Source organism: Microcoleus sp. CAWBG27 (assembly GCF_020883145.1).
Taxonomy (GTDB): domain Bacteria; phylum Cyanobacteriota; class Cyanobacteriia; order Cyanobacteriales; family Microcoleaceae; genus Microcoleus.
The window spans coordinates 1-57,671 of record NZ_JAHREU010000021.1; the positions used below are offsets into that span (position 1 = coordinate 1).

Annotated in this window: 53 protein-coding genes (1 of these 53 running past the window's edge); 24 read left to right on the forward strand and 29 right to left on the reverse strand. The window is 45.9% G+C overall.

Annotation, left to right across the window (positions count from 1 at the left end; translation table 11 throughout):
- Positions 1-99 precede the first annotated feature (99 nt).
- From QZ938_RS14115 to petB, 3 genes are all read right to left on the reverse strand, one after another.
- Positions 100-795: a hypothetical protein gene (locus tag QZ938_RS14115; RefSeq protein WP_293352178.1), complete on the reverse strand. Its 696-nt coding sequence runs from the start codon at positions 793-795 to the stop codon at positions 100-102.
- Positions 796-1,187: 392 nt separating this feature from the next.
- The gene (petD, locus tag QZ938_RS14120; RefSeq protein ID WP_293352176.1) at positions 1,188-1,670 is read right to left on the reverse strand and encodes a cytochrome b6-f complex subunit IV; all 483 of its coding nucleotides are present in this window, start codon (positions 1,668-1,670) and stop codon (positions 1,188-1,190) included.
- A 183-nt stretch (positions 1,671-1,853) separates the two neighbouring features.
- Entirely contained in the window at positions 1,854-2,522 is a 669-nt protein-coding gene (petB, locus tag QZ938_RS14125) for a cytochrome b6 (RefSeq protein ID WP_293142998.1), read from the reverse strand.
- 589 nt (positions 2,523-3,111) lie between these two features.
- On the opposite strand from petB, the gene ctpA reads away from it, so the two are divergent.
- A complete protein-coding gene (gene ctpA / locus QZ938_RS14130; RefSeq protein ID WP_293352174.1) occupies positions 3,112-4,401 on the forward strand; it encodes a carboxyl-terminal processing protease CtpA in 1,290 nt (429 codons plus the stop codon).
- A gap of 637 nt (positions 4,402-5,038) precedes the next feature.
- Here ctpA and QZ938_RS14135 read toward each other — a convergent pair.
- Positions 5,039-5,452, reverse strand: a complete 414-nt coding sequence (locus QZ938_RS14135; RefSeq protein WP_293342759.1) for a hypothetical protein — start codon at positions 5,450-5,452, stop codon at positions 5,039-5,041.
- A 280-nt stretch (positions 5,453-5,732) separates the two neighbouring features.
- Complete coding sequence (psaM, locus tag QZ938_RS14140; protein WP_015174804.1) at positions 5,733-5,828, reverse strand: photosystem I reaction center subunit XII; 96 nt, start codon at positions 5,826-5,828, stop codon at positions 5,733-5,735.
- 374 nt (positions 5,829-6,202) lie between these two features.
- Here psaM and QZ938_RS14145 point away from each other — a divergent pair, with 374 nt between their 5' ends.
- Positions 6,203-6,973, forward strand: a complete 771-nt coding sequence (locus QZ938_RS14145) for a TerC family protein (protein ID WP_293352172.1) — start codon at positions 6,203-6,205, stop codon at positions 6,971-6,973.
- A gap of 136 nt (positions 6,974-7,109) precedes the next feature.
- Here the strand turns inward: QZ938_RS14145 and QZ938_RS14150 are convergent, their stop codons facing one another.
- The 11 genes from QZ938_RS14150 to QZ938_RS14200 form a co-directional block, all read right to left on the reverse strand.
- Positions 7,110-9,008 carry a M48 family metallopeptidase gene (locus QZ938_RS14150; RefSeq protein ID WP_293352170.1) on the reverse strand — a complete coding sequence of 633 codons (1,899 nt, stop codon included), beginning with the start codon at positions 9,006-9,008 and terminating at the stop codon, positions 7,110-7,112.
- A gap of 124 nt (positions 9,009-9,132) precedes the next feature.
- Positions 9,133-9,336 carry a hypothetical protein gene (locus QZ938_RS14155; protein WP_293352168.1) on the reverse strand — a complete coding sequence of 68 codons (204 nt, stop codon included), beginning with the start codon at positions 9,334-9,336 and terminating at the stop codon, positions 9,133-9,135.
- Positions 9,337-9,520: 184 nt separating this feature from the next.
- Positions 9,521-9,649: a hypothetical protein gene (locus QZ938_RS14160; RefSeq protein WP_293352166.1), complete on the reverse strand. Its 129-nt coding sequence runs from the start codon at positions 9,647-9,649 to the stop codon at positions 9,521-9,523.
- Positions 9,650-9,986: 337 nt separating this feature from the next.
- On the reverse strand, positions 9,987-10,649 hold the full coding sequence (locus QZ938_RS14165) for a Na(+)/H(+) antiporter subunit B (protein ID WP_293143039.1): 663 nt from the start codon (positions 10,647-10,649) through the stop codon (positions 9,987-9,989).
- Positions 10,646-11,248, reverse strand: coding sequence for a DUF4040 domain-containing protein (locus tag QZ938_RS14170; RefSeq protein ID WP_293352164.1), 603 nt, complete (start codon positions 11,246-11,248; stop codon positions 10,646-10,648). The genes QZ938_RS14165 and QZ938_RS14170 overlap by 4 nt, the downstream gene beginning before the upstream one ends.
- The gene (locus QZ938_RS14175) at positions 11,245-11,547 is read right to left on the reverse strand and encodes a monovalent cation/H(+) antiporter subunit G (protein ID WP_293352162.1); all 303 of its coding nucleotides are present in this window, start codon (positions 11,545-11,547) and stop codon (positions 11,245-11,247) included. The genes QZ938_RS14170 and QZ938_RS14175 overlap by 4 nt, the downstream gene beginning before the upstream one ends.
- Positions 11,544-11,795: a hypothetical protein gene (locus QZ938_RS14180; RefSeq protein WP_293143050.1), complete on the reverse strand. Its 252-nt coding sequence runs from the start codon at positions 11,793-11,795 to the stop codon at positions 11,544-11,546. Before QZ938_RS14180 ends, QZ938_RS14175 begins: the two co-directional genes overlap by 4 nt.
- Positions 11,792-12,175 carry a Na+/H+ antiporter subunit E gene (locus QZ938_RS14185; protein WP_293186457.1) on the reverse strand — a complete coding sequence of 128 codons (384 nt, stop codon included), beginning with the start codon at positions 12,173-12,175 and terminating at the stop codon, positions 11,792-11,794. Before QZ938_RS14185 ends, QZ938_RS14180 begins: the two co-directional genes overlap by 4 nt.
- A 431-nt stretch (positions 12,176-12,606) precedes the next feature.
- Positions 12,607-14,049 (reverse strand): cation:proton antiporter, encoded by a 1,443-nt coding sequence (locus QZ938_RS14190; RefSeq protein ID WP_293352160.1) that lies wholly within the window; start codon positions 14,047-14,049, stop codon positions 12,607-12,609.
- A gap of 8 nt (positions 14,050-14,057) precedes the next feature.
- Positions 14,058-14,393 carry an NADH-quinone oxidoreductase subunit K gene (locus tag QZ938_RS14195; protein ID WP_293143060.1) on the reverse strand — a complete coding sequence of 112 codons (336 nt, stop codon included), beginning with the start codon at positions 14,391-14,393 and terminating at the stop codon, positions 14,058-14,060.
- A 53-nt stretch (positions 14,394-14,446) separates the two neighbouring features.
- Positions 14,447-14,665: a hypothetical protein gene (locus QZ938_RS14200; RefSeq protein WP_293352158.1), complete on the reverse strand. Its 219-nt coding sequence runs from the start codon at positions 14,663-14,665 to the stop codon at positions 14,447-14,449.
- Positions 14,666-14,981: 316 nt separating this feature from the next.
- On the opposite strand from QZ938_RS14200, the gene mnmG reads away from it, so the two are divergent.
- Positions 14,982-16,898 carry a tRNA uridine-5-carboxymethylaminomethyl(34) synthesis enzyme MnmG gene (mnmG, locus tag QZ938_RS14205; protein WP_293352156.1) on the forward strand — a complete coding sequence of 639 codons (1,917 nt, stop codon included), beginning with the start codon at positions 14,982-14,984 and terminating at the stop codon, positions 16,896-16,898.
- A gap of 930 nt (positions 16,899-17,828) precedes the next feature.
- Here the strand turns inward: mnmG and QZ938_RS14210 are convergent.
- Complete coding sequence (locus QZ938_RS14210) at positions 17,829-17,957, reverse strand: hypothetical protein (RefSeq protein WP_293143069.1); 129 nt, start codon at positions 17,955-17,957, stop codon at positions 17,829-17,831.
- Positions 17,958-18,058: 101 nt separating this feature from the next.
- On the opposite strand from QZ938_RS14210, the gene QZ938_RS14215 reads away from it, so the two are divergent.
- The gene (locus QZ938_RS14215) at positions 18,059-18,388 is read left to right on the forward strand and encodes a UPF0175 family protein (protein WP_293352154.1); all 330 of its coding nucleotides are present in this window, start codon (positions 18,059-18,061) and stop codon (positions 18,386-18,388) included.
- A complete protein-coding gene (locus QZ938_RS14220; RefSeq protein WP_293143075.1) occupies positions 18,381-18,740 on the forward strand; it encodes a type II toxin-antitoxin system RelE/ParE family toxin in 360 nt (119 codons plus the stop codon). Before QZ938_RS14215 ends, QZ938_RS14220 begins: the two co-directional genes overlap by 8 nt.
- A 102-nt stretch (positions 18,741-18,842) precedes the next feature.
- On the opposite strand, the gene guaA is transcribed toward QZ938_RS14220, so the two are convergent.
- Together guaA and cbiD are read right to left on the reverse strand one after the other, a co-directional pair.
- Positions 18,843-20,456: a glutamine-hydrolyzing GMP synthase gene (gene guaA / locus QZ938_RS14225; RefSeq protein WP_363318843.1), complete on the reverse strand. Its 1,614-nt coding sequence runs from the start codon at positions 20,454-20,456 to the stop codon at positions 18,843-18,845.
- Positions 20,457-20,621: 165 nt separating this feature from the next.
- Positions 20,622-21,761: a cobalt-precorrin-5B (C(1))-methyltransferase CbiD gene (gene cbiD, locus QZ938_RS14230; RefSeq protein ID WP_293352152.1), complete on the reverse strand. Its 1,140-nt coding sequence runs from the start codon at positions 21,759-21,761 to the stop codon at positions 20,622-20,624.
- 263 nt (positions 21,762-22,024) lie between these two features.
- Here cbiD and QZ938_RS14235 point away from each other — a divergent pair, with 263 nt between their 5' ends.
- Entirely contained in the window at positions 22,025-22,345 is a 321-nt protein-coding gene (locus QZ938_RS14235) for a hypothetical protein (RefSeq protein ID WP_293352150.1), read from the forward strand.
- An 891-nt stretch (positions 22,346-23,236) separates the two neighbouring features.
- The gene (locus tag QZ938_RS14240; protein ID WP_293352148.1) at positions 23,237-24,667 is read left to right on the forward strand and encodes an MFS transporter; all 1,431 of its coding nucleotides are present in this window, start codon (positions 23,237-23,239) and stop codon (positions 24,665-24,667) included.
- A 337-nt stretch (positions 24,668-25,004) separates the two neighbouring features.
- On the opposite strand, the gene rpsD is transcribed toward QZ938_RS14240, so the two are convergent.
- On the reverse strand, positions 25,005-25,613 hold the full coding sequence (gene rpsD, locus QZ938_RS14245; RefSeq protein ID WP_293143096.1) for a 30S ribosomal protein S4: 609 nt from the start codon (positions 25,611-25,613) through the stop codon (positions 25,005-25,007).
- A 31-nt stretch (positions 25,614-25,644) separates the two neighbouring features.
- The gene (locus QZ938_RS14250; protein WP_293143099.1) at positions 25,645-25,812 is read right to left on the reverse strand and encodes a hypothetical protein; all 168 of its coding nucleotides are present in this window, start codon (positions 25,810-25,812) and stop codon (positions 25,645-25,647) included.
- Here QZ938_RS14250 and QZ938_RS14255 point away from each other — a divergent pair.
- Together QZ938_RS14255 and QZ938_RS14260 are read left to right on the forward strand one after the other, a co-directional pair.
- Positions 25,811-26,419, forward strand: a complete 609-nt coding sequence (locus QZ938_RS14255; RefSeq protein WP_293352147.1) for a hypothetical protein — start codon at positions 25,811-25,813, stop codon at positions 26,417-26,419. The two genes, QZ938_RS14250 and QZ938_RS14255, sit on opposite strands and share 2 nt — an antisense overlap.
- A gap of 317 nt (positions 26,420-26,736) precedes the next feature.
- Positions 26,737-27,084 (forward strand): rhodanese-like domain-containing protein, encoded by a 348-nt coding sequence (locus tag QZ938_RS14260; RefSeq protein ID WP_293143105.1) that lies wholly within the window; start codon positions 26,737-26,739, stop codon positions 27,082-27,084.
- A 226-nt stretch (positions 27,085-27,310) separates the two neighbouring features.
- Here QZ938_RS14260 and QZ938_RS14265 read toward each other — a convergent pair whose 3' ends face one another.
- Positions 27,311-29,035, reverse strand: coding sequence for an AAA-like domain-containing protein (locus tag QZ938_RS14265; protein ID WP_293352145.1), 1,725 nt, complete (start codon positions 29,033-29,035; stop codon positions 27,311-27,313).
- A gap of 298 nt (positions 29,036-29,333) precedes the next feature.
- Between QZ938_RS14265 and metK the strand changes: the two genes are divergently transcribed.
- The 8 genes from metK (at position 29,334) to QZ938_RS14305 (ending at position 44,448) form a co-directional block, all read left to right on the forward strand.
- The gene (metK, locus tag QZ938_RS14270) at positions 29,334-30,596 is read left to right on the forward strand and encodes a methionine adenosyltransferase (RefSeq protein ID WP_293143111.1); all 1,263 of its coding nucleotides are present in this window, start codon (positions 29,334-29,336) and stop codon (positions 30,594-30,596) included.
- 253 nt (positions 30,597-30,849) lie between these two features.
- Entirely contained in the window at positions 30,850-33,456 is a 2,607-nt protein-coding gene (locus QZ938_RS14275; RefSeq protein ID WP_293363237.1) for an ATP-binding protein, read from the forward strand.
- A 6-nt stretch (positions 33,457-33,462) separates the two neighbouring features.
- On the forward strand, positions 33,463-34,608 hold the full coding sequence (locus QZ938_RS14280; protein WP_293352142.1) for a hypothetical protein: 1,146 nt from the start codon (positions 33,463-33,465) through the stop codon (positions 34,606-34,608).
- Between the two features lie 12 nt (positions 34,609-34,620).
- The gene (locus QZ938_RS14285) at positions 34,621-36,681 is read left to right on the forward strand and encodes a trypsin-like peptidase domain-containing protein (protein ID WP_293352141.1); all 2,061 of its coding nucleotides are present in this window, start codon (positions 34,621-34,623) and stop codon (positions 36,679-36,681) included.
- A 314-nt stretch (positions 36,682-36,995) separates the two neighbouring features.
- The gene (locus QZ938_RS14290; protein ID WP_293352140.1) at positions 36,996-38,087 is read left to right on the forward strand and encodes a hypothetical protein; all 1,092 of its coding nucleotides are present in this window, start codon (positions 36,996-36,998) and stop codon (positions 38,085-38,087) included.
- A gap of 140 nt (positions 38,088-38,227) precedes the next feature.
- Positions 38,228-39,391 carry a family 10 glycosylhydrolase gene (locus QZ938_RS14295; protein WP_293352139.1) on the forward strand — a complete coding sequence of 388 codons (1,164 nt, stop codon included), beginning with the start codon at positions 38,228-38,230 and terminating at the stop codon, positions 39,389-39,391.
- A 495-nt stretch (positions 39,392-39,886) separates the two neighbouring features.
- Positions 39,887-41,761: a HEAT repeat domain-containing protein gene (locus tag QZ938_RS14300; protein WP_293352138.1), complete on the forward strand. Its 1,875-nt coding sequence runs from the start codon at positions 39,887-39,889 to the stop codon at positions 41,759-41,761.
- Positions 41,762-42,480: 719 nt separating this feature from the next.
- Positions 42,481-44,448: a HAMP domain-containing sensor histidine kinase gene (locus tag QZ938_RS14305; RefSeq protein ID WP_293352137.1), complete on the forward strand. Its 1,968-nt coding sequence runs from the start codon at positions 42,481-42,483 to the stop codon at positions 44,446-44,448.
- 638 nt (positions 44,449-45,086) lie between these two features.
- Here QZ938_RS14305 and QZ938_RS14310 read toward each other — a convergent pair.
- Positions 45,087-45,941: a hypothetical protein gene (locus QZ938_RS14310; RefSeq protein WP_293143135.1), complete on the reverse strand. Its 855-nt coding sequence runs from the start codon at positions 45,939-45,941 to the stop codon at positions 45,087-45,089.
- 818 nt (positions 45,942-46,759) lie between these two features.
- Between QZ938_RS14310 and QZ938_RS14315 the strand changes: the two genes are divergently transcribed.
- From QZ938_RS14315 to QZ938_RS14330, 5 genes are all read left to right on the forward strand, one after another.
- Positions 46,760-46,894: a hypothetical protein gene (locus QZ938_RS14315; protein ID WP_293143138.1), complete on the forward strand. Its 135-nt coding sequence runs from the start codon at positions 46,760-46,762 to the stop codon at positions 46,892-46,894.
- A gap of 120 nt (positions 46,895-47,014) precedes the next feature.
- Positions 47,015-47,173 carry a MerR family DNA-binding transcriptional regulator gene (locus QZ938_RS33040; RefSeq protein WP_363318844.1) on the forward strand — a complete coding sequence of 53 codons (159 nt, stop codon included), beginning with the start codon at positions 47,015-47,017 and terminating at the stop codon, positions 47,171-47,173.
- Between the two features lie 83 nt (positions 47,174-47,256).
- The gene (locus tag QZ938_RS14320) at positions 47,257-47,706 is read left to right on the forward strand and encodes a helix-turn-helix domain-containing protein (protein WP_293143141.1); all 450 of its coding nucleotides are present in this window, start codon (positions 47,257-47,259) and stop codon (positions 47,704-47,706) included.
- On the forward strand, positions 47,693-48,292 hold the full coding sequence (locus QZ938_RS14325) for an RNA-guided endonuclease TnpB family protein (protein ID WP_293143144.1): 600 nt from the start codon (positions 47,693-47,695) through the stop codon (positions 48,290-48,292). The genes QZ938_RS14320 and QZ938_RS14325 overlap by 14 nt, the downstream gene beginning before the upstream one ends.
- A gap of 50 nt (positions 48,293-48,342) precedes the next feature.
- The gene (locus QZ938_RS14330; RefSeq protein WP_293143147.1) at positions 48,343-48,483 is read left to right on the forward strand and encodes a hypothetical protein; all 141 of its coding nucleotides are present in this window, start codon (positions 48,343-48,345) and stop codon (positions 48,481-48,483) included.
- A 227-nt stretch (positions 48,484-48,710) separates the two neighbouring features.
- Here QZ938_RS14330 and QZ938_RS14335 read toward each other — a convergent pair whose 3' ends face one another.
- The gene (locus QZ938_RS14335; RefSeq protein WP_293143150.1) at positions 48,711-49,655 is read right to left on the reverse strand and encodes a cation diffusion facilitator family transporter; all 945 of its coding nucleotides are present in this window, start codon (positions 49,653-49,655) and stop codon (positions 48,711-48,713) included.
- Between the two features lie 241 nt (positions 49,656-49,896).
- Between QZ938_RS14335 and QZ938_RS14340 the strand changes: the two genes are divergently transcribed.
- Entirely contained in the window at positions 49,897-50,244 is a 348-nt protein-coding gene (locus QZ938_RS14340) for a hypothetical protein (protein ID WP_293143153.1), read from the forward strand.
- A 383-nt stretch (positions 50,245-50,627) separates the two neighbouring features.
- Here QZ938_RS14340 and QZ938_RS14345 read toward each other — a convergent pair whose 3' ends face one another.
- The 5 genes from QZ938_RS14345 to QZ938_RS14365 all read right to left on the reverse strand — a co-directional run bounded on the left by QZ938_RS14345 (position 50,628) and on the right by QZ938_RS14365 (position 55,644).
- Entirely contained in the window at positions 50,628-51,461 is an 834-nt protein-coding gene (locus QZ938_RS14345) for a sulfurtransferase (protein WP_293352136.1), read from the reverse strand.
- 14 nt (positions 51,462-51,475) lie between these two features.
- Entirely contained in the window at positions 51,476-51,940 is a 465-nt protein-coding gene (locus tag QZ938_RS14350) for a type IV pilin-like G/H family protein (RefSeq protein WP_293352135.1), read from the reverse strand.
- 281 nt (positions 51,941-52,221) lie between these two features.
- Complete coding sequence (gene mtnA, locus QZ938_RS14355) at positions 52,222-53,283, reverse strand: S-methyl-5-thioribose-1-phosphate isomerase (protein ID WP_293143162.1); 1,062 nt, start codon at positions 53,281-53,283, stop codon at positions 52,222-52,224.
- 293 nt (positions 53,284-53,576) lie between these two features.
- A complete protein-coding gene (locus tag QZ938_RS14360; protein ID WP_293352134.1) occupies positions 53,577-54,161 on the reverse strand; it encodes a TIGR04376 family protein in 585 nt (194 codons plus the stop codon).
- A gap of 241 nt (positions 54,162-54,402) precedes the next feature.
- Positions 54,403-55,644: a hypothetical protein gene (locus QZ938_RS14365; protein WP_293143168.1), complete on the reverse strand. Its 1,242-nt coding sequence runs from the start codon at positions 55,642-55,644 to the stop codon at positions 54,403-54,405.
- Positions 55,645-56,356: 712 nt separating this feature from the next.
- On the opposite strand from QZ938_RS14365, the gene QZ938_RS14370 reads away from it, so the two are divergent.
- Positions 56,357-57,671 carry the 5' portion of a family 10 glycosylhydrolase gene (locus tag QZ938_RS14370; protein WP_293352133.1) on the forward strand. The gene runs 20 nt beyond the window's last position, so only the first 1,315 of its 1,335 coding nucleotides appear in the window; it begins with the start codon at positions 56,357-56,359; its stop codon lies off the right edge, out of view.

Consider the following 57,671-nt stretch of genomic DNA (forward strand, 5'->3'; position numbering starts at 1 on the left):
CAGTAGTATATTGTAGGATGATTTGTCTTGTGAAATAGTCTTTGGCGTCATGTATCCTATTTTATAACACTTTTTTTACTCTGCTTACTTTTTTCTCTCCTACCCCGAATTATTGAGCGGATACCTAAGTTGCACTAATTTAGCCAGATCAGACAAGTATAATTCTCTGTTTATGCAGTCATTAATGTAGTCAATAACTATCTGCATTTTGCTGGCGTCTGAACTACCTTCAAAATCTAGCAAATTAGGTTTTTGCGAATAACGGCACAATATGTGGATTGAAAGCGCATTTTTGAGCGCATCGACATAAAGAGTACCGTTTAATCCACCTGATTCTAATTCCGTTTTGAGGGTCAAAGCAATTCCATGAATCAACGGATCGCGGATTTGCCATTGCGGTATAATTTCAATGGGATTTGAATTTGTTGATTCACAAACTGTATTGTCGAAGTCGGTAGGGTTGAGAGCGAGCGCAATAAATTCATGCTCTTCGATCGTATGTAGACGGTAATTATTACCAGCAGCACCGATGAACATATCTCCATTGTACCAGCGTTCGCTATTGTGGTGTTTCCCGTTCTCTATTCCTTTTATTATTGCTGAATTGAGCATCAAGCCAATTGCGTGCTGTTGGTAATATTGTTCGGGATATTCGGTTGGTGGCTGACAGTGATATTCGACATGAATTCCTTCCCATTTTGCGCCATGACTCGACAGGATTGCGGGACGCGGGAAAATCAATTTCATCTCGTCTGTCTGGGCAAAATCGAGAATTAACGGTTTGTCTGAGGACATAGCTTACACCTGCGGTAGTGGCTATTATTCTATATGTCTGAAGTTCCCCCAGTTATACGAAAGATACCCAGGGCTTACGCCACATATTCTCGGTCTGTTTGTCCAGCCTTCGCAATCTAAATTAATGGAATTTGACATGAGGGGCCGGGCGGTTTTATTCTCACGATAGAATATATAAAACTACCAAAAGTATCGCTCAAAGGTCGGCTCGCGATCGGGCCAAGGTACGTAGTTGCGCTTAAGCGCTCTTAGCTTATATTATCAAAGAGCGCTGAAGCGCAATTACGTACCTAAACGGCTCTCAAATAAAATGACGCCCGCTAAAGTTTCCTAACAGTACAGCAGCACTTTACAGGAAACCCGCGGGCGTCAAAATTAGACAAACTTAAATCTTAGAACAGACCGAGCGTGAAAGATTTGTCGATCGGGAAAACAGCACCAATACCCAACCACAGAGTTACCGCAGTTCCCAAAAGGAAGACTGTAGTAGCCACAGGGCGGCGGAACGGATTTTGGAACTTGTTGACATTCTCGATGAACGGAATCAAAATCAAGCCAACTGGAACACCAGCCATGCAAGCAATTCCCAACAGTTTGTTAGGCAAAACGCGCAGGAGTTGGAACACAGGCCACAAATACCATTCCGGCAGAATTTCTAGCGGAGTAGCAAAGGGATTAGCAGGTTCGCCAACTAAAGCTGGGTCAAGTACAGCCAAACCGACGCACAGAGAAATTGTTCCCATGATCACAATGGGGAAAACGTACAGCAAGTCATTGGGCCAAGCTGGTTCGCCGTAATAGTTGTGACCCATGCCCTTAGCGAGCTTAGCGCGTAGCTCTGGATCGCTCAAATCTGGTTTTTTGATAATAGACATAGTGAGAGTGTTCTCCTTTTAGTTTTACCCGGGCTTGGCATTCCGCTGTACTCGTTAGTCCGAATCAGCGGCGCGATCGCAGGAAGTATTGACCCTAATAAATATCATGAGAGATGAATTCTGAATTTTCAACCCAAAATTCCGCAGGGGGGCAAAAAAAATACCGCCCCCACAACTCAAAATTTACAACGGGCCAGAAATGCCTTGCTTGCGAATCATCAAGAAGTGAGCCAGCATGAAGACGATAATCAGCCAAGGCAACACAAAAGTGTGCAAGCTGTAGTAACGGGTCAAAGTGCCTTGACCTACGCTGACACCGCCGCGCAGCAGTTCCACCAGCAAAGAACCGACAAACGGGATAGCTTCGGGTACGCCGGAAACGATTTTAACGGCCCAGTAACCGACTTGATCCCAAGGTAGCGAGTAGCCTGTCACACCGAAGGAAACAGTGATGACTGCCAAGATGACTCCAGTCACCCAGGTTAATTCGCGGGGCTTTTTGAAGCCGCCGGTCAAGTAAACCCGGAAAATGTGCAGAATCATCATCAGTACCATCATGCTGGCAGACCAGCGGTGGATGGAGCGGATCAGCCAGCCGAAGTTGACTTCATTCATCAGATATTGCACTGAAGAAAAAGCTTCTGCTACCGTGGGACGGTAATAGAAAGTCATGGCGAAGCCGGTGGCAAACTGGATTAGAAAACAAACTAGAGTAATTCCGCCCAAGCAATAGAAGATGTTGACGTGGGGAGGTACATACTTTGTAGTGATGTCGTCTGCGAGCGCCTGAATTTCCAGGCGTTCATCAAACCACTGGTAGGTTTTTGATTCGGTGATTTGTTTAGAAAACATGGAGCCAGAATTCCTAAAAGAATATTGCTGTGGTTGAGGTTCAGGGCAGCAGCCACAAGGTTTTTTTGTCGCCCCGCGCCGAGCAGTTGGCTTTTACTAGCAAATGCCTGAGGCTATTTTTAAATTTGGAGCTCACGAAAGGAAATCTATTGTGCGATCGCCCGCGAGCACTGGGAAACTAAACTAGAGCTGATCCCTACTCGCTGGCGTTGCGCGATCGAATTCCAGAGTGTGATAAAAAATGTAACATAATTGCTGTACAAATTTCACGGAGCGATGCTTTTGTCTTCGTCTGAAATAGCATTTTTTGCCAGCTCAACATTCGCCCCAAGCTGGCATACAGCCAAGAGCCGAGCCCAGGAGCAAAGTCCGAGCCGGCCGAGGCTGGCCCAGCCGTAAAATTTAATATTCATGATAAAACTTCACTAAATTTGCAATTTAATGTTACAATGAGCTAATTTTTTGTTCGCGGCTGGGCAATGATGAATCCTGAATGTCTCCGGGACAGTTGACTGCACAAAAGCTTAAAAGCTTACAAACTTAAAATACAGGAAATGCCATACTTGCCTATCTTTGACACAAAAAAATCATGCAGAGACGAGTTTTCCAGACAGCAATTATCTTCTTTCTCCAAGTCGTCCTGGTTCTAGGCGCATGGGCTCTTCCGGCGGCGGCGCTAACTCCAGAACAGCAGTTGTTGAGCGAAGCTTGGCGAATTGTCAACCGCTCTTATGTGGACGACAGCTTCAACTCGAAAAACTGGTGGTCGATTCGCGAAAAAGCCGTCAAGGAACCGCTCAACGACAGACAGCAGACTTACGCGGCGATTCAAGGGATGCTGGCAAATCTTGACGACCCTTTCACTCGACTGCTCAAACCAGAACAGTACCGCAGTTTGCAGGTCAACACTTCGGGAGAATTGACGGGAGTTGGGCTGCAAATTGCGATCGACCCCGAGACAAATACCCTAACAGTAGTGGCTCCTTTGGCGGGCTCGCCGGCGGATAAAGCCGGCATTCAACCGCTCGATCGCATTTTGAAAATTGACGGCACTCCTACCTCAGAATTGAGCCTGGACGAAGCTGCAACTCGAATGCGCGGCCGCATCGGCACTGCTGTTACCTTGACCTTGGGACGCGAAGGAAGGGAGGTTCCTGAAGACGTTGAGCTGGTGCGCGATCGCATTGCTTTGAATCCGGTTTACGCCGAATTGCAGTCGGGGCCGGACAAGTTACCGCTGGGCTACATTCGCCTGAGTCAGTTCAGCGCTAACGCCACTGAGGAAGTCGCCCACGCGATCGATCGTTTGGAAAAACAAGGCGCCGCCGCTTACATTCTCGATTTGCGGAACAACCCAGGCGGGCTGTTGCAAGCTGGGATTGAAATTGCGCGCCTGTGGATCGATTCCGGGACGATCGTCTACACGGTCAACAGACAAGGCATTCTCGGCAGTTTTGAGGCTTCTGGACAAGCCTTGACTGGCGATCCGCTGATTGTTTTGGTGAACAAGGGAACGGCCAGTGCTAGCGAAATTTTGGCGGGTGCGCTGCAAGATAACGGCAGAGCTCAACTGGTGGGCGAAAAGACTTTCGGCAAAGGACTGATTCAGTCGCTGTTTGATTTGTCCGACGGTTCCGGGTTGGCTGTAACTGTTGCTAAATACGAGACACCAAACCACACGGATATTAACAAATTGGGGATTTCGCCCGATCGCGCAGTGCCGCTAGAACCGATTGCGCGCGATCGAATTGGCACTGAAGAAGACTTACAATATCAAGCTGCATTGCAACTGCTAAAAGAAAAAACTGTGATGGCAAAGACGGCGGTTGAAACCGCGCCCAGACAAACAATGTCCGCCTCTGCCGACAGAAGACAATAAAGTAATTTCAACCACCGTTTCTTCAACCCGCACGCCTGCGGGTTTTGTTTGGGGGCCAATTCCATTCGCCCGCTCTTGTGCGTGCGCGGTGCAGATCCTACAACAATCTTCAGAGTGAAGTACCCGACTCTGATGCTACGCATACAGAGCGGGCTTCCAGTTTCATCGGTCAATGCCACGTTAGGGAATCTCTCACGAGAGTTCGTACCGAGTACGATGATGGTCTTACTTGTCCTCCGGAGGTTTGGTACACTTGTGGCGACCCTGACTCCCTTCTTCAGATTGCTCTACTACCCTGGCAGCAACCCTGCTTCCCAAGGTTGTGGATTTTAATAAGGGCAAACGCATGGAGGATTTACGGAAATATCCGACCAGCAGAACTTGTTTCTTTCCCGTTGCTCATGCTCGTTCCAGGGCGTAAAGCTTTTTGTTTTCAGCCATGCGGGTGGGTCAACGACCATCTGTACTATACCAAGTTTTCTCGCTGCGTTTCTAAGAGATTGGCATTTCTTCATCGATGCCAATTCCTGATGAAGCGTTGCGCCCTGTCGTCGGTCAAGGCATCAATTCTGAAATGCCCTGGCTTTCATCCCGACCCTGAATCCAAGATTACAGCGCGGGACTTCCCGCCGAATCGTTAAGGTTGCGGGGTAGATTCCTCAGAATCGGGTGCTTCGGGTTCCTGCAAAATCACCGGGCGTTGCTGGGGATCGGCTCGATTGCTTTGCTCTTGCATCACAGTTTTAGCGAGACTGGGGTCAAAATAGCGGTTAAAGTCCGATCGCGACTTATCGACTCGCGCTTGAGTAAGATTCACTTCAGCTTGGATTTCGTGCAACTTTTCTTGGACTCCCCGGTAGTGGGGCCAAAGCTGAATCAAAGCAGAAGTCGCACACACTGACAGAACTACATTAACTGCTAACTTGACTCCTGTTTCGGCGGCGAGCGTTTGATGAGGGTAGGAACGCTGGCTGCTGCTGCGACGAGGAGTAACCCGAGGGGGAGTTTTTACAGGACGTAGTGGGGTAACGGTAGGTTGAATCGCTTGCATAATTTTTTTTTCAAATACCTGAGACTGACTTTTTAGAGCTGACCACAGAAAATTCTGAGTTTAACGCACACCCGCCCCTGTTTGTCAGGGTGCTCGCAGCCCAAATTTTTGAGACTGGGTGACGGCTGAGGACGGAATTTCCCAATAAAAATGCCTGCCCTTGCAGTCTCGTCTTCGTGACCACAAACAATCTACTGCACGATGACAGCAATTGTCTGTAATTTCGAGATTTAACTAAGGAGGACAGGCGACGGTGCGGTTCGCTACTGGTGTCTCGAAACTACTTGTACAGTTCTGTTGACAGCCGGAAAGCCAAGATTCCCGGAATCAAAGCAATTACGAGCGCTACGTAGACTTGGGTATCTGTTAAAGACATATGAGGAAAACTCCATTTTACGGGCACGAGCTTTCATCAATTTGAGACAAATTGGCGCTTTTGGGAATCTTTTGTTACAAATCGACAAGTAATTCGGCGCCGTTGGGGAGGAGTGGGAGAGGGGATCGCGGGAGATGGGGAAAATCTTGATGGTTGACTTCTGGTTCTCGGAGCGAGATCGATCGCTTAAATCCGCTACATCCGTTAAAATCCCGTAGATTGCTTGTTGCCGAACTGCCATAGCGATCGCGATCGCCCGCGACAAAGTTACCGCACTAGGTTACGATAAGTGAAGGTGACACTCATTTATAAACAGAGCCGGTGATTTGCGCTGAGCTCGACCCTTGCAAATCGTTAGGTGCACAAAATAATTAATGCTAGATCAATTTCTCGAGGCTTCACCCAATTTGGGAGTTGACACCTTTTTTTTATTGTTGGTTTTGGTAGCTTTGGAGGCGGTGCTTTCGGCTGACAACGCGATCGCCCTGGCATCTATTTCCAAAGGTTTAGAAGAACCCAAGCTACAGCAACAAGCTCTCAACATCGGTTTGATAATTGCTTTTGTACTGCGAATAGCACTAATTTTAACGGCGACTTGGGTGATCCAGTTCTGGCAGTTTGAACTGCTGGGAGCCCTGTATCTGCTGTGGCTAGTTTTCCAGCACTTTGCCTCAGAGGCTGACTCTGATGGAGAACATCACGGCCCCAGATTTGCGTCTCTGTGGAAAGCAATTCCAGTAATTGCTCTGACGGATTTAGCTTTTTCTTTGGATAGCGTTACAACTGCGATCGCGATTTCTGACCAAACTTGGCTGGTGTTGACGGGCGCGACAATTGGCATCATTACCCTGCGATTTATGGCAGGCTTGTTCATCCGCTGGCTCGATGAGTTCGTACACCTTGAAGATGCTGGCTACATTACAGTCGGTTTCGTGGGAATGCGATTGCTGGTGAAAGTAATTAATGAGAGTTTAGTACCTCCCCAGTGGCTGGTAGTTTCTTCTATCGCCTTAATGTTTGTCTGGGGATTTTCTAAGCGCACTCCCGATCCGTTAGAGATTGCAGAATCTGCGGAAGTTGCTGTCAATCTGCCGGATGCAGAAGTTAAAGTCCCGGAAGCGCAAGCACAGAATTCCGAAATTTAAGGAACGAAAATGGCGTTGCTGATTTACGGTATGAAAGGCTAAATAGGTCTGTCATAGAAACCAGTATCCACAAAGGTTTTGGATTTTAAACTTATTTTTTTCATACCATGATTAAGCAACGCCAAAACTGATAGCACTAACGTTTCAGGATTAAAGACCCTTCCACTAGGGACATCTTTTTTTGCAAATTGCCGGAACTACTGTGATTCAAAATGATGACATAAGCTTGAATAGGAAACTGCAAACTTTTCGCCAGCAGGTCGGCCACATTTTGAGCCGCATTCTCATTTTCTATCAAACCTCGTTTGCGAACGATTCCTAGGATACATAATTTTTTTTCGGGAAAGTAGGTGATAACTTTCTCTACCAAATAAGCTTCTTCAACCTGTGAATAGGGAGCCAACTGTTGTTTTAGTTCATCTACTTCTGATGGTTCTAGAGTATGAGGTTTGAGTTGGTCGCGATCGCTCGCGCTAGCTCTTTCCTGTTGAGCTTTGAGCAGCAACTGAGAATGCTTCTCGGCTCGATCGCGATATTTGTCTGCTTTGTCAGTTTGACCTCGTTGCCAGAAAAAACAGTAAATTAGCTCGCAGCCGTCTATTACCCAATCGATCCTTTGTGTCATAGCCTTTTCCAGGCAAGCAATACCTACTGGATCGTCCTTTTGTAGTAAGATCTGCCCGAGGCTATAGTTGGCTTCTGCACAATCGGGGTGAGTTTTTAAGACATCTTGCAACAAGGGAATTGCTGCTTCACCACCTCGCACTTCTAATGTGTAATGGGCTCGTTCCCATGCTTCTCGTTCATCCAGTGCTTGCACTTGTGCTTTTTGCTCTAAAGCTTGCAGTTTACTTTGGATTTCTTGGAGGTAAGCATACTGCTGCCGCCAAGGTGTCGATGCTGCTTCTTTCCAATCGCGATCGAACTGGGTAGCAAACTGTTGTAAGCTGTTTCCGAGAAGATGTTCTGCTGCACTTGTTTGTATGGTTACTGACTGAAGCAATTTTGGCGATCGAGTCCTCAGATAACCTAGGGATTTGAGTCGATCGCTCAGACAGGGATGGGTGTCTGCATTATCGGTCTTTTCTGCCAGAGCCTGCTCTAACCATAGATTGGTCTGTGCTTCTGCGATCGCACCGTGCAGGAAAGTCAACATAGAAGAATAAGCATTGTCCGGCGGATCGACCCGATCTGCAACCTGCTTCTGGATATCTGACCAAAAGGAACTTTCTAGAAAACGGGCTTTGATTTTTATATTAATTAGCGCCTCAGCCGCATGGCGTACTCCAGCGAGTTGGGCTGCACAGCGATCGGCTTCGTACTCATCCATCCGTGCTAGGGTAAAAGAGTAGGCATTAAAGGAAGGCCAATACCATTCTAGGAAGCTATTAAACAACTTTGATGCCCCATGTTGCTCGGTCTGGTATAACCGTTCGTAAATCTGCAACCAGGTTTTGCGAATTCGATAAATCCATGCCGCGAAGCGAGAATGATTGCCCGAGAGATGTCCTAATTCGTGTGCTAGAACTGCTTTAAATTGTTCCAAAGACAAGGACTGCATCAGGGGAAGTCCCAGAAGCAAGTAGTTTTTTTGCCAGCCAAAGATACCCAGCCGCGGAACTTGAACGACTGCTGCATTGAATTCTCGATTCAACAAGATGTTGTGGAATCGGGGAGCCTCAAGTTTAGCGGTCAATTCGTCTACCATGCCGAATAAGTGAGGAACTCGATCGCGACTGAGTTTCAATCCTTGAGGATGGGGGAAAGTTACCCAGAGCGATCGCACAATTGCCCATGCCGGAATCAGTAACAAAATGCCAAACTTAATGATGTAACCATTGATGTGATGGCTAAATATCATCACAAAGACTAACAGCCCGATCAGTGCGAATAATCCAGCAAGTATTAAAAAGATGTAGGCATAACCTAATACGGCAAACAGGGCTACTCGCAAGCGGTAACTTCCCGGATGACGCTGCGAGAATTCTTCCAAATTTTTGACTAATTTATCAAACTCTTTCTGATTGATTGCCATAGGAAACAGTTGTTTTATATGTGCTGATGGCCAATTGCATTAATTGCACAAAAGTATGATGGGCTCGAGGTTTCTGGTTTTGTATAACCAGCGCTAATAACTCGTCGATGCCAACCAATAACCTTTATAGGTTAAACTCAATGCTGTAAATGCTGTTTAAGTCAAGATTAATTATTATTCCCACCCATCCTAATTCAAATTTTTGGGATGGTCGGGCGGTGTTTACAAAAATTGATGGGAGTTGTCGGCGAGATGAATTGGGAAGTTGCGATCGCTCTTTGTATATAGTGCGTTCGTCCTGGTTGCTCTCGTGAGCGATCGCAGACATTACTCGATCGACCTAATGGAAGTAGAATTAGCCCTATAGGAAGGTAGCTATCTGCGATCGGACGTGGCGATGCTTAGGTTGGGGAGATAGCGACGGGTAGAGGAAGTGGTTCAGGTGCTGTCTGGGGAGGTGGCGGATGTGAAGAGATTTGTTGGGTAAAGTGCGATCGCGCCAAAGCTACTGTCTAAATGTCGATCGCCACTATTTTACCGCGATCGCCTGTATCGACTTGAGGCAGGACTTGAGATTGATAAATCCGATCGCCCGCTACAGCAAATTCTTGTTTGCTGTAGCGGGGTTGTCGGGCTATCATCGTTTTACCTGGTTTCAACGTTTGCTGTTAATTAAATGGAGTGACGGGTGCAGACAACAGTAGCTGAGTCTTTTCAACAATTGTTACGCGGGAATTTGTAGCGACTTATAGAATGCATTTGACATCTTTGAGTTTTTGGGTTGGGTGACGAGAAATATAGAGAGAAACCAGTTTCTGATATTTACGCAAGGGGCGAGAAACCGGGTTTCTACGAGTTTTTGGGTTGGGTGACGAGAAATATAGAGAGAAACCCGGTTTCTGATATTTACGCAAAATAGATCTGAAATGGGTTCTATATGGATGAATGAGAATCCGATCGACATCCCCTAAAAATCCATCACAACAAACCGCGATAGCGAATAAAAATCAACACCACCGCCCACGAGCCCAAAGCAACCTTTACAGCCACCAAAATATTCAGCAAAGGCACTACACCACCACTCACCAAAGCGCCAAACTGTCCGTGCGGCAACTCGTACCCACACAAAGTTATCGCAGACAACACCACAAAAACCAATACCGAAATCTTCTCCCAAGTCGCCGCGTGCGATCGATCGTAAATCCGCTGCATCCACTCCGATGACGAAGTAATCGCCACCAAACCGATCGCAGTTCCCCCCGCGACACCCGCTGCAAAACCGCCTCCCGGAGTCAAATGTCCCCGCAGTGACAATTCAATACTCACCAAAGCCGCAATAGTCGCTCCCAAACGGGCTAAGACAATTGAAGGTTGATCGGTAAACTGATAAATTGTGCAGGATGGTCTTTCCGTGGCTAACAGAAAATTAGCGCCCATAATGGCGATCGTAAATACCACCACTTCAAAAATCGTGTCATAAAGGCGATTGCGGAAAATAATCGCCGATACTGCATTCGGAATTCCGCTATCTTTGACAATCAATTCTACGATCGCCAAACCTGATAAACCTGACGCTGGATTGGCGAAAAATAGCATTTTAATGTAAAGCACTATTCCCGCCGCAATGTAAACCCATTTCATTGAAAATCCTCCGCTAAATCTGTAGCATTTTTGTAAGCCAGACTGGTATTTACTGATGAAATTTCGGCTTGCATGATGTCATATAGCCGTTGGATTCTAGTCACAGTTTGATAATGTTTGGTTTCTGGATCGCTATCTAACACAGGCACACAAGTTGCATGAATTTCTTTTTCCATCAGGGCGCGATGTAAACCCTCCACACTTGTGAAAGGTACTACCTCAATCCGGAGATAATACTTGCTAAAAATCCGGCGAAAATCCTTCATCAATGAGTTAAAATCGCGGGGACTCTCTACCGTCAACTCTACCTTCAAAACATCACCATCCGACTCGACTTTCTCTTCTTCCAACACGCCCAAACGCATCACCAAGGACGATCGCACTGCCACCGCATACAGGGTTATTGCCAACATGGTACCCATCAAGGCTTCCGTCAAAGCCACATCCGCCGCCCCAAACACTGAATATACCAATGCTGCGATCGCACCTAATATGCCGCGAATGACTAGGGCATGGTAGGGATTAGCCTGAACTACTACCATACAAGCAGCCAAGGGCAACAGCGCAGTTAAGATATAGATATAGCTATCATCATTCATAATGTCTCTGTGGGAAACTCCGTCTGATTTTCTTGCTCTTCACTCGAACAATGCGCCAACACATATCCCAGCATTGTATTCCAAATTGCTAAGGAAAGAATTGCCAAAGTTAGCAGCGGCCATCTACTAGGTATTTTGATCAGCAGCCCGAGCACGATTAGGATCGAACCCAAGGTATCGGCAACCGAAAGACTGTGTAACTTAAATAATACCGATCGCTTGCCGACTAGGTGAGAAGTTCCCCAAAACCAGAAGAATATTCCTACACCAAAAAATATATAACTCACCACATCAATCATAAATCATCCATTCGTTTTATTATGTGTGCTAACAGCATTAATCCCGCATTTCCCACAGTCAGGATAATCGCCCCTACAGCGCCAATCATCCAATCGTCACGCAAGACAGAGATGAACAAAGTCATAATTCCTGCCTTGGTGGAAATACTGCCCAAGGCTAACATTTTCTGCCAAATATCATCATCCGTCAATGCCTCGTACATGGGGATGAGCATGGCTGCAATCATCGCAATTAAGAGCAAATTCATGGTTTTTTAATCGGGAAAACCCGGTGAACTTCGTAGCAGCCTTCTTGGTTGTGTCTCACCACAATTGTTTTGGGCGTAAACGTAATTAGGAATACATCCAAAAATATCATGATTGGCGATCTTTTCATTTTTGCCCGTTCCAAAATCATGTCTTCTCCGTTATGGGGACGAATGATAATTTCAAAAGCCTCAATGTATGCTACCGGAATCGCAATCAGGATTTTTTTGAGCATACTTAGCCATTCCTTGATCCTTTCCGGGGATGTATTGCCGCGGGGTAGGAGAAATGCGATCGCTATACCAATGATGATATTTGGCACCGTGAAATCGGCGGTAAGCAAAAACCAAATTGTCAATCGTAATATCAAACTTCCAATCATCTTTTTTCCTTGTTAGATTTCTCGCACAACTCTGGGATTGGTACAAAAACCGCAGATATCAGGCAGATAAACAGACAGCCACACAGATAATTACAAGATTCTTTCTACTTTTACTAGAAAGAATTGGTTTAAAGCCTCTCCCTTGTAATCGATAAATTAAGATCAGACTGTTGATTTTTCCAATCCTTTTCCTTCCAGGTAGGGGTGGCTATCAACTGTCAACTGTCAACTGTCCCAGATCAACTGAATGAACGGAGGTTTCTTGGATACCCTTACTGTTAGCGATCGCAAGGCTGCGTCTCACTTTTGAAGAGGGCGAAGCATGACCGCATATAAGCTATTACTGATAATCTCATATTTACTGCGGTCATTCTTCGCCCCTACACACATATTTACCAAACTGAGGTGCATCCGATCGCAATTTCGATTGTTTAAGTGTGGGTTCCTGTCGCTAATGCCATCCAAAACAGTACGATCAAGGTTAGAGTCATCACACCTACTAGATGATCGAATTGCTCGGCTGCACGCGGCAGGGCGATCGCTAACCGTTTAATAATTAAAACATAAATCAGCCACCCGATCGCGATCGTCCCCACTGCTTTGAGGATACTTTCAATGCTATAAGCATCTAAGTACGCTACGTTTGCGATAATTAGCCCGCCAATTAAAAGGATGACTGCTGGCCACAAACCTGGCTTGACTTCTTGTTTCTCTCCGCGAGGTATAAAGATGAATTTGGCGAAGGATATTGCTGTACCTACGGCGGCTATATTCATGGCGATTACCTGCCAAGGTAACAGATTTTTCACCGTCAATACTTTGGCTCCAAATCCTGCCAACAAGGGAAAGCCAGAAATAGAAAGACTGGCGATAACTAGAGCAATCCAAAGACTAGGATCGATCGGCTTAGATTGCAATTCCTTGAGGCTGCGGCTTGGTAAGGAACCGGCAAGTAAGAAGAGGCTTGATTTAACTAAACCGTGAGCGAGAGCATAAAATCCGCCGACTGCTGGTGCTGCTAGGATAAAGCCTAACTGGGAAATTGTGTGAAAAGCCAGCATCCGTTTGGTATCTTTTTCAAAGACGGCATAGGACACTCCCATTAAAGCTGTTGCTACGCCAAAAATCCTGACAATAGTATCAATGTCATCGGAAACCAAAGCACAGCGCAATAAAGGTAAGATACTCGCTTTGATGACTATTCCTGAGAGTAAGGCGGAGACTGGGGTTTCTGATTCTGAGTGAGTTAGCGGCAGCCAGAATCCCGATACAAAAATCCCGCCTTTGAGCAATAATCCTAGAAAAATCAGGGCTAAAGCTTCTGGTGGCGCACCTTTTAAACCGTCAAAAAGAAAGGAATTATGTTTTTGATATACTAGCACCGCGCCCACGAGGTAAAATAGCATGGCGGTGTTGCTGACAAACAAATAGCGCAAGGCTATCCATAAAGAGCGATCGGTGCGAGGATATGCCATTAACAGAAAAGCTGCAATCCCGCTGACTTCTAAGGCGACATATAAACTGACAAAATCTGCACAGATAAAGGTAGCATTTATACTGCCATGCAGAATAATCATCTGCGAGTAAAAGAAGGCTGATTTACCACTGTGCCAACAGTAGAAAATCACGGCAGCAGTTACTATGGCATTTGTCAAGATAAAGTAGGCGCCTAACTGATCTGCGACTACTTGAACGCCGAAATTATCCAGTAAGTTGAGTTTGAGGGGCGATTTTTCGAGAAATAGTTGTAGCGCGTAGCCTGCTGAAACAAACGTGACTGCTAAGGCGAGATATTTGTCAAGCTTGGGAAGTAGATAAATGACGAATCCGATAAAAAATGGTATTGTCAGCCAAGCGATCGTAATAATATTCATGGATAGGTTTACGGCGTGTTATTTTTCTCGATCTCGCTGGTTTCCAATGTGGGATTATCCCGTGCTAGTTTCATCACACCTACCAGCATCAGGGCTTGAATCGAAAAGCCGATGACGATCGCAGTTAAGATGATCCCTTGGGGGACTGGATCGGCAAAAGCTCTATTTTTGACATCTCCCATAATTGGCGTGAACAAGCCATTTAGGGATGCAATCACGACATAATAGGCAATTACACCGGTGCTCATCACGTCCATAGAGACGATCTTCATCACCAGGTTCTTTTTAAGGATGATACCAAAAAATCCGCACAATACTGTGGCAAATACAAAGGCTTCTAACACGGAAATTTTTGTTGCTTAAGGTTTGGTGACAATGATACATTACTTGGGCGCTACTAATAAAGTAGGGCGAGTCGATCGATTTGAGATTTGAGATTTGGGATTTTAGACTGACTCGGCAAGTAATGCGATCGAGGTTGGGAATCAGTCCTATAGCGGTATTGGTTTTGGGAACCGATGTTAAATGGGACTACAGGGTGTAACTGGGGCGCGCGTGTAGGGCGATCGGGCGTGCAGGGCGATCGCCCGATGCAGCAGAATGGGAGTACAATCAATGATATTTCTATTCAAAGTGATGCGCTGAGTGGACACAGGGCTGCGCTATCAGCCCGCCTCGAAACGGGAAAGATACTGGTTCCACAAAAAAAAGGATTTTTTTGATTTATTTATTATAAGGTGAAAATCTTGTCTGCTTCGGAACAGGCTCTCCGGCCAGTTCCACAAAAAAAGATTTTTTTGATTTGTTTCTTGTCGGTGGAATTATCCCCCGCTACCAATTATTTGCCAAATATTATGGTCTTTTTCTGCTTACCTAATTATCCAAATTACTGCTAAAATAAAGTACGAGTCCTTGCCGCTCAAACGCAGACCATGACCGCACAAACCCCCGTACAATTTCAAGACAGTTTCGACATCATCGTAGTAGGTGGCGGACACTCCGGCTGCGAAGCCGCCCTCGCCACATCTCGCCTCGGATGCCGCACGCTTTTACTCACCCTCAACCTCGACAAAATCGCGTGGCAACCCTGCAACCCAGCCGTCGGCGGCCCCGCTAAAACTCAACTTACCAACGAAGTCGATGCCCTAGGCGGAGAAATCGGCAAAATGGCCGATCGCACTTACCTACAAAAACGCATCCTCAACGCTTCGAGAGGCCCCGCAGTTTGGGCGTTGCGAGCCCAGACAGACAAGCGGGAATACGCCGCTGTCATGAATAATATTGTCGAAAATCAAGAGAATTTGACCATCCGCGAAGCAATGGTTACAGACTTAGTTTTGGGCAAAAACGAAGAAGTCATCGGTGTTGAAACCTACTTCGGCGTCGGCTTTGGATGCAAAGCCGTAATTTTGACAACCGGAACTTTTTTAGGTGGCACAATTTGGGTAGGCAACAAGTCGATGCCGGCCGGACGCGCCGGAGAATTTGCTGCTGTCGGTTTGACAGAAACTCTCAATCGTTTGGGCTTTGAAACCGGACGGTTAAAAACAGGAACTCCGGCAAGAGTTGACAAGCGCACTCTCGATTATACTAACCTGGAACCCCAGCCGGGAGATACAGATGTTCGCTGGTTTAGTTTCGATCCAGAAGTTTGGGTGGAACGGGAACAAATGCCCTGCTATTTAACTCGAACCACGCCGGAAACTCACCAGTTAATTAGAGATAACTTGCACCTTTCTCCAGTGTACGGCGGTTGGGTTGATGCGAAAGGCCCGCGCTATTGTCCGAGTATTGAAGATAAAATCGTGCGCTTTGCAGATAAGGAAAGCCACCAGATTTTTATTGAACCGGAAGGTAGGGATATTCCTGAACTTTATATCCAAGGATTTTCGACTGGTTTACCGGAAAGTTTGCAGTTGCAAATGTTGCGGACTCTTCCGGGTTTGGAAAAGTGCGAGATGATGCGGCCTGCTTATGCTGTGGAGTACGATTATTTGCCTGCAACTCAGTGTTATCCAACTCTGATGACGAAGAAGATCGAAGGCCTGTTTTGCGCGGGTCAGGTGAACGGTACGACTGGATATGAGGAGGCGGCTGCACAGGGGATTGTCGCAGGTATTAATGCGGCTAGGTTTGCGAAGAATCAGGAGATGATTGTGTTTGCCCGCGAGCAAAGTTATATCGGCACTTTGATTGACGATTTGTGTACGAAGGATTTGCGGGAACCTTACCGGATGTTGACTTCGCGATCGGAATACCGGCTGTTATTGCGATCGGACAACGCCGACCAACGCTTGACCCCGCTTGGACGGGAAATTGGCTTAATTGGCGATCGTCGCTGGGAGTTATTTGAGCGCAAACAAGCTAATATTGTGGCGGAAAAAGCCCGTTTATATTCAACTCGCGTCAAAGAACATGAAGAGGTTGGTAAAGCAATTTTTGCTGACACTCAACAAGTGATTAAAGGTTCAATAACTCTGGCTGATTTGCTGCGCCGTCCCGGTTTTCACTACGTCGATTTAGAACGCTACAATTTAGGCAATTCGAGCCTACAATTGGCTGAGAAAGATGGTGCAGAAATCGAGCTCAAATACTCGGGTTATTTGCAAAGACAGCAAAATCAAATCGATGACATTGCCAAACACGAACGCCGCCAATTACCTGCGGATTTGGATTATATGGCAATTACAACTCTATCGAAGGAGTCGCGAGAAAAGTTGACTAAAATTAGACCCTTGACTATTGGTCAAGCGGCGAGGATTGGCGGGGTGAATCCGGCTGATGTTAATGCTTTGTTAATTTATCTGGAAGTGCAAAACCGCAAGCAGCCGGCTGCTGTGGGAAAATGAATACATAGAACCACAAAATGGCTCGACTTTGCCTTGATTGTTGACTGAATTGTACGGGATATCAGGACACGGCAATGCCGTGTCCGGCGTGCGATTTGGCAACTTTTAAGTCGCTATGCCATACTAGATTAGAGAACATCACAGCTTATACCATTTTTCTTAAATATCGATAGAGATCGACGACAACAAGAGATTGTAATTTATAAACCAATACGGTTGACTTAACGCTTTTGATAAATTTCATCTGACGATTTTTGGATTATAAAGAGGTGAAATAGATCTTAAGAAGATTTTACCGCAGAGAACGCAGAGAACACAGAGAGGGGAGGGACAAAAGGTTTTTTTACGACATCCAAAACCCTCGCAATACTCTTCCCTCTGCGCCAAAAGCGCCCCAATACGGTTCAAAACTCTTCTCTTGATGGAGTGGATTATAATTTAATACGGTTTACTTAACGCTTTTGATGAATTTCATCTGAGGATTTTCTGGCAATACAGCCATTTTGGGCAAGTCAGATTTTTTTTAAGTAAACTGTATTGATTTATAAACTTTCTCTTTTTGCAAAAGTCTGTCATAACTTGAAAAAATGGTATAACCAGGTACGTAGTTGCGATGCAAGCGCTCTTGGGGCTGGGGCCTAGCAACATACCAATACCATTTTTATAACGATAGATAGAGAGCGACGACAACAAGAGATTGTAATTTATAAACTTTCTCTTTTTGCAAAAGTCTGTCATAACTTGAAAAAAATGGTATAACCAGGTACGTAGTTGCGATGCAAGCGCTCTTGGGGCCGGGGCCCAACAACATACCAATACCATTTTTATAACGATAGATAGAGATCGAGGACAACAAGAGATTGTAATTTATAAACTTTCTCTTTTTGCAAAAGTCTGTCATAACTTGAAAAAAATGGTATTATTTAATTCTCATTCGTTACTCGTTAGGTTGCTCGCATCCTCTGTGGAACACTTTACCATTCCATAAGGATTCAACCACATTAAGGATTCACCTTCTTGACCGATCGTCGCCCACAGCGCCAGCAGACACTCAACCAAAGATAACGAATATTTTCAACATCTTGCCCCGCATCCTGCCTAACCTCTTCAACCATTTCAACTATGTTCTAAAATAAAAACAGCCGCCATCAGCGCCCACCATGCAAATCACCCTGACTCTACCCGAAAGCCTCACCCAAACCGATACCTTCAACCAGAGTGACTGGCTGCGGGAAATCGCGATCGCCCTTTGTCAACAAACCAACCTCACCCTCGCCCAAGCCGCCCAACTCGCCCAAATTTCCCCACCAGAATTGCAACAACTGCTAGCCAACCGCGCCTTTGCTGCTGCAACAACTGAAACTGACGAAATCGACCCCGACAACGAACCGGAGGAACTCATTTTAGAAAGTCTCCATCGCTCCCTCCAACAAGTTCGTGATGGCAAAGTTCATCCCATTTCTGAACTCTGGGATGGCATCGATGTCTAATGACTTAACCAACTTCGAGATCCTATTTTCTGATGAATTTAAAGCTCGGCTGCGAACCCTAGCAAAACGGTATCGCAGTATTCAAGCCGACTTACAATCACTGATTAAGGAACTCCAATCTGGCAACTTAGTCGGCGATCAAATTGTGGGAACTGGATACACCACTTTCAAAGTTAGACTCAAAAATAGCGACATTCAAAAAGGTAAAAGCGCCGGATATCGTGTTATCTACCAACTCAAAGAAGCAACCATCATTCTTCTAGTTACTATGTACTCGAAGTCAGATGAAGACAGCATTGCTACCGACAAGATTCGCGACATCATTCTCAATTTTGACAACACAATACCCTAATTTATCTCCTGATTTTGGATCAGAGCGCACAGCCTTCCAAAAGTGCGTCAGTGCAGCAGACGGACAAAAATATTGTCCGCCCACTCAATAGCTAACTAGCAATCACTCCCACTCGATCGTACCAGGTGGCTTAGAAGTAATATCGTAAACCACCCGGTTAACGCCCTTAACCTCATTCACAATCCGGTTCGAGATCAATTCCAACAAATCGTAGGGAACCCGCGCCCAGTCAGCCGTCATCCCATCTTCGCTTTTGATAAATCTCAGAACAATTGGGTAAGCATAGGTGCGCTGATCGCCCATAACGCCTACACTGCGAATCGGGAGCAACACTGCAAAAGCTTGCCAAAGTTCGTTGTACAATCCGTGGCGGTTGATTTCTTGGCGCACGATGAAGTCTGCATCCCGCAAAATATTCAGCCTCTCTGCGGTAACTTCTCCCGTAATCCGAATCGCCAACCCCGGGCCCGGGAAAGGTTGTCTGTTGACGATTTCTTCCGGAAGCCCGATCGATCTACCGACTTTTCGCACCTCATCCTTAAACAACTTTCGCAGCGGTTCGATCAGCTTAAAACACAAATCTTTAGGTAATCCGCCCACATTGTGGTGGCTTTTAATCTTAACAGCAACTCGTTCGCCGCTTTTCGGATCTACATTCGTGTCAGCCGACTCAATTACATCCGGGTAAAGAGTACCTTGAGCGAGGTAATCGAAGGGGCCGAGGCGCTTCGATTCTTCTTCAAATACACTGATAAATTCGTGACCGATCCGCTTGCGTTTTACTTCAGGATCGGTAACGCCTTCAAGTTGAGCCAAAAAGCGATCGCGAGCTAGAACGTACTGCACCGGAATGTGGAATTCATCTTGAAACAATTTCACCAACCGTTCCGGTTCGTACTTCCGCATAAACCCTTGGTCGATAAACATACAGGTAAGTTGGTCGCCGATCGCCTTGTGCAGCAAAAAAGCCAAAGTTGAAGAATCAACCCCGCCAGATAGAGCCAACAAAACTCGTTGGTCTCCCACTCTGGCTCGAATTTCGCGAATAGTTTCCTCCACAAAAGTAGCTGTCGTCCAAGTCGGTTCGCACTCGCAAATATGGTAAACAAAATTGCGAATCAAAGCTTGTCCGCCGATCGAGTGAACCACTTCTGGATGAAACTGCACCCCGTATAAACTTTTCTCGTGGTGAGCAACAACAGCAGACGGAGTATTGTTCGTGTGAGCGAGAATCTCAAAACCAGATGGCAATTCGTTACAGGAGTCTCCGTGGCTCATCCACATCGTCGCGCCTTCTTCGACATTTGTGAGCAAATCCGTCGGATCGTCAATAAATAGCGATGCCTTGCCGTATTCGGCCAACTTAGCCCGCTCAACAGTCCCGCCGAGCTGCTTTACCATCAACTGCATCCCGTAGCAGACGCCCAACACTGGTATTCCCAGATTCCAAATTTCCGGGTCGCATTGGGGAGCTCTGTCATCGTATACAGAACTCGGGCCTCCTGAAAGAATAATTCCTTTAGGATTGATAGCTTTTAACTGTTCTGCCGTAGTGCGGTAAGAAATAACTTCTGAATATACTTGAGTTTCGCGAATGCGTCGAGCAATCAGTTCGGAATATTGCGAACCGAAGTCGAGAATCACGATCATCTGGCGGTCTATTTGCCCCAGAGAAGAATTGGTGAGGTCGGATTCAGTTTCTATTTGAGTAGTCACGGTGATTGCGTAGTTAATAATTGCTAATTGGGCAGAACGTAGCGGAGGTATTATGGGTCAGAAATGAACCTAGTTTAATTAAGTTCTAGGGACTCAGAATTATTACTTTTTAAATACTCTCCCTGTGCTATCTTTTGAACAGCATTAAGGGATATTCACACCACATTAACAAATTTGCGTCAAAAATGTATCTCCTGTGTCACTCTTAACAATTATTTTGCGATCGCGCCCAAACATCACTGAACCCACGGGGATACGTTGGTTTGTGTGAGTGAAAATGCAATCGGACGATCGCAAGTCGATTTCTCGGGCGATGTCGCCGTAAATTCGATCGACCCAATGGGTGCCAGTTGCCACATCTAGAGCCCGCAGTTGGCCGAGAGCTTCTTCGGCTGTCGCCGCAGCAAAAATCGCGGAACAGGCAGCAGCGGGCATTCCAGCTTTAGCACAGAAAGCTGTCAAAATTTCCCGGCGCCCGTCAGCGAGGTGGTGGTGAGTGTGAAAAATCCCCGCCGCCAATTTCATCAATTTGCCGTGATAGCCAAACAGCAAGATCGATCGCACGCCCTGACATCCAGCCTCTACCAGCAGCGGGCCCAGCCAGTTAGCAGTTTTCACCAGCCGCTGCGGATCGATGCCCAGTTGTCGCGCCAAATCCAACCCATTTTCGCCGATGCAGAAGACTAAAGTGTCAAACAGTTCGGCTTTTTGTTGCAGTTGTTCGCGGTAAATTTCCAACTGTCCGGGGGCGCTCAGAGGTTGAGAAATCCCAGTTGTACCCAGCAGCGAAAGTCCTTCGACGACGCCGAAAGCTTCGTTAGAAGTGCGGGTGGCGAGTTGGCGCCCCAAGGGCAGAATCAGGGTGACAGTAATTCTTTCTCCCGGTGCGAGTTCTCGGCTCAGATTCGATCGCAGCAGCCGCATTGCGTAATCATAGATTGCCGCTCCACCACCTACTTTGTGATGTCCAATTCCCTCGCCCCCGACAATCACAATCTGCTCTCCCTCTCCCCGATTCTCCCCCTCTCCCTCTGGGAGCAATTCCACCATTGCCCAAACGGGCGTATTGCGAGTCAGATCGAGGTTGTCTCCGGGATCGGAGCGAGTCACGCCTAAAGCTGTACCAGTTTTGAGTACGGACGCCTGTTCGATCGCAATTTCTGCCGCGATCGGCGGTTCCAGTAAATCTACTGATACGCTACCTACAGACTGAGTACCTGCGCGCAAACATCGCAAAGCTGCAAGTGCGGCCGCACAGGCAAATACTGGCAGTGTATACCCGGATAAAGGTTGAGTTTTTGTCACAAAATGCAGAAATCCTTAAATTAGTGGGCGATCGACATCACAGTGTGGTAGTGATACCCATCAAACACTTGAGCTTCATTCTAGGGTTTGCTATTATTAGCAGTTAGCCTCATTTTTGTCAAGCAAGAATTTTGTCCAGCCTGTTGTCTTGAAGCAAGCAACATTTTTTTTCAGGTGCGATCGTCAACAACCCACACCGAAGCCTTACGCGCACGTAGCGGTATGCCCTAGATTTCCAAATTAATTTGGAGCAAGCTTTGGAAATGGCCGCTCTGAGAGTTGTTGTGGATATGCAGCAAGTGGATGTTGTCGCCCCAGATGGAATAGCCGTGCTAGCCCGAGGGCTGGAGTTAGCAGCTATACTCGGCAAGTCGATCGTCTTTGATTCTATAGATTTAGCCACCTATATAAGTTTGAGAGCCGAGTGGAGGAGCTCCCGCGAAATTTGTTTTGGCCCTTGGGGCGACTTGTTCGAGGGGAAATTCGAGCAATTTTTGACAGACGAAATGTTGCGATCGCTTCCTTGTGAAGCGGTAAAACCTACTTTTTTACAATTTGCAAAATTACCAAAAAATTGGGTCTAAAGCCCCGTGCTAGCACGACTTTTACTATAATTATAGCGGTTGGAAATCCCATGGTGGTGGCTTGTTAAGACTCCTTGAACCAGAAAGTAGAGCTTAGATCTGCAAAATATTGGGTAGCGAAAGCCAAGAAAAACATAGCTAGGGGAAATAAATAAGTACCCAAAAAAACAAAAACAATAATTAATTCCATCTAACAGTACCTCGCGGGCATTAGGAATCTGCCGAGCAATCGGGAAAGCATGGGGAGAAGACTGCCTCTACTATAAAAGGGAAGCCTGATATCGCAAGCCGACTTCTGTGAACCATGAATAAGAATCACCCTTGCTTCAGCAGGCGTGAGTATGTCAAATCTTCCAAGCGGTTGATGTCCGAGCGAGCGATTGTCATTTATATTTATAACAATTACCCGGAAGTGCCAGTCTAGCTTTCAAGCTAACATCTTGAAAGCTAGACTGGCTTTATCTTGCTAGGTGGACTCAGCAATTATAGCTTTTCTCAAAAAGGTGAGGTATGACTGACAGCTTACATAACCGCTTAAACGTATAGGGCCCTCTTCCCAACAACGTCCGCGAATATGAGAGCTAGATCCGCTATAAGAGCAGAAAGATTAAATTTGATTGACGCCAAGGCTTCAATTGACAGTTGACAATTGACAGTTGACAGTTGACAGTTGACAGTTGACTTCGGAGGGCGACCTCTACCTGGAAGTCCGAGGATTAGAGTAATGAATCGTCTTCTTTTAATTTCTCCCGATCGCGCTTGGGGCTTTCAACCAATTCTTTTTGGTATAAAAATAATTTAATCCCAATCAAGCCCAAAACCTTTACAAACCAAGGATTTTGCAATTCTAAAATCTAAAATCTAAAATCTAAAATCTAAAATCCTATGACTATGGTTGAACCAGTTGCAGAGTTAAATGAACCTCTCTGTCTTCAGACTCCTGAAATACTAGAAAAGACAATATCTCAGCTCGTTCTACCTCCAAAAACAGCTCTCAAAATTTCTAAACAAGACATTCGAGCCACTCTCAAAGCCTCAACTATAGAGGGAGTTTTTGCCGCTGTCTTCGAGTCGGCGACTACCGGCCTGCTGCTGAGCAACTTCTTGCTGCAAGTCGGCGCGAGCAGCGTGGAAATAGGTATATTATCTGCTATTCCGATGCTGGTAAATCTCCTGCAACCATTAGGAGCATACATCGCCGATCGCACAACCAGCCGCCACTGGTACAACCTAGGAATATTCGGCGTGTCGCGGCTGCTGTGGCTAGTGCTCGTCATCGCAATTGTTTGGGGCCGAGAGCACGCAGATCCCCAACAATTGCTCCAGTGGACTCTGCTCACTGTCATCGCCGCTAGCGTGCTGGCAGCTTTTGCTACTTCTAATTGGTTTAGTTGGATGGCTGCGGTGGTTCCTCACCGTTTGCGGGGACGCTATTTTGGGTTTCGCAACAGTGCTACTAGCTTAGTTACTTTGCTAGGAGTGCCACTGATGGGACTGTTGATGTCAACTTGGGGCGCAGATCCAATTTTGGGCTACGGTGTGGTTTTATTTTTGGGTGTTGTGGCGGGAATGATTAGTTTGGGGTATCAATTCTTTATGGTGGATGTGAACCCGCAGGCATACCCAAAAGATGCAGAGAGCGATCGAGTTCCCGACAAAAAAGAAAAAGCCTTAACAGATTTTGTGCCTTCGGTGCTGAAAGATTCTAATTTTTTAATGTTTCTGATTTACTTTAGCGTGTGGACGTTTGCAGTTAATCTCAGCGCGCCTTTTTTTAATATCTACCTGCTGAAAGATTTAAGCTTGGATGTCAGTTTGGTAACGGTTTACAATAGCTTGAGCTCCGGGGCAAACCTGCTGCTGTTGATGTTTTGGGGCAAGTTGGCCGATCGCTGGGGAAATCGCCCCTTGCTAATTGCCGTGGGGCTGGTGGTAGCGGTGACGCCTTTGCTGTGGTTGGGCACGGGCAATTATCCGTTTGCGGTGTGGGTGTGGTTGCCGCTGCTGCACTTGCTCGGGGGAACTACTCTAGGGGCGATCGGGCTGTGTACGAACAATATTCAAATGGAGATAGCGCCGATCGAACAACCATCGACTTATTTTGCGATCGCCGCAGCAGTTTCGGGAGTAACTGGGGCTTTGGGAACTACCGCCGGCGGCTTTCTTGCCGAACTTCCGGGCATGAGTTTGGGCGCACTGTTTGCCCTTTCGGCTGCTGTGCGGCTGGTGGGCTTGCTGCCTTTAATTTTGGTTCGAGAACCGCACAGCTTGTCGCTGAGGGCGATCGTCCTGACTTTTCTACAATTCAAATTCAACGATTAATTTATGTCAGAAGAGAACTATCATCTGGTTTGTAGTGAGGACTTTAGTCCGCATCATTAGAGGACTAAAGTCCTCACTACAAACCGTTTGGATTCCGGGTCATTGACCAGAAATAAATAATATAACGGCCAACAACTAACTGTTAAAAGTTAATTATTGACCGTTACAAAGCTGTCTTCAGCCTTAAGCATAGCCGTTTATTCGTAAAAAATTAGTCCTCAGTCCTTAGCCCTGATTATTCAGTAGCAATTAACTAATAATTAGAGACGAACCCAATTATTAATTTTTTGCTACCAACTAACTGATGACTAATGACCAACGACTGATGACTAATAAATTAAGCTTGACGCGAGTAGTATTCAACAACTAGCAGTTCATTAATCTGAAGAGCAATCCACTCACGTTCGACAATGCCGTTAACTTTGCCAACCAGTTTTTGCTTGTCAAATTCCAAGTGACTGGGCAAGTGAGCCAAGCCTGGATCTTTGAGGTTAGCTTCAACCATTGTGCGAGAGCGTTCTCTATTTTTGACTGCAATCACTTCACCAGGCTTGCACTGATAGCTGGCGATATTGACTTCGCGATCGTTCACAGTAATGTGACCGTGATTTACCAATTGTCTAGCGGACGGAATGGTTGGAGCCATTCCCATCCGAAACACAGTATTGTCCAAGCGCATTTCCAAAAATTGCAGTAACACTTGACCTGTGGAACCCGTCACACGACGGGCTTTACGGACATAACGGAGCAATTGGCGTTCCGTCACACCGTAATTGAAACGTAGTTTTTGCTTTTCTTGCAAGCGAACCGCGTACTCAGAGAGCTTTTTGCGGTTTTGACCGTGCTGCCCAGGCGGATAATCCCGTCTGGGAGTTTTGCGGGTTAGACCCGGCAACTCTTTCAGGCGACGGACGATTCTTAATCGGGGGCCTCGATATCGAGACATTTATTTTCCTCTCTAATCTCTGTATGCAATTTTATGCAGACTCTATATTATATGTTGATAAGGGTGAAAATTCTAACAAAAATCGATAAAAAAAAATCGATCGACCGCAGCCATCCGTAATGTGCGGTAAATTTTGAAGTAAAAGCCGATCGAGCGATCGACCCAACCAGCCCAAAAAACTCACAAACCGAGCTGCCATGCAAAACCCCAATTTTTTCCGCACTGCTTCCCCAAAGCCAGCACCGCGCTGGATGTTGGCTTTCGGCACTCCCTTAGTAGCGCTGAGTTTGTTGGCAGCAGCACTGCCAATCTCGCCAGCATCAGCCATCACCCTGAGATTCCCCCGAACTCAAAATCCCTATCGCGTCTGCGCTAAGGAACTAATCGAAGCGGGAATCGGTGCAGAGGAAGCAGCAGCAGCTTGTGCCGACGCGCTCCACCCCCGCGACATATCTAGATGCGCCCTCCAAATCAGCCGCAAAACCAATATTTCTGGTCTCGAAGCGCTCTCTAGTTGTCGGCGGGTGAGGCGCCCCAACGAATTAACTACTTGCGTGGTGAATATTAATAGCAAAACTAAAACTCAACCTGCTGCTGCCCTGTTAGTTCTTGATGGGTGCCGCCGCAGTTTATTGCCAGAGCTATTTGCTGAATGCGTAGTCGGGTTGAGCGGCAGACTCGACTTTCCCACGGACAGGTTAGTTGCCACTTGTCTCGATCCCAGGGGCGCAGTGAGTCAGTTGGACGGGCGTCCTGCACCGACACCTCCTACGGAGTTAATTCCACCGCCTTCGCGACTCAATTAATTAGTTATGGGTAATTGGGAATTAGGTACGTTGTTGCGCTTTAGCGCTCTTTGTTTATATAGACAAGCGCTGGTTTTCCTGAGTAGTGATAAAGCAAAGTGCATATCCTTACTTGATTGACGGAAGCGATCGCAGAATCGCAAACAGTTGTGCCTAATACCGTACCCACCACAAGCCCAAAAGAGCCGGAGCGCTGAAGCGCAACTACGTACCTAATACCGTATCCACCACAAACGCAAAAGAGCCGGAGCGCTGAAGCGCAACTACGTACCTTTTTCGTTCTTCCTTCTTCCCTCTTCCTTCTTTTTTATAATCAAATGTCAGAAGTTTTTGGTCAAATTACAGTCGAAGAATTAGCTCGCAAATTAGCAGAAACCAATGCCGATAAATTGCAGCTTGTAGATGTGCGGGAACCTGACGAAATTGAACTCGCCGCGCTGCCGGGATTTGTGGCTTTTCCGCTGAGCGAGTTTGCCCAATGGTGTGGTGATATTGACGATCGACTAAATCGCGATACAGAAACCCTGGTACTGTGCCACCACGGAGTGCGATCGGCTCAAATGTGTCACTGGTTGAGCGATCGAGGATTTAACAACGTTAAAAATATCGTTGGTGGCATCGATGCTTACTCAATATTGGTCGATCGCACCATCCCCCGCTATTAATCTGATGTCCGCTCCAACTACCGCAATCTAGGTTCTATCGTTCGGACTAAAGTCCTCACTACGAACCGGATGCGGACTAAAGTCCTCACTACGAACCGGATGCGGACTAAAGTCCTCACTACGAACCGGATGCGGACTAAAGTCCTCACTACGAACCGGATGCGGACTAAAGTCCTTACTACGAACCTTTGTTTATTATCGGGTTTGGGCTGACAGGATCTGAATGCTAATTAACAGCAGCAAATCGAAAATTTAACAGCGTACTCATAGTGCTCCGATCGCGCCCGTGCCTTTTTGAGTCATAAAGAGCCTCATCAGCCGCCAGTACCAGCGTTGCTGCATCATTTTCCGGGCCGGGAACAACGCTGGCAATTCCCAAACTAATTGTCACCACAGAATTAGGCAAACATTCAACACTACTCGGGTTAAAAACAATATTCAAAGCTTTAACTTTCGCTCTAATGCGTTCCGCAACCAGCAGAGCGCCCGCCGCATCAGTTTGAGGTAAAACGATCGCAAATTCCTCACCGCCGTAGCGAGCAGCTACATCAGCAGGACGCTGGAGCGATCGGCGAATTGCCTGAGCTACCGATCGCAAACAACTATCTCCAGCTTGATGTCCGTAGGTATCGTTATAAATTTTGAAATAATCGATGTCGCACAAAATTAAAGATATCGGAGACTCATCGCGAGCATTATGTTTCCATTCCGCTCGCAAGCAACTGTCAAAATGTCGTCTGTTGCCAATTTGGGTAAGTTCGTCCACATTAACTAAAGCTAGCAGTCTTTCATTTTCTTGCTGCAACTCCTCAAAACCTACAGCCGAGAAACCGTCCTCGCATAAATTTTGCTCTTGAAAATACAGCCGATATAATTCGCAAGACAAACTACAGTTATTGCCCGCTAATTTGACAAGTCCCATGCTATCTAACTGATAGGCCATCAAAGGTTCGAGGTGAATGCTATTTTTAACATCAAGAACCTGTTGGAATGCCCAGGCGAGTTCTGGCTGCTGCTGAATGGCGATCGACTGATTCCGCAAGTAGTCGCTATAAATTCCGCTTTGAGTAGGAGCTGCTTTTAATAGTTCTTCCAACTCGGCTCGCCCCAGCTCCTCCCCAGACTCATTCTCGCCAACCGACAGGCGGTTTTGCTGTAAAATTGCCAGGTGATAAAGTGCTAAATGCACTAAATAAGGATGACCGCCTACCATTTGCATTAATTGCTCGACCGGATAGCTGTCGTTCCAGTTCAGTCCGTGGCGGCGCGCCAACTCTTGGACTTGTTCGGCACTAAATTCTGAGAGTTTAATCGGTAGCCCTACATTGAATGGAGATTGATTGAGACTCAAAGCAATATAAATTTCTGTCGAGTGAATGACCGCGATTCGCAGTTTTTCCCAGGTTTCGCTCTGTCTCGCTTGTTCGTACCAAAAACGGAGCAGCGGCAGGAATTCTTGAGCGATATTGGCGCGTTCAAATACTCGGTTGACTTCGTTGAGTACCAAGACCAGGGGACTGTCAATTTGTTCGAGCAAATAGTTCTCAAAGTAAAGAGAGCAGCTTACTTTGCTGCCCATATCTTCATCCCAAAATTCATCGAGATTTGGTTCTAGTTTGAGTTGGCGAGCGACATTGACAGACAGCCAGCGCAAAAATTTATCTAAGGTAGCAAAAACTGCTTCGTCGGCTTGCTGAAAGTCTACAGTGACTGTGCGGTATCCGCGATCGACCGCAGCTTGAATTATCCGCAGCATCAGCGAACTTTTGCCCATTTTTCTGGGAGCTTTAATCCGAATCAGACTCCCTGGCTTGCTAATTTCTGCACAAGCTCGGGCTTCGACGGGCGATCGATCGATATAAAATCGAGAGTCAAGCGGTATTGGGCCCCCAGGAAATTCCAGGTCTGCAACCGTTTGGATTAAATTTGGTGATTTTTGGATTCCTGCCATAGTGCATCCGCGAGGCGATACCCTGACTGTATCTTACCTTTGTCAGATTAGGGGGGGGTAGAGGATCGGTGTCAAAGACTTATTGACAATCGGACAAAATGTAAGTTTTTCAGGACTTCTCGGAACTCACTTTGCTATAGTAGTGTCACTTTAGCTAATCTCAAACCCTGCCTAAACTCGCACCAGACCGACACAAATTTTCTGGCGACCGAGACGCGATGATTCTGCGCCTCTACCTGAAAAGTCAGTCGTCTGTCGCCAATGTCAAGCAGATTCGCACGAATAGGAGAAATAATCATTGTCACGCCGCTACCTGTTTACCTCTGAATCGGTCACTGAAGGCCATCCCGATAAAATCTGCGATCAAATTTCAGACACTATCTTAGATGCCTTGCTGACCGAAGACCCTAAAAGTCGCGTCGCAGCCGAAGTTGTCGTCAACACGGGTTTGATGCTGCTGACGGGCGAAATTACCACCAAAGCTCAGGTAAATTACATAGAATTGGCGCGGAAAAAAATAGCCGATATTGGCTACATCCACGCTGACAACGGATTTTCTGCCAATAGCTGCTCGGTGCTGGTGGCTTTGGACTCTCAATCTCCCGATATTGCTCAAGGGGTGAATACAGCCCACGAAAGTCGCGAACAGTCCAGTGAAGAGGAGTTGGATGCCATCGGCGCTGGCGACCAAGGCTTGATGTTCGGTTTTGCTTGCAACGAAACGCCGGAATTGATGCCTTTACCGATTAGTTTGGCGCACCGGATTTGCCGTCAACTGGCCGCAGTCCGCAAAACTGGTCAATTGCCTTACCTGCGTCCGGACGGTAAAAGCCAAGTTACCGTAATTTACGAAGACGGGAAACCTGTTGGCATTGATACGATCTTAATTTCTACTCAGCACACTGAGGCGATCGACGATATCACCGAAACAGCCGCGGTTCAAGCCAAGATTAAAGCAGATCTTTGGACTGCTGTTGTCCAACCCGTGTTTGCCGATATTAGCGTCAAGCCAGATGCAGAAACTCGCTTCCTTGTCAACCCCACTGGCAAATTTGTCGTCGGCGGGCCTCAAGGAGATTCGGGTTTGACTGGCCGCAAAATTATTGTGGATACCTACGGCGGCTATTCCCGTCACGGTGGCGGTGCTTTTTCAGGGAAAGACCCCACGAAGGTCGATCGCAGCGCGGCCTATGCTTGTCGCTATGTTGCTAAAAATATCGTGGCGGCCGGTTTGGCAGAAAAGTGCGAAGTGCAGTTGAGTTATGCGATCGGCGTTGCGCGGCCGGTTAGTATGATGATCGAAACTTTTGGTACTGGAACAGTTGATGACGATCGCCTTTTGGAAGTTGTGAAGCAGCATTTTGAACTGCGTCCTGCGGGCATCATTGAGACCTTTAACTTGCAGAATTTACCTGCGGAAAGGGGCGGTCGTTTCTATCAAGATGTAGCGGCTTACGGTCACTTCGGACGCACGGATCTAGAGTTACCTTGGGAGCAAACTGATAAGGCCGAGCTTTTGAAAGCAGCTTTGAGCCAGCAGTTGTCTGGAGTAGCCCGATAGTACAATTTCAGGGGCAAGCTACTAAAATTTCAGGGGCGGGCTACTAAAATTTCAGGGGCGGGCTAGAAGCCCACCCCGGATCGATATATCCCCGTAGGGACACGGCATTGCCGTGTCCCTACTACACTTCATAAACCTGGGATATGTTGTATACCCTAGTTGCTTTGGCATACATTTAAAATTTTAAAATTACTGCTAAAATTACTCAAACATCGTGTTTGATAATGCGACAACATTAGCTAGGTGAAGCATTGTGGTTGAACCCCTAGAACAATTCAAGATGGAGACCAATTTTGAAGGTCTCATTCAGTTACTTGCTAAAAGTCTTTACCCAGAACCCGATGTATTTGTCCGCGAACTGATCCAAAATGCCCACGACAGTATCGTCAGGCGACAAGAAGTAGAGCCAGATTTTTCGGGACGGATTGATATTGAGTTAAACAGCAGCAACCGCCAGATTATTTTCCGAGATAATGGCATTGGCATGGATAAGCAGGATATTAAAGATTTCCTGTCGGTGATTGGTTCTACGGGGACGGGGACGGCGCGGCAAAAACTCAAAGAGGAAGGCAGAGCAGCGGCTTATAATCTGATTGGGCAGTTTGGGATTGGGATGCTGTCGGCGTTTGTGGTGGCAGAAAAGGTGGTGGTGCGGACGCGGAAGCTGAAGGAAAAACAGGCCTTTGCATGGCACAACACGGGTTCTACAGATTGCATACTTTATGCCGATGACCGCAAGGAAATTGGTTCTGAGATTATTGTCTCCATCAACCCAGAATATACTTTTATGCTGGATGAAAAGCGGTTGCGGGAGGCAATTGTTAAATACTGCGATTTCGTGCAGTTTCCCATTAGTTTGAATGGACAAGGGCCAGTTAATACTGTTCTCCCACCTTGGTATCGAGAGCATTGGCCTTCTCAATCCGAGAAAGAAGCCACTTATAAAATGTTTATCAATCGGCGCTATCCCGATACGGCTTTAGATTTAATTCCGATCGAAATTAATGAACCGTTTCAAGCTAGAGGCGTACTTTATATTTCTGACAACCGAGTAGCTGATTTCAATTCTACTGGGATTGTTGATATCTTTGTGCGACGGATGTTTGTGCGATCGGGTGACAATACGATATTACCGCCTTGGGCAAAGTTTGTGCGGGGGATAATTGATAGCCCGGATTTGCAGCCAACTGCGGCTAGAGATAATATTCAGCGCAATAATCCCGCTTTTGAATTTCTGCAAAAACGACTAGGGGAATTAATTGTTGAACGGTTATCGTATTTAGCGCAAAAAGAGCCGAATAAATTTAAACAGATTAATATTTGGCATCATTACCATCTCAAAGGGATGGCACTTTTTTATGATGACTTTTTCGAGCAAGTGGCGGAATTGTTATTGTTTCAGACGAATGCTAAAGCTAATAACGGCTTGATGTCGTTGCAAGACTATTTAACTAAAAATCGGGCGAGAAACGATAAAGCACCGATTTACTATTTTGCTTATGTGGGAGCGGCGGCACAATTTTATAAATTGGCGGATGCTCGCGGCTGGGTGGTGATTAACGGTGGGGGGAGATTTGAAGAAGAATTGTTAATTAAGTATGGCAAGCTCCACCATCGGACTGTACATCTCGAACGGTTAGATGCCACAGATGATGCAGAATTATTTCAACGATTAGAAACAACAGAAGCAGAAAAGTTTCGGCAGTTGGAGTTGGATTTAGAACGGAGTTTGCGGCTATCGGGATTAACTAATGTGTTGGTACAGATGCGCCGTTTTGAACCTAAAGAATTGCCCTCAGTAATTATCGTTTCTCCTGAAACGGAGGCGGAAGAAAAGCTTCGCAATCTGGTGAGTCAGCCTTGGTTTATGGAAGGGATGGAAGATGTAGCGGAAGAAGCACTCAAGCAAAATCAGCGCCGTCCGATTTATCTTTCTCTGAATGCTAACAATCCCCTGATTCAAAAATTAGCCGATATCGAGCGTCGCAGCGATTTAGTCCAAGAAATAATGCTTGGGGTTTATAACAGCGCTATTCTTTATTCTCATAATTTGCTCAATCAATACAATGCTGAAGTAATGCACGGTCAATTTGTTCGCTTGTTTAACAGGTTAATCGAGCATCAAGCTGAAGCATTAGAGCTAGAGAAAGAGTTGGAAGCAGAACGCCGTCAGAAAATAGAACTTCAGAAGAAACAAGTAGAGACAACGGCAAAACGACCGGATCATATTTTGATTTTTACCATTGCGCCGTTGAGCGATGAATATAAACCCTTGGAGGAAGCAGTGCGGCGGGTGTTTGAGCGTCCGCCTTATTACTTCGAAATCAAGTCGGCGCAGGACTATACTTATAAATCGGGATTGCTGGAAAATGTGCGAGAACACCTGCTCCGCGCTCACGGTTTTATTGCCGAAATTAGCGATTTGAATCCCAATGTGATGTTTGAATTGGGGGCGGTAATGTTACCCGATGATAACCGTCCGATTTTTTCGCTTCGCAGTCAGGATGCCCGTCAGGATGTGCCAGCAGATTTGAAGGAAAAGCTGTTTGTGCCTTATGGCTCGATTAAAGACCCTGTAGAAACCCTAGAAGCTGCTATTCGCAAGGCTTTTGAGCGGGATGGGCGAATAGTTCACGATGGGATTAAAGCTTTGTTAGCACAGCGCCAAAAGCGGTTTCTGTCGCGGACATTATTGGAGGGATTGCGCCGCACTCGCTTGGAGTCGAATGAAATTGCTAGCTTGATGAAAGAATATAAAACTGTTGAGGATTTGCTGGCAGCAGAACCCGCCGAAGTTGTCCGCCAAACAGGTTTGCAGGAGTATGTGATTCCAGCTATTCAAGGGGAACTGAGGGGATAAACCGCTATGCTTGATGAGGAAAACCCCCTAATTCAAGCTGCCCAAGAGCAGATGGAGTCTATTCGGGATGCTGGCTCGGAAGCTTACGGAGACGTGCAACTGTTGCGGGCGGCGGAGATTTATGGCAAGGCTTTGGAGATTGCAGAGTCTATTAACGATACTCGCAAGATAGTGCGATATCGCTTCTGGCGCTGTACTTCTCTGCATACAGCAGGCAAGCTACGGCAAGCCTTGGCGGTGGTGACACCTACGCTGAAGGGGGGAAATGCAGGAGGCGATGCTGCTGATATTTACAACACGCTGGCAGTATATATCCAGATCGCACGAGATTTACCCGTTAACTTGGGGGTAATTGAGAAAGCTTGCCAGCAAACAGAAAATTTTCTGCGAGATTCGGGCAACCTAGGCTGGCGACATGGGCTACTTTGGTTGCAAGCAAGCTTGTACCAACTGCGAGGAATGTATCCAGAAGCTTTAGCAATTGCTCAAGAAAGTTGGGCAATTTGGCACCATGAGTATCCAAACTACATAGCTGAGGCTCATTTAAACACATTAGTTGAAATCAGCCTGCTGCTGCCGGATGCAGAACAAGCACAGATGTATCTGTGGGACTGGGAGATAGACGAACACGACACAATACCCAAAGAGAGAGAGAGGATGTCATGCAGCAGGCAATCGGATTTAGCGCGGCTAGAAGGGCGGTTTGCTGAGGCAGTAGATTGGGCGCGGCGGGCGATGCTGGTAGATAACAGCAACATAGAAACTTTAATCGTAATGGTGCGGGCATTCCTGTGTACGGGCGATAACCGCAGGGCGCGGGATGAGTTCATTCGTCTTATAGCTCACCGCCATGCAGAAACAGGGCATTACCGTTACGATATCCGCTTGCTGTGGGGCGATTACCATCTTGCCTGCGCCCGTGAAGCTGCGGGGATGCCTGCCGTTGACGATGTATTCGGGTTAGAATTTCCGCCACCGAGTTGTATAGCCAATCCCACTGGTACCCGCTATGCCTTAGCCCGCGCCCGTCGCGGTTATCGTGCTGCTTTAAAAGTCGGTAGCTGGATTGATGAAAAGCTGCAATGCAGCCGGAGACAAAAAGAGATTTCCGATCGATTAGCGCGAGTTGAGGCGATCGAACAAAAGTTATAAATATGAATCAAAATGTCAAGTTATAATCTCACATATAATCAGAAAACAATCATTAGCTGGATAGTTCAAGAAATTCGCAGGCAAACCTTACCTGAAAGGTTTTTGGTTGCTTATGTTTGGGGATCGGGTCTTGAGATTATAGATTATGAAAATTATCCAGGTCGATTGCCTAGACCCCAAATTACCCAAATAGAATTACAGGCCTTACAGAAGGCTCAATTAATTCTATTTGAACCCTTAGACAGAGAAGATGATTATCAATGTGCTGTTCTAAAAAAAGCATACGAGGCTGTTGATTCAAATTTTGGTATTAATATTGACACCAAACTATTGTCACATAACACCATAACTGGACAAGGTGAGCATATTGTAATTTTGATGACAACTGGCTCCGGCAACAAATATCGTACTTTAGAACAAGCCGTGCGACGAGTTTTTGAGTGTCCTCCCTGTTACTTTGAAGTACGATCGACCTCGGATTACACCTATAAACCCGATCGGCTTGAAAATATCCGCGAACACATCCAACGGGCGCATGGTTTTGTCGTAGAAATTAGCGAACTAAACCCAAATATCATGTTTGAATTAGGTGCGGTTGCAATCTCAGATCGAAATCGCCCGATTTTGCCTTTACGCAGTCAAGCTGCAACAGCAGAAGTAATTGCCAGTTTTAGCAGTCAAATTCATATAACCTATAGTTCTTTAAATCGATCTGTAGAACAGTTAGCCTCTGAAATTCACCATGCCTTTGAACGAGATGGACGCATTGTGCATGAAGGTATTAATGCTCTCATATCTCACCGTCAAAAACGCTTTCTTTCCCGCACTTTATTGGAAAATTTACCCCGTACCCGCTTAGATTCCGATGAAATTAGCAATTTATTAGAACACTACACAACCGTAGAAGATTTATTAGCAGCAGAACCAACAGCAGTATCTCGCGCTACTCGGTTACAGGAATACGTTATTTTAGCACTCCGAGGTGCAATAGCAGACACCCAAAATCAAAATTTTTCCTGTCAGCCATTACCAGCTAAACCTGAAGTCAACAAACAATCTATTGAAGAACAAAAAACCGAAAATTTACAAATAGAGTCAATTTTGGTGCAGTCGCCTGCTGTTAGTATTCCATTACCAGAACCCAAGCAAATGAACCCAGAAATATTTTTAGAACCAAGGGATGTAGCGCATTTAATTAAAGCACTGATTCCAGTCTTCACGAAAATTAATGCTTATAGCGATCGCCACAGTTTGTTAGAGAATGCTGATATCGACCCAGTATTTATTGGTAATTTGAAACTTGATGCACAACCCAATAGCTTTACTCCTGCTTTAGTTTCTGCCTTCAAAAGTTATAAAATCTCTCATCAAAAAATCAGTTATCATCCCCAGATAAATTTACTCGCACACCTTGTTGATTTAGCAGAAATCTATGGTATATCTGACGAAGGTTTAAAAATATGCGATCGCCTAATGAAGCAAGGACAAGAAAATTTGAAAGCTTTAATTGCGCGAAATGCTGTCGGCAGAATAGAATCTCCCGAAAACACAGGTATCGGTACAGGAGTCCTAGTAGCTCAAAATTTACTCCTAACCTGCAATCATATCTTTACCAAAACTAGAGTCGAAAAAGCTTGGGTAAGATTTGGCTATAAATCCGACAGCTACGGCACAGAAGATACCTTTGAATTAGACCTAAATTTTGTTGATAAGCATCATCAGCTTGATTATGCCTTAATTCGCTTGCAACCAACTCCTTCGCTCCAACCAATTCGCCCAGTTAATGTTATCTTAGATAGCGGACAAAAAATTCGCTTAATTCACCATCCCCAGGGTAAACCTGTAGAAATATCTGGTTTAGGTGAGATTGTCCAAGTAGGGCAAGAATACATCGATCATAATCTGAATACTGATGCAGGTTCTTCCGGTGCACCAATATTTAATGATGCTTGGGAATTAGTAGCTATTCACCAAGGGAATCCTGGTGTTGCTCGCCTTACAAAAGGTAAAATGGGAGGCCAACCTATATCAGCAATCTGGAATCAAATTGCAAATCATCTCGATCTTAAGTAGGTAGGTGTAAATAAACTTTGGTATGTTACAGAATGTAAATTTACAGCATATTCCAGGTTTATAAAGTGTAGTAGGGAGACGGCAATGTTCATTAGTGTAAACTTGAATTATAACCCAGTTATAGATTTTTATTTAACTATTAAATCTAGATCCCCCCTAGCCCCCCTTAAGAAGGGGGGGACAAGATTCCGATCAAAGTCCCCCTTCTTAAGGGGGATTTAGGGGGATCTAGACTCAGGTAAAAACGAGATTTCTCAAAGGTTTGATATATTTATTACCGCTCATCTACTTAGCTAAATCGGGAGAATAAAACTGTGAAACCATTTCAAAGACTCCAAGATAAATTAAGTCACGAAGCTATGAAATACAAAATAGTCTTTCTACCAGACTATCGAGTTGATGTGTCTTACGATCCGACTCCGATTAAAGCTGGGGAAGCTTACTGTCGTATCTGGCTAGCAGATGTAAATTTAGAAAAAGATGTAGAGTGGTTTAAAACAAGATATCCAGTCGTTCATGCTGCTGTACGCTTTCATCACGGTAATGAAGTTGTCACGATTCCCTACCTCGCTAAACCCGGTAATTTAAAAAGTTTAGGTACTGGCGATTTGGGTAAAGTGATTCAGTCTAACTATCCGATTACCCCTCTTTTCCCCTTCAATCAAGGGTTAGTAGAGTTACAAGCAGGTTTATTCAGTATGATATCAGGCGATCCGATCGCCAAGTTTATCAAAGTAATGGGACGTTTTTCTGAATTACTGCCCGTACCCGAAATTTCCTCAGTGGTGAAGCTAGCAGAACCAGTTTATCAAGGTATTGAAGAATTGTTAGATATTGGCGATCGGCAACTCGAATTAGTCTACCAACAAGCATTTACTGATGCTAATGGAGGCGGCAGCAATGTACTGAAAGCAGGTTATTTTGCGGTTATCCTGGCAGCAGAACACCAGTTTAATAGCGATAAACTCTGCGTAGTTAATGACCGCTTGCAAATGGGTGATTCTGGAAATACAAGAATGTTTATACGCGATGGTAAACCATTGACAGGTTACAGCTATATGTTGTTTCGCATCGAAAAGCAAACTCAACAAGATTGGGAATCGCTAACTAAAATTAAAGAATTAGTAGATTTAGCTCAAGATGCTGTTAGTAACGGCAAATATGAAGAGGTAAAAGCTACCTTGATTCCTGCGATTAGAACTACGATTATGCGGAGTCCCGACATTGCCAAGAGCGATCGTAAACCAATGATAATCAAAATTGAGGAAACCCTTAAAGAAGAAGGTTTGCAGTCTGCTAAAGGACAAAGGCGATCGCTCTATTCTATCATGCAGCGACCTCTGCCTAATATCGATGCAGCAACAGAAGCTGAGCTTGCATCTTTGGAAAGACTTTTTGCTGAATAGAGATAAGAACCGGCCGGGCGGGTTTATGAGATTGTCGGTTTTAGGCAATGATTATTGGTGAGGGGAGCCCCTACAGGAATTATATCTATTTAACCGAACCTAATATTACCACTACTTTGGGTATTTTTTATGTTAATACAATGTCATTTTTAAAATATTTTCAATCAGAAATTCTCAGGTTTACATTTTCACTAAAACAGCGGTTTGCGGTGGCAGTTGGATCGGAAAATCGAGCCTCGCTGCCAATTTATACCGCTGAAAATACAGGCATTCGCGGCGTCTGGATACCCAGTACAGACTGCAAAGTTCTCACTTCAAAACATCGAATTGCTGAGGCAATGGACTTCCTCGCCGACACGGGATTTAATACAGTATTTCCTGTAGTTTGGAACCGGGGTTATACGGCTTATCCTTCTCAAATTATGCGCGAACAGTTTGGGGTAGAAATTGACTCGCGCTATCAAGGCCGCGACCCCTTAGCAGAATTAATTTTTGAAGCAAATAGAGTCGGTTTAAAAGTTATTCCTTGGTTTGAATACGGTTTTGTGAGTTCTTACAATCTCAACGGCGGTCATTTGCTGGCGAAAAAACCACACTGGGCCGCGCGCGATTGTAATGGTAATTTACTTAAGAAAAATAAGTTTGAATGGATGAATTCTCTTGACCCGGAAGTGCAAGATTTTTTGCTGGGTTTGATGCTGGAAGTTGCCAGAAATTATCCAGTCAATGGCGTTCAAGGAGACGATCGCATTGCGCTACCCTGTGAAGGCGGTTATGATGAAAAAACGGTTAAACGCTACCGCCAAGAGTGCGGGAGAGAAGCGCCACATAATTGTAGAGAGCAACATTGGCTGCAATGGCGGGCCGATATAATTACTGAGTTTGTGGCTCGATTGCATCGAGAATTGAAAGCGATTAATCCCGATTTGTTGCTGTCAATGTCGCCGAGTCCTTATGACTGGGGATTTGTAGAATATTTGCAAGATTCTCAAGCTTGGGTTGACAAAAAGTTGGTTGATATGCTTCACCCGCAGTTTTATCGCCGCGATTTTAACGGTTACAAACAATTGCTCGATCGACTGATCGATCGACAACTTACCTGCGAGCAAGTGTCCTGTGTGTCTCCCGGTATCCTGTTGGCGAATCGAGGGAGCAATTATAGCATGAATCCGGAGCTGTTGTTGCAAGTAATTGCTTGCAACCGTTCTCGCGGCGTTCCAGGAGAAGTGCTGTTTTTTTACGAAGGTTTGCGGGATAACGATAATGCTTTGGCTGAGGCTTTGAAAAATGGGCCCTACGGTTGAGACTCTCCCGGAATCGGGCTGTTTCCGGTTTGTTGCGTTCAACGGAGTCGATATTTGAAGCCAACTTGATATAAAATTATATAGCGCAGAGCAAGTCTAGCAAACAGTGCATCAATGCCAAGCAGCAAGCGTTACTAATTGTTAAGCCGATCGCCCAAAAAACAGATAATCAATCTTTGGGGAGTTTTCAACAGTTGACAGTTGACAGTTTGTAGGGGCGGTGCCCCCGTGCCCGCCCTCTTAACAGTTTAAGAGTGACCTCTACCCTTAAGTCCGAGGATTGGAGTAATGAATAGTCTGATTTTAATTTCTCCCTCGAAGGCAGGCGGGCTTTCAACCAATTCTTTCTGGTAAAAATAGTCTAATCGGACATATTTTATAAGTGGTGCAAGTTTTTTTATCAGTTGAGTTTTGTAGGTGCATCTGTATTTTCTTAAAGAAACCGAGTTTAAAAAGAGCAATCTCAAACGATCGCCAAAATATGAGGATAAATGAATGAACTCAGTAGCAACCCTCATCCAACAGCTACCAGAGCTCAGCGATGCTGAATTCAACCAAAAATATTTGAAACAAAAACAAGGGATGCACACCTTGGCGACAATATTGCCGCAAGTAGAACAGCAAAGCCAGGCTTTGCGCGCAATAAAATTAGCCCTAAAAGTAAATTTAAAACTCGGCTCGAAGCTAGCAGGAATGGTCAAGCCGGAGTTTCAACTAAAAACAGTAAGATTAATCGTAAAAATTAAAACTTCGCTGCCGCTCAAAATTCAACTGCTGGCACTAACAAGTTCCGATATGGCAATTCCAATGCTTGTCAAAACATTGAACCACAAAGACCGTGCCGTGAGCCTTCATTGCATTCGGGCGATCGGCAAAATTGGCTCTAGGGCGGCAGTAATTGAATTAGCGCGGGTGCTCGAATCTGCCGATTCCCAAGCGCAAGCTTGGGCCGCTTGGGCCCTAGGAGAAATTGACTCGAAACCAGCAGCCGCAGCACTGATCGAAGCCCTCAACCACAAAGCCGCCGGAGTGCGCGCCTGGGCGGTTTGGGCCTTGGGTAAAATTAACCCCAAAATAGCCGTCCCCACCACGATTAAAGCCCTGAAACATCAAGACTCAGAGGTGCGCTGGCGGGCCGCCGTCAACTGCGGGAAAATCGGGGTGGCTGAGGTAGTTCCGGGGCTGCTGAATGCCCTCAGAGACGACAATCACCTCGTCCGTGCTAGGGCGGCGGCGGCTTTGGGGAAAATTGGCGATCGCGAGGCAGTACCCCGCTTAGTAGAATTGCTTCACGAACCCGACTCCTATGCCGTTTCTTTGAGGGCCGCCGAGGCCTTGGGACAAATCGGGACGGAAACGGCTGTGGCTGGGCTGCTGCAAGCCCTCAACCACGAGGATTCAGATGTGCGCGGCAGTGCAGTTTCTGCCTTGGGGGAAATCAGCAGCGAGGTGGCTGCGGTGGCGGTAATGCGATCGCTCTCGGATCGAGACATTTTCGTGCGCGGCAGGGCGGCTGTTGCACTCGGGAACATCAATATAGCCGGAGATGCTAACTTGCAAAAAATGGTGGCTGCGGGACTGGCGATCGCCCTAGGCGACAGCGAATCCTATGTGCGGTGGAGAGTTGCTGATGCTTTGGGGCAGATTGGGACAGACGAGGCTGTAGCAGGTTTGGTGCGACTGCTGGAAGACGAAACCTCTGGAGTGCGCCAAAAGGCTGTTAAATCCCTCGGTCAAATTGGCTCTCGTGCTGCTCTTTTGGCTCTGGAAGCAGCTTTAAAACGCCAATTTGCTGACGTTCGCGCCCTCGCCACCCAATATTTGCCGGATGTCGGCGCTGAGGTAAAAACAGTTTATTTTGAGCAGGAATCTGCTACGGATGTCTCGGGTGAAAAACTGTCGCAAATCCAGATTGCTTCGGAAGCAGAAGCCACTGAATATATTATCGATCGCCCTGCGGGCCGGAATCTCCAATACTTAATCTCGATCGGCACTCCGGGCGTACCAGATCCCAAAACTTTTCACAAAGTCCCTAACCGATTGCGGTTAGAATTTAACGACCTCGAAACCCCCGTTGACGACCCCGATCGCGTCTTGGCTACAATTGATGACGTACTCCAAATTATTGACTTCGCCCGCCAAATATCGGCGCACCCCGGCAAATTGCTCGTCTGCTGTCAAAGTGGCATCAGCCGTTCAACAGCAGCAGCTTTGACTGTGTGTGCTGCCCTGTTGGGCCGGGGCAAAGAACAAGAAGCTTGGGCCGTGGTGCTTGCCGCCAGAGCCCAAGCCAGGCCGAATCGCTGGATTGTGCAATTGGCCGATGAAGCTTTGGGTAGAAATGGGAAGTTATCGGATTTTAGATTTTAGATTTCCACCGCTGCGATCGCGTCGAACGATTTTAGATTTGCGAATAACTTATTTTCTAAGAGTTTGAAGCTTGCTTAGAGTTGCATTATTTTTTTGAACTGGTATTAATAGGAGCGATCGAATTGACCGTCGCCACAGAGAGAGCTCGCAATTGCAACAGTTAACCCGTAGAAACCCGGTTTCTTTTCGTAAGCTCTAAAGTTATACTCGATTTACACGACTTGCGGGGCTGCGATGCCAAAAGTCGATCGCCAGGGTGCAGAAGCGCGATCGGCTGCCGCATTTGTGACATTCTGTGCTATGTATTAGTCGGATACGCAACAAAAACTGTCAAGCAATCGTCGCATTGCTGGTAGCAACACCCCAAAGCTGAGGAATCGGGTGCATTGTCAAGAGACAATATCAGCTTTGGGCTACTCACAGGCAAAACGCATCAGACAGAATTTTCTGCCTGTAAAAATTCATGTGGCAATAATTCACTGCCGGGATAAATCTTTCTTTTTTTGCCTGCTGGAGACTTTTACCAGTCGAAAAAGTAATTTGGCAACAGCCATCAACAGCCTAATTATCTATTAGACATCAACCGAATTTAAGCTTCTGCCCTGACTCGACAAGAGTTTCAGATACTTTTTCGCAGATGTCTACAGGAAAACACACAAGCTTTTCCCTTTGGAGAACTTACGAGCGTGGTAAATTTTCACAGAATACAGCGGTTGCATATGTCAAAAACAAATTTGCTCAAAAAAACACGCAACGAAGTAGGTTTATCGGTTGGTGCTTGGCAAGGCAAGGGCGAGGCAAATCCAGATTTGCAACCATTGAGCCAGCAGGAAAAAGCTGTATTACCGCAAACAAACAACCCCGAAAATAGCAATTTAGGTAAACGGATGTGGCCCTTTATTTCCGCACAATTTGCTTCTGTAGAAACCGAACCCAAACAATCATTGCTCCACAATCTGGCAAAACAACCCTCCTTGAAACTTACCAAAAACTTGTCTTTTAAGCTTGGCTGTCTGCCCATAGACAAAAAAATCAGTGGCGGGTATTTGCTAGCAATAGGAATCGGATTTGTTGGCTCGCTGAGCGGACTTACAATCGCTGAATACCACCAAGAAAAAGGATTGAGGCAACTCAATGATGCTCACATACAAGCACAATTGATCGGTAACTTTAAAGATGCAGCACTGGCAGCACAATTGCAGGGAGCACAGCTAGATTCTTTTGTAGACAATTCCCCTAAGTTGGAACTGCAAAAACAGCAGTTTATCAACAGTATTGTTAAGGCCAAAAACCTGCGGTTGCGTATCGAAAAATTTGCCGAAAGCCAACCAGCTTGGCTCGCAGCCAAGCCGGAAGCTCTCAAAACTTTACTCCAAGATTGCACGGAAAATTTAGAATCCTACGCCGATACTCTCAACTCAACTTTGCTGCAAGTCCAGCAATCGCAACTGTCGCCTCGGAAGATAGAGTCGATCCGAAAATTGTTGGCCACAGAAAGCGGAGAAGGTGCAAAACAGCTTGAGGGACACCTTCAGGAATTGAGCAAAATCCTCGAGATTGCCCAGCAGCAAGAGCGCCAAGGTGGTGCAGTGATGCAGGCTGCCCAAGGAATCGAAAAGGGCATAATTATGATTAGTATGCTGCTGTCGGTAGGGCTGGCTGGAATAGTGGCCTGCCGCACCAGTAGGGCGATCGCCAAACCAGTCGTCAGCGTCACTCAGGTGGCTCAACAAGTCGCCGCCGAGTCGAATTTTGATTTGCGAGCCCCCGTCAGCGGACAAGACGAAATAAGCTCGTTAGCTGTATCTCTCAATCACCTGATCGAGCGAGTTTCCGAACATACAAAAGAATTGGCACAAGCTAAGGAAGATGCTTTAGTGGCTACCACTGCTAAAAGCCACTTTTTAGCCAATATGAGTCACGAGTTGCGGACGCCTTTAAATGCGATTATCGGCTACAGTCAACTACTTTTAGAAGATGCCAGAGATTCCGGGTACAAAGATTTTGTTACCGACTTAGACAAGATTCAGAATGCAGGCACGCACCTGCTATCTTTGGTTAACGACATCCTCGATTTGTCAAAAATTCAAACGGGGGGAATGAACCTCGACATCGAAGAGTTTGACATCGAATCCCTGCTCGATCACATATCAATGGCGGTAAAATTGTCTTTACAACAGAATGGCAATGTTTTAGAAATAGAGTGTGACAGTCAAACTGTTGGCACCATGCACGCAGATTTAGCAAAAGTGCGAAAAGTTCTGCTGCACCTGCTGAACAATGCTGCTAAGTTCACCAAAAATGGGATAGTGAAAGTCAGCGTCAGCCGTGTTGAGGGAACCGGAGAATCGAATGTAGCGCATCTGTCGGGTGTTGAAAATTTAATGGTTGCGGGCGAGGCGAAATCGAGTTTAATTGCTTGTCCAGTTGCGAATGTTCAAGCATCGGATTGGATTTGCTTTCGAGTTAAAGATACCGGCATTGGAATGTCTCCCCAACAACAGCAAAAATTGTTTGAAGCCTTCGCGCAAGCTGATTCTTCGGCGGCGCGCCAGTACGGTGGCACTGGATTGGGGCTGACAATTAGCCGCCACTACTGTCAGATGATGGGCGGCGAGATTTTGGTCGAAAGCGAGGAGGGCAAAGGGTCTATTTTCACTGTACGCATACCAGCAGGAAATAGTTAATACACACATATAGCCTTTCTCAAAAAGATGAGGTACTCATGGGGATAGGGCATTGGGCAAAGAGGGGAAAGAGGGCATAGGGCATCGGGCATCGGGCATCGGCATACCTCACTTTTTTGAGAACCGTTATAGGTAGGGTGCGAAGCGAACATAAAAACAGGAAAGAATCAAGTTCTTGGGCACCCTACCAGTTAAACGCATAGCGGTTCTCATAAAGATGAGGTATGCCAAATTCTGCTACGATCGGATTGAGATTACACACTGCGGGCGAGCATCTTTACCGAAGAGAAACCTCACAAACCTTATAGGAACTATCGATTACCCCTTACCAGATATATAGCATCTATCAGATAGGTTCGCGGACGTTTTTGGGCTTGGGCACTCTTTGTTTAAGCGGTTATATAAGCTGTCAGTCACACCTCATCTTTCTGATAAATGCTATACCTCATCTTTCCCTCGAAAGGCTACATACAGCGGTTCTCAAGCGTAGTGAGGTATGCCCTATGCCCTATGCCCTATGCCCTATGCCCTATGCCCTATGCCCTATACCCTATGCCCTATGCCCTATGCCCTATGCCCTATCCCCATGAGTACCTCATCTTTTTGAGAAAGGCTATATATAACTTCTGAAAGCTCGATCAAAGGTCAAATATTGAAGTGACTTTTGTATCAACATATTTCATGTCACCAGTAGTTCCTCCAGCAAAATGAAGGAAATAGTTATTGAAAAATGCTGTTGTTACACATTTAGAAATTAGTGAAGCCTTAGGATTTAAACCAATTTTTTGTAATCCCTTTTGTACTACGTTGTCTCTCGAACTTAGAAAGGGGTACAGAAATTGCTGGATTAACGGCCAAGGCATATTAAATTTTGGAGAAATCCAGCACTCAATATGGCGCATCAATATCTCATAGCTCAATGGGCGCATTTCATAGTTCCATTCTCCCGAACCTTTGTCTTCATAGGAGTGATAAACATACTCCAGCAATTCTCTATGATAACGAGGAGAAAGCACCATAACTCCGGCTTGTACAACGGATTGAAATTCTGCATCTATCCCAAAACTTTTGTAAAAAGCTGTAGGAGAAAGGTTGTCTATGTATTCGATACCATTCTTAGACCAAAAATCATAAAGTCTTTTCAGGCAAATCTCGTGATCTGCTCTACTAGGAGTTGCATAATCATCTACTGCCCCAATCTTCTCTAGTGGAACTCCCTCGGTAATATCGGGACTGTTTGGGTTAATCAATATATCAGCATCGACCCAAACAACTCGATCGTATTTTTGAAGACTGGGTTCTGACAAAATTAAGCACTTTTGCCATGATGGATTTCTAGACTGAGCCTTGGACGAATTATCTAACGGTTGTGTCAAAACAACAACTTCAAATTGATATTTTTCAGCATAGTGCTGCCATAGAGACCTACAATGTTTCTCGAACATGAGTTCATAGTTCTTGCCTATTGCTAGCGTAACAAGTGCCTTTGCCACTCTATACTCTCCTTAGTTTATTCATCAGAAAAAGGGGTAGAAATCTCGTGCTTTGAGCATCGGCTTTACATTCCCCTTTCGGGGTGGAGGGGTATGGTTGCCCCTCCATGGAGATATGGTTGTCTCCAATCTCTTTCGAGTAAAGTTAGCTTGTCGGTCAATGTTAAAAGGGCTTTTTAGGCTAGCAGCACTGTCCCAGTGACCTTAGAACTGTTTAACTACTAGCGACAGAGCAAGGAACTAGCAACGCATTCTCTTGGTGTCGTGACTCTTTTAACGTAGTCAGTTAAGACTTAGGCCCGTCAGAACGGCTTGTTAGATTTCTCCTTCAAGCCTCACGCCTTTAGGCTGAGGTTCCTGACTGAAGATTTACCTTTAAATCTTTAACGGGGAAATCTCCCACACACATCTGATTCAACCCCAAAATGCCGCATATGGTTTGTCCTGTCAAGTTCTACTATAAAAAATTATCCAAATTTTTCAGTATCTGCGATTGGTAGTGTATAACGCAATACGCTTCGCTTAGGTGTTGTCGGAAGAGACAAACGCTCTTCTGCGATCGCTTCGGTAAAGGCTAGGAAAAGAATCCCATGGTCTATTTTTAACATCGTTTTGACTGCATGACGGTCTTAACCCAAGCGTATTGGTGTATCGCGAGCGTCAATGATTTGTGCAAGTATTTAGGGGGGTGTCGCAGGATCTGAAATACCGATCGCAGCGGGATTGCCACTACAAACATTACAGGATTTTTGACTGCTGGCTATAGGATCATTTATAGTTCTGGATTACTGAATTTTTTCTGGTTGTCGATCGCCCCTATGGCTAGTAAGGGCCAAAAAATGCCCTATAAATTGCTACCCATTCATCATCGCCATCTCTCCCTCAAGGTAATATTTAATACCAGTGCAGTGGATTCTCAATTCCCGAGCGATCGCGAATGGTGCGATCGATAGCTACTACATCAGAAGGCAGCCAACACTGACTGAGAGCTAGTACCTAGGTGGCGAATAAATAGACAGAGTGGTACATTTGTAGACAAGTCTCAGATGTACCATTTTGTTCAAGCCACATGAATTCGCTATGAATTCGCTAAAAAGCTTGGATTGTCAGTAAAAACACTCCAGGATTGGGATGTTGCAGGGAAGCTACCGGCCAAACGCACTCTGTCGGGGTATCGCTTCTACTCATATGGAAGACGACTGACAAGCCCGTACAAGATATGTCAGACTTAAGCAAAGAAATACAGTGTTGAGGTCGAACAATGCTTTTATCCATCAAAACAAAGTTAAAGCTAAACAAGAGTCAAGCAACAGTTATGAGCAAACACGCTGGCATAGCTCGGTTTACTTATAACTGGGGATTGGCTACTTGGAGCAATCTTTATCAAGATGGACTAAAGCCAAACAAATACCTGCTCAAAAAATTCTTCAACAATCATGTGAAGCCCGAGTTTACGTGGATCAAAGAAGCGGGAATTTGCCAAAAGATAACTCAATATGCTTTTGACAATCTTGGAGACTCCTTCTCTCGGTTTTTCTCAAAAAAAGCCGGATATCCTAGATTCAAAAAGAAGGGACATCACGACTCGTTCACGATTGATGCAGGTGGTAAACCTATCCCCGTGGGCGGGACATCCATCAAGCTACCGACAATCGGTTGGGTAAAAACCCACGAAGGACTGCCCCATACGACTTGCAAGTCAATTACTATATCACGCACTGCCGACAGTTGGTTTATCGCTTTTGCGATGCGTGCAAGAACATGAACCAACGATCAAAAGTCATGACGTTGTAGGAGTTGATTTGGGAGTAAAAGAGTTGGCGATGCTTTCAAATGGCGTAGTATTCCCGAACCCAAAACACTACAAAGCGCATCTCGCAAAACTCAAGAGATTGTCAAGAATTCTTACCAGGAAGGTAAAAGGCTCTAGCAATAGATTTAAGGCGAAACAAAGGCTAGCAAAGCATCACGCAAAAATAGCAAATCTCCGAAAAAACACCTTGCATCAAATCACTACTTACTTATGCAAAAACCACGCAACAATAGTAGTAGAGGACTTGAATGTTGGGGGAATGCTAAAGAATCACAAACTAGCTCAGGTAATAGCCGACTGTGGATTCCATGAATTCAAATGCCAGTTAGAGTATAAAGCTAAAAAGTTTGGTTGTGAAGTGATGGTTGCCGACCGCTGGTTTCCATCAAGCAAGACCTGTTCAAATTGTGGGCATATCCAAGATATGCCACTAAAAGAAAGGGTTTACAATTGCGAAAGTTGTGGTCATTCGATGGACAGGGATTTGAATGCAGCGATAAATTTGTCGCGGTTGGCTTTCACGGTGAAAGCTGACTGAGGGATAACCGCTCCCATGCTCCCGATGAAGTAAGAAACAAATGTCTAGACTTGTCTAGTATTTGTATAGCAGATTACTACCCGCTGAGGTGGTTGAGAGCTTTGGGTTTACAAGTCGAAATTCTGGTACCTTGGGACTTGCAAGAGAAAATGGCTGTAGAAATCCAAAATACTGGCAACTTATACCTATAGTCTTTTGCCCGATAATAATTAAAGCTATTGTGGAAAACTTGCATATTTCTGTGGAAAACCCCCTTTTTCCTGTGGAAAACCACAACTAAATGAAGTGCGAGTGCTCTCACCAGATTGATAGGATTTGAAAAATTGGAGGAATTGCGATCGCCTTTCCTCGCCTTCCTCCTTGATCCCTCAACCTGCTTTTTGCTGGAAATACAGCCGAAATCTTTCTTGCTTCATCCTTACCTTTTGCTGATTCCTTCTTCTCTCTCTTGCGCCTCGTAGCTAATTTGGTCGGAATGGTAAGCCGGCGGCTCAACGTGAATTAAGATGCGTACAGGGCTGAAACGTTCTTCCAAACGGGCTTCAACTTCTTCTGTAATCCGGTGAGCAGTTTCTACATCGACAGCATTGACAATCATGTGCATATCAATAAACACTTGACGCCCGATCAGCCCGCGAGAGGCGATCGAGTGACAGTTAACAACTCCGGGCACATCCATGGCAATTGCTTGGATGACTTCCGGTGCGATCGCCATTTCATCCACCAACCAAGGCAAATTTTCCGTTAAAACTTTCCAACCGCTGCTAAATACCAAAAGAGCGACAGGAAAAGACAAAAACACGTCCAGGGATTGCAATTGAGGTATGTTTAAAATCTGACCTTGCCAAACACCGATCAACCCGCCGATGACCATAATTGTCACCCAAACATCGCTCATCGTGTGCTGGGCGTCAGCCACCAAAATCGCGCTACCGAGACGTTTGCCAACTCTGCGCTCGTAAAAAGTGACAAAAATATTAATCCCCAGTACCAGCAGCAAAATCCACAGTTCATTTGGGGATATTTTGACAGCTTTACCGCCGTGTAGCAGCCTTTCGACAGCACCGCTGAGAATTTCAAAACAGGCAATTCCCAGAAAAACAGCAATTCCCAGAGCTCCGAGAGCGTCAAATTTCTGGTGTCCGTAGGGATGATCGCGATCGGGTTGCGGATTGGCATAATGATTAGTTACCAATCCTAAAATATTATTAGCACTGTCCGTGACGCTGTGCAAGGCATCTGCCAGCAAACTCAGGGAACCAGTCAGCCATCCCACGCCTGCTTTAATTGCCATCACTAGCAAGTTTAACAATAAGGTAATGATTAAAACCTTGCGGACTTCGGAACGGTTATCGGCAACCATAGAATCTCCTCTATCAGCGATCGAGTTTTCTGGCTTCTAGTTTAAAGCGTATCAAGTCACGAAAGGTTAAAAGTATTACAGAATCTAGCTTGCAACTAGATTTATATTCATTAATTTAGCCAAGCTTGTTGAGAGAAGTTTTAATTAATAACATTCTCGCAGTCCAATTAAGCTGGAACGTACTTCTTTTGGGTTACTATATTTTTTAGCATTAACGATTGTATATTAAATTTCATTGCCCATGTCTCTTTCTCCGCTGACACTGAATTTAGTTGAGGGTTCTGTCTCGTTTAGCTTTTCCCCGGAAGCTGCGCGGGATTTGCAAAGTGCGATCGCCACTTTGATGGACAGCTTGAAAGCCGTAGCAGCCAAAACCGCTGGTGGCAAAGCTTCTCCCCAAAAACCGATGGAATATCGGTATGCAGGGGATGTATTTTTGGAGGTTTTCTGCAACCCGAATATCTGGGCGACTCCTTTTGCTGCGAAAGTGCTGATTACGGTTAGGGACGATCGCCTGCGCGTCACCACCGAAGCCGAATTGAGCCGCCTGCGCGACGATCTCGCTCAGTATATCGAACAAGTCGGTTGAGATGCTTCAAGTTGAAACCCGTTTGTCGATCGAGGTTGAATTCCTGATAAATTAGCAGGTGAGTGTCAAAGCTTAGGCTCGCGAATTAAATAATTTACACATATTTGTGGGATGGGCGTCCCGCCCGTCCAGAAAAGACGGGCGGGACGCCCATCCCACAAGAACAATAAAAATTGTAAGTTATTTAATTCTCATTCCTTAGTAGGGTGCGTCAGCTACTTTTATTTATCGTTAATTGACAAGCTATAAGCTGACGCACCCTACCACTAGAAACTGTAGGGTGCGTCAGCTATGGTTATTTCATCTTTAATTAAAAATATATAAGCTGACGCACCCTACGACTAAACTCAGAGGGCTAAAGCCCAACAACGTACCCGATCATTCTACGACTTTTTTTCCAAGGGATAGCTATCAGCAGGCGAAGCCGACCATTCCCACATTGAACCTGGATAATTCTTAGCATTAAATCCGAAATTTGTCAATACAGAAGTCAACCATGCAGACCTAATTCCGCCACTACAATAAGTGACAATCTCAGTTGAGGGCAAAACTCCTTTTTGCTGCAAAATTCCGACAATTTCTCCGCGAGAGAGGAGTTGTCCCTGCTTGTCCATCAACTGTTTGTAATAAAGGTGAATTGCCCCGGGAATGTGGCCGCCCCGCGTTTCTCCGTAAGGCGTTTGACCTGCATATTCTCGCGGCTCTCGGGCATCAATAACTGCTAAACTATCATTGCCTAAAATAGCTTTTAAATCATCCCGATTGATTTCCCAAGTCGAGCGGCGAGATACGATAAAATCTCCGGGCTGAGGTGGATTGTTGGCACCTGTTACATGAGAAATTCCAGCTTTGACTAAAGCTCGATATCCTCCACCTACAAAAACGGCTTTTTCGTGTCCCAAACTTCGCAGCATCCAAACAATCCGCCCGTCTTCGCCCCATCCTTTCACGGAATCGGCGATCGCGATTACAGGTTGGTCTTGACAAATTCCCAGTGCTTGCAGTTTTTCTGTTAAGATTGTATCATCTTCGAGAATTTTGCCTTTGTGCGGAAAGTGCGATCGCGAAAATTCCTGCCAAGTTACGGGAATAGCTGGCGGGAGACGGCAAAACCACTTTAAAATAGGTTGGCGAGCATCGAGCAAGGTAGCTCGTTTTTCCAGCAATTGCTTGGCTAAATCTGCACCTACAATCCAATTATCGGACAAATTACACATCAATTAGAGATGGTTTATTGAGCAACTTTTGCTGTATTAGCACCGCAGGCTACAACCCCTTTAGTATCCATTGTTGGCTTGGCTGGTTTAATCTTGCCAGAAGCAACATTTAGACATAAGATTGTTTGGGTCTTATTTCCTGCCAAAAAGACTCCACCCACAAAACTTTTGAGATTAGATTGATTCGACACTGCATAATTAAATACAGCTTTGTTGGCTGTATCAATTGAATATTTGTAACTAGCTGTGTCAGCTTTAATGCCGAGAGCTAGATTAGAAACAGAACTTGTAAAACCCGTATTGTTGCGATAGTAGTCTTGCTGAGCTTTATTCATTTCTACCACATATTGTTTGGCTGCTGATTCTTGAGTTTTAAGGGTTGGCGACAACTGAGCATGAGCCACTGTAGGAAACAAAACTGGTAGAATTAGAGTTGCGATCGCAATTTTTATCTGCTGGTTACGAGAGCTATAAATCATGTTTTTACCATTCCTTACTTAAAAATTGAATGGCGGTAGGACACCGCACGGCCGTGTCTTTACATATAGCCTTTCTCAAAAAGATGAGGTATGACTGACAGCTTATATAACCACTCAATTAAGAGGGCTTAAGCCCAACTACATACCTTATCTTTCTGATAACCGCTATATGTGCGGCTTTGCCTACATATTTCACGTCAAATTCATCGATCGACCTACTTAGCCAAGGCGGTATTGTTCGCAAAAATGACTGATTAACTGAGCGGTTGAGTAACATACAATTAAACTAATTGTTTTGCTTGAAACTGTTTCAAATCTCCAGGAGCAACGGTACCGTGTTCGGTGATGATTCCCGAGATTAATGCAGCCGGAGTTACATCAAAAGCTGGATTGTAAAATTCTACTCCTTCAGGACAAATTCGCGTAGTTCCAACTTGATACATTTCAACTGAATCGCGTTCTTCAATGGGGATTTGGCTACCGTCGGAAAGTTCAAAATCAATTGTTGACAGAGGGGCGGCGACAAAGAAGGGAACGTTATGAGCTTTGGCAACAATTGCTAAGCTGTAAGTGCCAATTTTATTGGCGGCGTCGCCGTTAGCAGCGATTCTGTCTGCACCAACAACTACTGCGTGAATCATGCCGAGTTTCATGCAGTGGGCGGCCATATTGTCGGCGATTAAGGTGACGGGAATTCCTTCTTGCACGCATTCCCAGGTGGTGAGTTTGGCGCCTTGGAGGCGGGGGCGAGTTTCGTCAGCAAAAACTCTGCCGAGTCTGCCTTCTCGCCAAGCCGAACGAAATACGCCTAAGGCTGTACCGTAGCCGGCTGTTGCTAATGCGCCGGCATTGCAGTGAGTTAGTAAGTTCAATTTTTCTGGTGTTGCTGGCAGAACTTCTAAACCTTTGTCGCCGATATCTTTACAAGTTTGTACGTCTTCTGCTTGAATGGTTTTAGCCATTTCTAACAAAGTTTTCTGTACTTGTTCTACGGAACCGCTAGTTTGATTTGCTGTTTTGAGCATTCGGGATATTGCCCAAAACAAATTAACTGCTGTGGGACGAGTCGATCGCAATAATTCACCAACTTGTTCTAGTTTAGCCAGAAATTCCGTGCGATCGCCCGTTTCGATTTCCCTCGCACCCAAATACATCCCGTAAGCTGCTGCTACCCCAATCGCCGGAGCACCTCGCACGATCATCGTTTTAATCGCCTCAGCCATATCTTGAGAGCTACTAATTTCGACTGTGCTATATTCTTTCGGCAGTTGGTTTTGGTCAATTAGCAGCACCCGGTTGTCGAGCCAGGTGATGGGGGAAACGGGGGATTTTTGAGCAGTCATCGATTTCAATGATGTGAGGGACAAGTTTCTATGATGCCATGAAGGCGGATATTTCTCTATCTTATTAGGCACGCACTGGATTTGCCAAAAATCAAAGTCATAGGATTGGAGATTTAAGATTGGTTACATCTTTACGACTATATGGCTACAGAATTAACAAAAATTATTGTTAAGGATGGATAGCCTCGATCGGCTGTTGCGGATTTAAATTGTATATTTCAATTTTGATCGAAACTCCTCAAATCCTCTCCCCGAATCCCTCGAACATAGCAGACAATCTCTCCCTTGGCAGCTTACTTTCCCATATTGCGTTTCATGCGATCGAGTTCTTCCTCAGCTTCCCAGTTTTGAAACTTTTGTTCGAGAGGGTCTGCCGCCTTAAAACTGTTAAAATTAGAACTCTGATTCCAACCCTTCGTATCCCAATTTTGCTCAGTTTTATCTGCTTTAGTCGTAGTTTTAGTTTTCACTTCTGCGGCTTTGGCGCGGACTTCTTTTCGGCGCAATTGAATTTGGCGGTACAATTCTTTGGCTTTTTCTATCCGTTCTTTGCAGCCTTGCATTTGTCCCCAGCGCTGATTTCCCTGACGCAGCAAAGCTGCTTGTCGCTCTTGGGCGGCTTGAGCTAGATCCAGCCTTTGAGCTGCTTTGGCTTTGTTGGCGCGATCGTTCCAGCGCTGAATTTCTTGGGCGGCGGACAGAATTTCTGCTTGCAGTGTTTTCTCTTGTTTCTGAATCTCTAGAATCAGTCGCAGGGTGTCTTCTTCTTGTTCCTTGAGTTGTTCTTCTATTGCCTGCAATTCCAGGTGGGGGTTGCTACGCAAAAATTCTTCTAATCGGGTTTCTAGAAAGCGGCTGACATCATCAAATATGCTCATTTTTTATGAATTCTGTGTTATTGGTTATTTGTTATTTGTTATTTGTTATTCGTTTTTAGCAGTTGAGATTCCCCAGCGATCGATTTATTAGCTACTAACAACTGACCCTTCGACTTCGCTCAGGGCAGCGCAACTGACAACTGACAACTGTCAACTGTCAACTGTCAACTGAAAATTTAAGAGGGCGGGCACGGGGGCGCCGCCCCTACCAACGGACAACTGTCAACTGTCAACTGACTGATTAGAACTTTTGTCCGACAAAAACCGATCGCACATCTCCACCCTTGCGGATAACTGCTTCTTGATTTTTGATTTCTGCCAGAGTCCAACCGCTAGCGCCGATGCTTTCGCCGACATAAATTCTGCGGGCTACACCGTCTACTTCAAACAAAGCAGCCGATCGATCGCCCAATTCCAAAATTCCCACTAGCGTCTGGGCGGAAGTCGGCGCGCCGGTAACAGCCGCTGCCGATTGCTGGGGCGCTGGCGCGGATTGCCCTGCTGCGGTTGCTGGTGCTGGTGCTGGTGCTGAATCAGTTTCGCGAGCCAAAATCTTTGGCTGCACAGACTCCGAGGGGGAAGCAGAAGCCGCGAGGGGAGCGCGATTGCCAGCGGCGGCGATCGCGCGACCCGAGGCAGAGGCTGACGGTGAAGGCGAACCTGCTGCGGTTTGAGAAGCTGCCGGAACCGCCACATTCACCTGAGTCGGAGCCGCCGGAGCCACAGTCACCTGAGCGGGGGGAGGGATGACTACGACTTGGGGTGCAGGTGCTCCCGGCGCGGCGGCGGCTTGTTCTAAGGCATTCGCGATGCGGTTGACTGCTGTCGAAAGACCTGCGGTTGCCGGTGGCGCGCCGGAAATTGAAATGCTCGGGAGTGTCCCTGGGGTTGCGGCTCCCGGAACTGCGGCAAGTTGCGAGTTAGCCTGAGGAGCTTTTTTTTGTTCGATCGCTACTAGCGATCGCTGCACGTATTCGACAAACTGGGTGTCTGGTGCGATTTTGCCACTTGCTGCCGGCGTCTGCGGGGTCGGGGCTGCGGGCAAGCGCACCAGTCCCGACCTGCTTGCCAGCCACAATCCCATGACTAGGAGCAGCGACCCACAGGCTGCTCCTAGCAGGATTCGGTCAAATGATTGTTTGGACTGTTTTTTGGTTGTTTCTAGGGCGACTTGGCGGGCGATCGCTGCTACCTGTTGTTCCCCGCCTCGCGGAGGTTCTGGCGCCAACTGCGACAAAACTATTTGAGGTACCGAGATGGATTTTAGCGCCACGAATTCTGCTGGTGGCACCTGCTCGGCTGGCAGTCCCTCGCTGCCGTCGAATGCTCGATCGACTCCTTCAAACAGTTCGTCCATCAACCGATCGGCGTAGGACTCTACTGCCACTGTTTCGGATGGCACTGTTTCGACGGTCGCCACCACGGCGATCGGATCGGACGCTGATTCCAAGGACATCTGTTTGGCGATTACTTTTTGAGGCATAGTTTTTTGTTGGCTCCCGCTCCTCGACAACTCTGAGATTCTCAACTTCAGATTTCTACAGGATACTTGTGATGTTGACCAATTCTTGGCTTAGAACAGGTTAATTGTAGCTCACCCATCACCATATTTTTAGTCCTGGGCCATTTGCTTTACCCGATCGACTTTTGTTTTACTTGTTTTTGCGCCTTTTTACCCGCAATCAACCGATACCAGGCCCCGCACTCTTTTTGTCGGTGCTCTCAAAATTTTCGACTCAAGTTCTGCCTCCGGTGATTCACTGTCCTTGTAGGGAAAAATTAAAATCAGACGATTCATTACTCCAATCCTCTTCCTTCTATAGCCTTTCGATCTCTCATATGAGGTACTTATGGGCAAACAGGGCAAACAGGGCAAACAGGGCAAACAGAGCATTCGCTTGCGCTGGGCATTGGCTTGCGCTGGGTATTGGCTTGCGCTGGGCATACCTCACTTTTTTGAGAACGGCTATAGGTAGAGTTCGCCCTCAACTGTCATCTTTCATCTTTCAACTGTCAACTGAATGAAACGACCGAGAGTTTGTCAGGTGTGTATTTGTAATATTGTCGCTCTTCGTCGCACCCTAGGACTACCGATATCGTCGATATATCGGTGAGAATCGTTATATGCGGAATTGAGAACTCGCAAAGTGTAGTAGCTTGATGTATCACCTCAGTACTCTTCATTTTTATATACAATGTCATCTAAAAAAGAAAACAGTGGATGTGGATGTACGAGCATTCCAATCTCATTAATCCTAATATTGTTAGGTGCCGCTTACTGGGGATTTAAACATCTAGATATTCTAGGTATTAGCAAATTTTTGGCCAACAATCAACAAAACGAGCAACAAAACGCTCGTCTAAACACAAGCACTTCTAACAATCAACAACCAACTGCTGCTAATTTCCCTCAAGCACCTGTCCAGCGCGCACCTCTTGGCAATACTCCTCTCGGACAAGCGACACCAACAACCAATCCACAAATTTCACCATTACCTGTAGCCTCAGCAACCCCCAAGCAATCGCCATCACCTCAAACCCCTTGGGAGAACAAGGAAATAAGGGGAATTTATTTAAGTCGCTATCAAGCGACTAATAATGCTAGCGAACAAACGATTCGCCAACGAGTTCGCTATTATCGCAGCCAAGGAATTAATACCATTATTCATGGAGTATGGGGGAATGGTTGTACGATGTACAACAGCGAGGTTATGCAGCAAACATTCGGATACAAAAGTTGTCCGAACCAATTTCAAGAGCGATGGGTCGATTGGTTGATTGATGAGGCGCACAAACAAGGAATGCAAGTTCACGCCTATTTTGAGAAGGGGATTAAAATCGATAAAAATAGCCCGATTTTTGACTTGGCAATTGCTAAGCGATGGATTGTTCCTGGAGTCGATAAAACCTACCCCGGCATCGAGCATTATGTACTAGATGTGGAGATTCCAGAGGTTGCTAATTTATTCAAAAATATCTCAGTAGAGTTTGTCAAAAAGTATCCAACTATCGATGCAGTTCAGTGGGATGATTACTTAGGTTATCATGCTGACTTACCCGGAAAAGTCGATCGCACTTCTGGCTTGACTAATTTTGTGCGGCAAATGAAAGCTGACATGAAGCAAGCTAATCCCCGCGTTAGTTTCGACATTTGCCATCACAATCCTTATTGGGGAAAACGTTATTTTGCGGCGGATTGGGAAAATTGGGGTGCCGATCGAGTTTTCATTCAAATTTACAACGATGCTAATTTCAACCAAGAGCTAGATTATGCTAAAAGTTATGCGGGAGTTGCAATTTCTGACAAGCAATTTAATCGCTTAAAAGAACTGATTAACAACCCGCAAATTAAGAGTATTTTAGTGTTTCCCTCCTCGGGAAAACCGGAAGAAACTGCTGCATCTTTAGTGCGAACTCAACAAAATACTCCGACACCTTCACCTTCCCCATTAGTACGTTCCTTACCAAATGCTCCCATACCTTCACCGAATAGCAGGGGTTTGAAGCCCC

What these genes read in the sequence shown, in the direction of transcription:
- QZ938_RS14280 (WP_293352142.1), top strand. Translation starts at nt 33,463, where the DNA reads ATGCTTGATGAGGAAAACCCCCTAATTCAAGCTGCCCAAGAGCAGATG.
- petB (WP_293142998.1), bottom strand. Translation starts at nt 2,522, where the DNA reads ATGTTTTCTAAACAAATCACCGAATCAAAAACCTACCAGTGGTTTGAT.
- QZ938_RS14185 (WP_293186457.1), bottom strand. Translation starts at nt 12,175, where the DNA reads ATGATTGGAAGTTTGATATTACGATTGACAATTTGGTTTTTGCTTACC.
- QZ938_RS14285 (WP_293352141.1), top strand. Translation starts at nt 34,621, where the DNA reads ATGTCAAGTTATAATCTCACATATAATCAGAAAACAATCATTAGCTGG.
- QZ938_RS14350 (WP_293352135.1), bottom strand. Translation starts at nt 51,940, where the DNA reads ATGATTTATAGCTCTCGTAACCAGCAGATAAAAATTGCGATCGCAACT.
- QZ938_RS14295 (WP_293352139.1), top strand. Translation starts at nt 38,228, where the DNA reads ATGTCATTTTTAAAATATTTTCAATCAGAAATTCTCAGGTTTACATTT.
- QZ938_RS14180 (WP_293143050.1), bottom strand. Translation starts at nt 11,795, where the DNA reads ATGAATTTGCTCTTAATTGCGATGATTGCAGCCATGCTCATCCCCATG.
- QZ938_RS14315 (WP_293143138.1), top strand. Translation starts at nt 46,760, where the DNA reads ATGGCTAGTAAGGGCCAAAAAATGCCCTATAAATTGCTACCCATTCAT.
- QZ938_RS14190 (WP_293352160.1), bottom strand. Translation starts at nt 14,049, where the DNA reads ATGAATATTATTACGATCGCTTGGCTGACAATACCATTTTTTATCGGA.
- QZ938_RS14215 (WP_293352154.1), top strand. Translation starts at nt 18,059, where the DNA reads ATGCAAATCACCCTGACTCTACCCGAAAGCCTCACCCAAACCGATACC.
- QZ938_RS14340 (WP_293143153.1), top strand. Translation starts at nt 49,897, where the DNA reads ATGTCTCTTTCTCCGCTGACACTGAATTTAGTTGAGGGTTCTGTCTCG.
- mtnA (WP_293143162.1), bottom strand. Translation starts at nt 53,283, where the DNA reads ATGACTGCTCAAAAATCCCCCGTTTCCCCCATCACCTGGCTCGACAAC.
- QZ938_RS14320 (WP_293143141.1), top strand. Translation starts at nt 47,257, where the DNA reads ATGAGCAAACACGCTGGCATAGCTCGGTTTACTTATAACTGGGGATTG.
- QZ938_RS14115 (WP_293352178.1), bottom strand. Translation starts at nt 795, where the DNA reads ATGTCCTCAGACAAACCGTTAATTCTCGATTTTGCCCAGACAGACGAG.
- QZ938_RS14365 (WP_293143168.1), bottom strand. Translation starts at nt 55,644, where the DNA reads ATGCCTCAAAAAGTAATCGCCAAACAGATGTCCTTGGAATCAGCGTCC.
- QZ938_RS14150 (WP_293352170.1), bottom strand. Translation starts at nt 9,008, where the DNA reads ATGGCAATCAATCAGAAAGAGTTTGATAAATTAGTCAAAAATTTGGAA.
- QZ938_RS14160 (WP_293352166.1), bottom strand. Translation starts at nt 9,649, where the DNA reads ATGATAGCCCGACAACCCCGCTACAGCAAACAAGAATTTGCTGTAGCG.
- QZ938_RS14260 (WP_293143105.1), top strand. Translation starts at nt 26,737, where the DNA reads ATGTCAGAAGTTTTTGGTCAAATTACAGTCGAAGAATTAGCTCGCAAA.
- QZ938_RS14360 (WP_293352134.1), bottom strand. Translation starts at nt 54,161, where the DNA reads ATGAGCATATTTGATGATGTCAGCCGCTTTCTAGAAACCCGATTAGAA.
- QZ938_RS14135 (WP_293342759.1), bottom strand. Translation starts at nt 5,452, where the DNA reads ATGCAAGCGATTCAACCTACCGTTACCCCACTACGTCCTGTAAAAACT.
- QZ938_RS14300 (WP_293352138.1), top strand. Translation starts at nt 39,887, where the DNA reads ATGAACTCAGTAGCAACCCTCATCCAACAGCTACCAGAGCTCAGCGAT.
- QZ938_RS14220 (WP_293143075.1), top strand. Translation starts at nt 18,381, where the DNA reads ATGTCTAATGACTTAACCAACTTCGAGATCCTATTTTCTGATGAATTT.
- QZ938_RS14335 (WP_293143150.1), bottom strand. Translation starts at nt 49,655, where the DNA reads ATGGTTGCCGATAACCGTTCCGAAGTCCGCAAGGTTTTAATCATTACC.
- mnmG (WP_293352156.1), top strand. Translation starts at nt 14,982, where the DNA reads ATGACCGCACAAACCCCCGTACAATTTCAAGACAGTTTCGACATCATC.
- QZ938_RS14255 (WP_293352147.1), top strand. Translation starts at nt 25,811, where the DNA reads ATGCAAAACCCCAATTTTTTCCGCACTGCTTCCCCAAAGCCAGCACCG.
- petD (WP_293352176.1), bottom strand. Translation starts at nt 1,670, where the DNA reads ATGTCTATTATCAAAAAACCAGATTTGAGCGATCCAGAGCTACGCGCT.
- QZ938_RS14235 (WP_293352150.1), top strand. Translation starts at nt 22,025, where the DNA reads ATGGCCGCTCTGAGAGTTGTTGTGGATATGCAGCAAGTGGATGTTGTC.
- QZ938_RS14145 (WP_293352172.1), top strand. Translation starts at nt 6,203, where the DNA reads ATGCTAGATCAATTTCTCGAGGCTTCACCCAATTTGGGAGTTGACACC.
- rpsD (WP_293143096.1), bottom strand. Translation starts at nt 25,613, where the DNA reads ATGTCTCGATATCGAGGCCCCCGATTAAGAATCGTCCGTCGCCTGAAA.
- ctpA (WP_293352174.1), top strand. Translation starts at nt 3,112, where the DNA reads ATGCAGAGACGAGTTTTCCAGACAGCAATTATCTTCTTTCTCCAAGTC.
- psaM (WP_015174804.1), bottom strand. Translation starts at nt 5,828, where the DNA reads ATGTCTTTAACAGATACCCAAGTCTACGTAGCGCTCGTAATTGCTTTG.
- QZ938_RS14250 (WP_293143099.1), bottom strand. Translation starts at nt 25,812, where the DNA reads ATGGCAGCTCGGTTTGTGAGTTTTTTGGGCTGGTTGGGTCGATCGCTC.
- QZ938_RS14305 (WP_293352137.1), top strand. Translation starts at nt 42,481, where the DNA reads ATGTCAAAAACAAATTTGCTCAAAAAAACACGCAACGAAGTAGGTTTA.
- QZ938_RS14165 (WP_293143039.1), bottom strand. Translation starts at nt 10,649, where the DNA reads ATGAAATGGGTTTACATTGCGGCGGGAATAGTGCTTTACATTAAAATG.
- QZ938_RS14345 (WP_293352136.1), bottom strand. Translation starts at nt 51,461, where the DNA reads ATGTGTAATTTGTCCGATAATTGGATTGTAGGTGCAGATTTAGCCAAG.
- QZ938_RS14240 (WP_293352148.1), top strand. Translation starts at nt 23,237, where the DNA reads ATGGTTGAACCAGTTGCAGAGTTAAATGAACCTCTCTGTCTTCAGACT.
- QZ938_RS14170 (WP_293352164.1), bottom strand. Translation starts at nt 11,248, where the DNA reads ATGAATGATGATAGCTATATCTATATCTTAACTGCGCTGTTGCCCTTG.
- QZ938_RS14175 (WP_293352162.1), bottom strand. Translation starts at nt 11,547, where the DNA reads ATGATTGATGTGGTGAGTTATATATTTTTTGGTGTAGGAATATTCTTC.
- QZ938_RS14265 (WP_293352145.1), bottom strand. Translation starts at nt 29,035, where the DNA reads ATGGCAGGAATCCAAAAATCACCAAATTTAATCCAAACGGTTGCAGAC.
- QZ938_RS14155 (WP_293352168.1), bottom strand. Translation starts at nt 9,336, where the DNA reads ATGTCTGCGATCGCTCACGAGAGCAACCAGGACGAACGCACTATATAC.